54 protein-coding genes (2 of these 54 running past the window's edge) are annotated in these 56,788 nt (G+C 67.8%); 21 read left to right on the top strand and 33 right to left on the bottom strand.

All coding sequences use genetic code 11. The features are described 5' to 3' along the window. Both PQB87_RS36360 and PQB87_RS36355 read right to left on the bottom strand, forming a co-directional pair. Positions 1-1,531, bottom strand: the 5' portion of a protein-coding gene (locus tag PQB87_RS36360; protein ID WP_489245092.1) for a TonB-dependent siderophore receptor. Its footprint begins 650 nt before the window's first position; 1,531 of the gene's 2,181 nt are visible here — the first part of the coding sequence; the start codon lies at positions 1,529-1,531; its stop codon lies off the left edge, out of view. Positions 1,532-1,878: 347 nt separating this feature from the next. Then, entirely contained in the window at positions 1,879-2,904 is a 1,026-nt protein-coding gene (locus PQB87_RS36355; protein ID WP_059648650.1) for an AraC family transcriptional regulator, read from the bottom strand. A gap of 352 nt (positions 2,905-3,256) precedes the next feature. Between PQB87_RS36355 and PQB87_RS36350 the strand changes: the two genes are divergently transcribed. From PQB87_RS36350 to PQB87_RS36325, 6 genes are all read left to right on the top strand, one after another. After that, a complete protein-coding gene (locus tag PQB87_RS36350) occupies positions 3,257-4,504 on the top strand; it encodes a dienelactone hydrolase family protein (RefSeq protein WP_489245090.1) in 1,248 nt (415 codons plus the stop codon). Between the two features lie 40 nt (positions 4,505-4,544). Beyond that, positions 4,545-5,333 carry an SDR family oxidoreductase gene (locus PQB87_RS36345; RefSeq protein WP_489245088.1) on the top strand — a complete coding sequence of 263 codons (789 nt, stop codon included), beginning with the start codon at positions 4,545-4,547 and terminating at the stop codon, positions 5,331-5,333. A gap of 64 nt (positions 5,334-5,397) precedes the next feature. Beyond that, a complete protein-coding gene (locus PQB87_RS36340) occupies positions 5,398-6,636 on the top strand; it encodes a styrene monooxygenase/indole monooxygenase family protein (RefSeq protein WP_301861634.1) in 1,239 nt (412 codons plus the stop codon). Between the two features lie 5 nt (positions 6,637-6,641). Next, a complete protein-coding gene (locus tag PQB87_RS36335; RefSeq protein WP_124842505.1) occupies positions 6,642-7,169 on the top strand; it encodes a flavin reductase family protein in 528 nt (175 codons plus the stop codon). A 36-nt stretch (positions 7,170-7,205) separates the two neighbouring features. After that, positions 7,206-8,162, top strand: a complete 957-nt coding sequence (locus PQB87_RS36330) for a SphA family protein (protein ID WP_489245085.1) — start codon at positions 7,206-7,208, stop codon at positions 8,160-8,162. 135 nt (positions 8,163-8,297) lie between these two features. Further along, positions 8,298-9,560, top strand: coding sequence for a serine hydrolase domain-containing protein (locus PQB87_RS36325; RefSeq protein ID WP_153490837.1), 1,263 nt, complete (start codon positions 8,298-8,300; stop codon positions 9,558-9,560). A gap of 280 nt (positions 9,561-9,840) precedes the next feature. Here PQB87_RS36325 and PQB87_RS36320 read toward each other — a convergent pair whose 3' ends face one another. The 16 genes from PQB87_RS36320 to PQB87_RS36245 form a co-directional block, all read right to left on the bottom strand. Then, the gene (locus PQB87_RS36320) at positions 9,841-10,821 is read right to left on the bottom strand and encodes a type II secretion system F family protein (RefSeq protein WP_060084650.1); all 981 of its coding nucleotides are present in this window, start codon (positions 10,819-10,821) and stop codon (positions 9,841-9,843) included. A 36-nt stretch (positions 10,822-10,857) separates the two neighbouring features. Continuing rightward, positions 10,858-11,835 (bottom strand): type II secretion system F family protein, encoded by a 978-nt coding sequence (locus tag PQB87_RS36315; RefSeq protein WP_060084649.1) that lies wholly within the window; start codon positions 11,833-11,835, stop codon positions 10,858-10,860. Positions 11,836-11,868: 33 nt separating this feature from the next. Next, the gene (locus PQB87_RS36310) at positions 11,869-13,236 is read right to left on the bottom strand and encodes a TadA family conjugal transfer-associated ATPase (RefSeq protein WP_060084648.1); all 1,368 of its coding nucleotides are present in this window, start codon (positions 13,234-13,236) and stop codon (positions 11,869-11,871) included. 18 nt (positions 13,237-13,254) lie between these two features. After that, on the bottom strand, positions 13,255-14,463 hold the full coding sequence (locus PQB87_RS36305; protein WP_059688218.1) for a CpaE/TadZ family protein: 1,209 nt from the start codon (positions 14,461-14,463) through the stop codon (positions 13,255-13,257). A 22-nt stretch (positions 14,464-14,485) separates the two neighbouring features. After that, a complete protein-coding gene (locus tag PQB87_RS36300; RefSeq protein WP_059485645.1) occupies positions 14,486-14,929 on the bottom strand; it encodes a TadE/TadG family type IV pilus assembly protein in 444 nt (147 codons plus the stop codon). Beyond that, complete coding sequence (locus tag PQB87_RS36295) at positions 14,926-15,459, bottom strand: TadE/TadG family type IV pilus assembly protein (RefSeq protein ID WP_060358119.1); 534 nt, start codon at positions 15,457-15,459, stop codon at positions 14,926-14,928. The genes PQB87_RS36300 and PQB87_RS36295 overlap by 4 nt, the downstream gene beginning before the upstream one ends. A gap of 13 nt (positions 15,460-15,472) precedes the next feature. Continuing rightward, positions 15,473-16,744, bottom strand: coding sequence for a pilus assembly protein TadG-related protein (locus tag PQB87_RS36290; protein WP_060084646.1), 1,272 nt, complete (start codon positions 16,742-16,744; stop codon positions 15,473-15,475). A 25-nt stretch (positions 16,745-16,769) separates the two neighbouring features. After that, on the bottom strand, positions 16,770-17,066 hold the full coding sequence (locus PQB87_RS36285) for a hypothetical protein (RefSeq protein ID WP_059648656.1): 297 nt from the start codon (positions 17,064-17,066) through the stop codon (positions 16,770-16,772). A gap of 20 nt (positions 17,067-17,086) precedes the next feature. Then, positions 17,087-19,024: a type II and III secretion system protein family protein gene (locus PQB87_RS36280; protein ID WP_489245081.1), complete on the bottom strand. Its 1,938-nt coding sequence runs from the start codon at positions 19,022-19,024 to the stop codon at positions 17,087-17,089. A gap of 99 nt (positions 19,025-19,123) precedes the next feature. Continuing rightward, entirely contained in the window at positions 19,124-19,963 is an 840-nt protein-coding gene (cpaB, locus tag PQB87_RS36275; protein WP_060084644.1) for a Flp pilus assembly protein CpaB, read from the bottom strand. Between the two features lie 35 nt (positions 19,964-19,998). Further along, positions 19,999-21,399 (bottom strand): ATP-binding protein, encoded by a 1,401-nt coding sequence (locus PQB87_RS36270; RefSeq protein WP_322076706.1) that lies wholly within the window; start codon positions 21,397-21,399, stop codon positions 19,999-20,001. Between the two features lie 33 nt (positions 21,400-21,432). Beyond that, the gene (locus tag PQB87_RS36265) at positions 21,433-21,972 is read right to left on the bottom strand and encodes an A24 family peptidase (protein WP_060316770.1); all 540 of its coding nucleotides are present in this window, start codon (positions 21,970-21,972) and stop codon (positions 21,433-21,435) included. Between the two features lie 27 nt (positions 21,973-21,999). Continuing rightward, positions 22,000-22,206 carry a Flp family type IVb pilin gene (locus PQB87_RS36260; RefSeq protein WP_489245079.1) on the bottom strand — a complete coding sequence of 69 codons (207 nt, stop codon included), beginning with the start codon at positions 22,204-22,206 and terminating at the stop codon, positions 22,000-22,002. Positions 22,207-22,288: 82 nt separating this feature from the next. Continuing rightward, on the bottom strand, positions 22,289-22,480 hold the full coding sequence (locus PQB87_RS36255; RefSeq protein ID WP_011349893.1) for a Flp family type IVb pilin: 192 nt from the start codon (positions 22,478-22,480) through the stop codon (positions 22,289-22,291). A gap of 140 nt (positions 22,481-22,620) precedes the next feature. Then, complete coding sequence (locus tag PQB87_RS36250; RefSeq protein WP_059688225.1) at positions 22,621-22,812, bottom strand: Flp family type IVb pilin; 192 nt, start codon at positions 22,810-22,812, stop codon at positions 22,621-22,623. A gap of 683 nt (positions 22,813-23,495) precedes the next feature. Next, entirely contained in the window at positions 23,496-23,783 is a 288-nt protein-coding gene (locus tag PQB87_RS36245) for a hypothetical protein (protein ID WP_222212903.1), read from the bottom strand. Between the two features lie 81 nt (positions 23,784-23,864). Between PQB87_RS36245 and PQB87_RS36240 the strand changes: the two genes are divergently transcribed. The 6 genes from PQB87_RS36240 to PQB87_RS36215 all read left to right on the top strand — a co-directional run bounded on the left by PQB87_RS36240 (position 23,865) and on the right by PQB87_RS36215 (position 29,702). Next, positions 23,865-25,103, top strand: a complete 1,239-nt coding sequence (locus tag PQB87_RS36240; RefSeq protein ID WP_060358079.1) for a glycosyltransferase family 87 protein — start codon at positions 23,865-23,867, stop codon at positions 25,101-25,103. Continuing rightward, positions 25,100-26,479 carry a glycosyltransferase family 87 protein gene (locus tag PQB87_RS36235; protein ID WP_334066184.1) on the top strand — a complete coding sequence of 460 codons (1,380 nt, stop codon included), beginning with the start codon at positions 25,100-25,102 and terminating at the stop codon, positions 26,477-26,479. Before PQB87_RS36240 ends, PQB87_RS36235 begins: the two co-directional genes overlap by 4 nt. Positions 26,480-26,503: 24 nt before the next feature. Continuing rightward, on the top strand, positions 26,504-27,547 hold the full coding sequence (locus tag PQB87_RS36230) for a glycosyltransferase family 2 protein (RefSeq protein ID WP_489245075.1): 1,044 nt from the start codon (positions 26,504-26,506) through the stop codon (positions 27,545-27,547). A gap of 15 nt (positions 27,548-27,562) precedes the next feature. Next, positions 27,563-27,946 carry a GtrA family protein gene (locus PQB87_RS36225; protein WP_059688229.1) on the top strand — a complete coding sequence of 128 codons (384 nt, stop codon included), beginning with the start codon at positions 27,563-27,565 and terminating at the stop codon, positions 27,944-27,946. A gap of 296 nt (positions 27,947-28,242) precedes the next feature. Continuing rightward, a complete protein-coding gene (locus tag PQB87_RS36220) occupies positions 28,243-28,746 on the top strand; it encodes an inclusion body family protein (protein ID WP_027792733.1) in 504 nt (167 codons plus the stop codon). 65 nt (positions 28,747-28,811) lie between these two features. Continuing rightward, positions 28,812-29,702, top strand: coding sequence for an AidA/PixA family protein (locus PQB87_RS36215; protein ID WP_489245073.1), 891 nt, complete (start codon positions 28,812-28,814; stop codon positions 29,700-29,702). 28 nt (positions 29,703-29,730) lie between these two features. Here PQB87_RS36215 and PQB87_RS36210 read toward each other — a convergent pair whose 3' ends face one another. Together PQB87_RS36210 and PQB87_RS36205 are read right to left on the bottom strand one after the other, a co-directional pair. Then, a complete protein-coding gene (locus PQB87_RS36210; protein WP_489245072.1) occupies positions 29,731-30,669 on the bottom strand; it encodes an ABC transporter substrate-binding protein in 939 nt (312 codons plus the stop codon). A gap of 119 nt (positions 30,670-30,788) precedes the next feature. Then, positions 30,789-31,907 carry a TauD/TfdA family dioxygenase gene (locus PQB87_RS36205; protein WP_060063766.1) on the bottom strand — a complete coding sequence of 373 codons (1,119 nt, stop codon included), beginning with the start codon at positions 31,905-31,907 and terminating at the stop codon, positions 30,789-30,791. A gap of 436 nt (positions 31,908-32,343) precedes the next feature. Here PQB87_RS36205 and PQB87_RS36200 point away from each other — a divergent pair, with 436 nt between their 5' ends. Further along, complete coding sequence (locus tag PQB87_RS36200) at positions 32,344-33,777, top strand: MFS transporter (protein ID WP_489245069.1); 1,434 nt, start codon at positions 32,344-32,346, stop codon at positions 33,775-33,777. A 51-nt stretch (positions 33,778-33,828) separates the two neighbouring features. Then, positions 33,829-35,097, top strand: a complete 1,269-nt coding sequence (locus PQB87_RS36195; protein WP_489245068.1) for an ATP-grasp domain-containing protein — start codon at positions 33,829-33,831, stop codon at positions 35,095-35,097. Positions 35,098-35,158: 61 nt separating this feature from the next. Here the strand turns inward: PQB87_RS36195 and PQB87_RS36190 are convergent, their stop codons facing one another. Further along, positions 35,159-36,034 carry a LysR family transcriptional regulator gene (locus PQB87_RS36190; RefSeq protein WP_059688233.1) on the bottom strand — a complete coding sequence of 292 codons (876 nt, stop codon included), beginning with the start codon at positions 36,032-36,034 and terminating at the stop codon, positions 35,159-35,161. A 166-nt stretch (positions 36,035-36,200) separates the two neighbouring features. Between PQB87_RS36190 and PQB87_RS36185 the strand changes: the two genes are divergently transcribed. Together PQB87_RS36185 and PQB87_RS36180 are read left to right on the top strand one after the other, a co-directional pair. Then, positions 36,201-37,145, top strand: a complete 945-nt coding sequence (locus PQB87_RS36185) for a hypothetical protein (protein ID WP_489245066.1) — start codon at positions 36,201-36,203, stop codon at positions 37,143-37,145. Positions 37,146-37,187: 42 nt separating this feature from the next. Further along, entirely contained in the window at positions 37,188-38,405 is a 1,218-nt protein-coding gene (locus PQB87_RS36180; protein WP_489245065.1) for an ATP-grasp domain-containing protein, read from the top strand. Positions 38,406-38,665: 260 nt separating this feature from the next. On the opposite strand, the gene PQB87_RS36175 is transcribed toward PQB87_RS36180, so the two are convergent. After that, a complete protein-coding gene (locus PQB87_RS36175) occupies positions 38,666-39,241 on the bottom strand; it encodes a GNAT family N-acetyltransferase (protein ID WP_502291570.1) in 576 nt (191 codons plus the stop codon). A 164-nt stretch (positions 39,242-39,405) separates the two neighbouring features. Between PQB87_RS36175 and PQB87_RS36170 the strand changes: the two genes are divergently transcribed. The 3 genes from PQB87_RS36170 to PQB87_RS36160 are packed head-to-tail and all read left to right on the top strand — an operon-like array spanning position 39,406 to position 42,616. Next, a complete protein-coding gene (locus PQB87_RS36170) occupies positions 39,406-39,675 on the top strand; it encodes a hypothetical protein (RefSeq protein ID WP_489245064.1) in 270 nt (89 codons plus the stop codon). 30 nt (positions 39,676-39,705) lie between these two features. Continuing rightward, positions 39,706-40,908: an ATP-binding protein gene (locus PQB87_RS36165; protein ID WP_489245062.1), complete on the top strand. Its 1,203-nt coding sequence runs from the start codon at positions 39,706-39,708 to the stop codon at positions 40,906-40,908. A gap of 4 nt (positions 40,909-40,912) precedes the next feature. Then, positions 40,913-42,616, top strand: coding sequence for a cobaltochelatase CobT-related protein (locus tag PQB87_RS36160; protein WP_489245061.1), 1,704 nt, complete (start codon positions 40,913-40,915; stop codon positions 42,614-42,616). Here PQB87_RS36160 and PQB87_RS36155 read toward each other — a convergent pair. From PQB87_RS36155 to PQB87_RS36140, 4 genes are all read right to left on the bottom strand, one after another. Then, positions 42,579-44,411 (bottom strand): histidine kinase, encoded by a 1,833-nt coding sequence (locus PQB87_RS36155; RefSeq protein WP_489245059.1) that lies wholly within the window; start codon positions 44,409-44,411, stop codon positions 42,579-42,581. The two genes, PQB87_RS36160 and PQB87_RS36155, sit on opposite strands and share 38 nt — an antisense overlap. A gap of 78 nt (positions 44,412-44,489) precedes the next feature. Then, complete coding sequence (gene nosR / locus PQB87_RS36150) at positions 44,490-45,908, bottom strand: response regulator c-di-GMP phosphodiesterase, NosR family (RefSeq protein WP_489245057.1); 1,419 nt, start codon at positions 45,906-45,908, stop codon at positions 44,490-44,492. 137 nt (positions 45,909-46,045) lie between these two features. Then, positions 46,046-46,495 (bottom strand): GNAT family N-acetyltransferase, encoded by a 450-nt coding sequence (locus PQB87_RS36145; RefSeq protein ID WP_124815084.1) that lies wholly within the window; start codon positions 46,493-46,495, stop codon positions 46,046-46,048. A 114-nt stretch (positions 46,496-46,609) separates the two neighbouring features. Further along, entirely contained in the window at positions 46,610-47,047 is a 438-nt protein-coding gene (locus tag PQB87_RS36140) for a tetratricopeptide repeat protein (RefSeq protein WP_059648671.1), read from the bottom strand. A 298-nt stretch (positions 47,048-47,345) separates the two neighbouring features. Here PQB87_RS36140 and PQB87_RS36135 point away from each other — a divergent pair, with 298 nt between their 5' ends. Then, positions 47,346-48,665, top strand: coding sequence for a DUF6136 family protein (locus PQB87_RS36135; RefSeq protein ID WP_489245055.1), 1,320 nt, complete (start codon positions 47,346-47,348; stop codon positions 48,663-48,665). A gap of 11 nt (positions 48,666-48,676) precedes the next feature. Next, the gene (locus PQB87_RS36130; RefSeq protein ID WP_059688242.1) at positions 48,677-49,300 is read left to right on the top strand and encodes an ABC transporter ATP-binding protein; all 624 of its coding nucleotides are present in this window, start codon (positions 48,677-48,679) and stop codon (positions 49,298-49,300) included. 164 nt (positions 49,301-49,464) lie between these two features. Here the strand turns inward: PQB87_RS36130 and PQB87_RS36125 are convergent, their stop codons facing one another. From PQB87_RS36125 to PQB87_RS36095, 7 genes are all read right to left on the bottom strand, one after another. Then, a complete protein-coding gene (locus PQB87_RS36125) occupies positions 49,465-49,680 on the bottom strand; it encodes a hypothetical protein (RefSeq protein ID WP_489245053.1) in 216 nt (71 codons plus the stop codon). Between the two features lie 92 nt (positions 49,681-49,772). Continuing rightward, a complete protein-coding gene (gene pntB, locus PQB87_RS36120) occupies positions 49,773-51,185 on the bottom strand; it encodes a Re/Si-specific NAD(P)(+) transhydrogenase subunit beta (RefSeq protein ID WP_059688243.1) in 1,413 nt (470 codons plus the stop codon). A 13-nt stretch (positions 51,186-51,198) separates the two neighbouring features. Beyond that, positions 51,199-52,791 carry a Re/Si-specific NAD(P)(+) transhydrogenase subunit alpha gene (locus tag PQB87_RS36115; RefSeq protein WP_233345134.1) on the bottom strand — a complete coding sequence of 531 codons (1,593 nt, stop codon included), beginning with the start codon at positions 52,789-52,791 and terminating at the stop codon, positions 51,199-51,201. Between the two features lie 584 nt (positions 52,792-53,375). Then, complete coding sequence (locus PQB87_RS36110; protein ID WP_081075942.1) at positions 53,376-53,960, bottom strand: chloramphenicol phosphotransferase CPT family protein; 585 nt, start codon at positions 53,958-53,960, stop codon at positions 53,376-53,378. Further along, positions 53,938-55,404, bottom strand: coding sequence for an MFS transporter (locus PQB87_RS36105; protein WP_489245050.1), 1,467 nt, complete (start codon positions 55,402-55,404; stop codon positions 53,938-53,940). The genes PQB87_RS36110 and PQB87_RS36105 overlap by 23 nt, the downstream gene beginning before the upstream one ends. A 91-nt stretch (positions 55,405-55,495) precedes the next feature. After that, complete coding sequence (locus PQB87_RS36100) at positions 55,496-56,515, bottom strand: cyclase family protein (RefSeq protein ID WP_153490815.1); 1,020 nt, start codon at positions 56,513-56,515, stop codon at positions 55,496-55,498. Positions 56,516-56,581: 66 nt separating this feature from the next. Continuing rightward, positions 56,582-56,788, bottom strand: partial view of a CaiB/BaiF CoA transferase family protein gene (locus PQB87_RS36095; protein WP_489245048.1) — the end only. The gene runs 1,074 nt beyond the window's last position; the window shows 207 of its 1,281 coding nt (coding positions 1,075-1,281); the start codon falls outside the window, past its right edge; its stop codon occupies positions 56,582-56,584.

Below are 56,788 nucleotides of genomic sequence, written 5' to 3'. Positions count from 1 at the left end.
GATCGAACGACGTCGAATGGCTCACATACGGCGACAGCCCGGCGTCGCCCCGATAGGTGAGCCCGACGCGCCCGGAGAATGCGCTGACGTCCTGCCGCGCCTGCTTGCCGGCCGTCCGGTCGTCGAACCGCGCATTGACGAAATCCTCGCGGCCGCCGAGCGTCAGCGTCCAGCGCTTCCAGCGGATCTGGTCTTGCGCGTATACGCCGAACGTGTTCATCGCCGTGTACTGGTCGACGTGGCCGAGCGACGTCGGGCCGGCGAAAATCGCGTCCGTGACGGGACGGTACACGGGGTGATACAGGTTGAGCGACGGCGCGATCGCAAGCCACACGCTGTTGGTCGTCGTCTGCCGGTCGTATTGCACGCCGAGCAGCAGCGTATGTTCGAGCGGCCCCGTGGCGAAGCGGGCCTGGGCACGGTTGTCGACGTCGAGCCGGCTGTAGTTGAGCCGGAACAGCCCCGCGGTACGCATCATGTTGGTGGTGCTGCGGGGCGCGAAGCCGTTGCCGAACACCGTTGCGTCGTCGAGCGACAGGTGCGACCAGCGCACGTCCTGGTGCAGCGACCAGATCGCGTTCACGCGGTGCTCCAGCGCGTAGCCGAGCGACCACTGTTTCTTCCGGTAGTCGTTGAACCCGGGGTCGCCCATGTAGATGTCCTGCGACAGACGGCCGTTCGGGTTCGGCAGCACCGTGCCCGACGCAGGCAGGAAGTTCGACGAAATGTCGCCGCTGTCCTGCAGGAACGTCGCCGAGAGCGTCAGCGACGTGTCGGCATTCGGCCGCCAGCGGAACGACGGCGCCAGCGCGACGCGACGGTCGCCGTTCGGGCCGGTTTCCGCGTTGCCGTCGCGCGCCACGCCGACGAAGCGATACGCGTACCGGCCGTCCGGGTCGAGCGTGTCGCCGACATCGACCATGAATTGCTTGCGCGCGTCGTTGCCGATCTGCACGCCGGCTTCACGGACGCGTTCGCCGTCGGCGAGCTTCGTGTGCGCGTCGACGATCGCGCCGGGCTCGCCCGCGCCGTACAGCACCGACGTCGGCCCGCGCAGCACCGCGATCGAGTCGATCGTGTACGGGTCGACGCGCCAGTCCGCGATCACGGCCGTATGCGGCGCGGCCACGCCGTCGACGTACAGCGTCGGCGTGAAGCCGCGCAGCGCCGCATACGAGTCGGTGCGGCTGTCGGCACCGAACGTCGCGAATCCCGGCACGTAGCGCAGCGCCTGGTTCAGGTCGGTCGCGCCGGTCATCTCGATCTGCTGCGCGGTCACGATGTTGATCGTCTGCGGCACTTCTGACACCGGCGTATCGGTTTTCGTGCCGGCCGTGGTGCGCAGCCCGACGAGCCCGCTCGACGAGCGGTCGCCCTTCCCCGTCACGTCGATTTCCGGCAGCACGGCCGCCGGCGGCGCCGCTGCCGCACCCGATGCCTGCGCGTGCGCGGCGCCCGCTGCCGCCACGTACAACGCGCCTCCGGCGGCGATCGCCATCGCGCGTTTCGCCGCCCCCGTCCCCGTTACCATCGTTCCATGCTCCGTCGTGCTGGTGGCCGATTCGACCCGATCGCGGCGCGATCGCGGCGCGACGCAGCGCCGGCGCCCGCCCGGTGTTGTCATGCCGGCGATGCTGGTTGCGCGCGAGTCGGCATGCAACGGCCAATGGCGTCGTTCGCGAGCGCAGCGATCATACCGGGCGAACGTAACGGAGTCTTTAAAAAAGTGCGCCGGCGGAAAAAGCCGGCGTTCGGCGCTTTGGAGGCGGGGCCGGCGCGGGATCGATCCATGCGGCGGCCTTCGTGGAAGGCGGGTGAAAGACGGGGACGCCAGGCTGCATGCGCCCCGGGAGCGGTCGCGGGCTGCCGCCGGAGGGTCTAAGCGCGCACGCGCCGCATCCTGAGCGTCGCCGACGGCGACTCGCCGAACGCCCGCTTGTACTCGATCGCGAACCGCCCGAGGTGCGCGAAGCCCCATTTCAGCGCGATGTCCGTCACCGATGCGAGCCCCGGCGACTCGTCGGCCAGCAGTTCCTCGCGCACACGTTGCAGCCGCAACTGCCGCACGAAGCCCATCGGCGTGATCCCGTGGCGATGTCGGAAGCCGGCGAACAGCGTGCTCGGGCTCACGCCGGCGAGTTCGGCGAGCCGCTCGATCGTCAGCGGCTCGTCGAGATGGGCGCGAATGTAATCCTCGACGCGCCGCACATAGAACGGCGCGAGCGCCACCGGCAGGTGCCGCGTGCCGTTGCGCGCGCTGTTCGGGTGGCCGTGCAGCAGCAGGTTGAGCAGCGTCGATTCGAGCGGCTCGAACGCGAGCGGATGACGCAGCGGATGCGCGTCCGTCGCGATCGCGCCGGCGAGGACCGGCAGCAACTGCGCGAGACACGCCCCTTGCGACGACGACAGGCTGAATGCCGGTTCGAATTCGACCGGCGCGCGCCGGTCGTCGCCGAAATGCCGCTGCGCATGGCGCTCCATCACTTCGCGCTCGATGCGCACGATGACTTGCGGACACGCGTCGCCCCAGCGCATCTTCAGCGGCAGCGTCGGCGAGATCAACGACGCGGTGCCCGGCGACGACACGAAACGCGCCGATCCGCACTCGATCTCCGCGTCGCCGCGCAGCGGGATCTGCAACAGGAAGAAGTGCTCGAGCGGCCCGGGCTCGATGCTGACCCCGCCGCCATAATCGAGCAGGTTCAACGACAGGTTGCCCCAGCGCGCATGATGCATGCAGCTGTGCAGCGCGCGCGATTCGCCGGTCGGCGTGAGCCGGTGCGGCTTGAAGACGTCGGCGACACGCGCGCGCACCTCGTCGACATCGTTCGACTGCAGCAGCAGGTTGTCGTGATTGAAACAGGCGGTGTCGTCCAGCCAGCCCGTTCCGGAAAATTGCGCCATCGATGTTCTCCCGTCATGCTCGGTTGCACTCGCGCCGTGCATGCGTTCCCGGTGTGGGGGCATTCGCCGCACGATCCGGATAGCGCCCGGAGTATCCGGACAGTCCGGCCGCCAAAGCACGCAAGTCCCGCGCAAACGACGCAAGAAACGGACCGTTCGCGCATCGTAGAAAACTGTGCGGGCTTTCCGCATCCGCACATACCCGCAGTCGGCCGCGCGCCTGCCCACGCGCGGCGGCCGGTGCCGCAGGTTTCCGGAATTCGCGGATACCGGCCGAAGAAAGCGGATAGAAGCGCACGTTTCGTCCGCCAATACTGGGCTCGTCGCAGCAATGAATTCAACGGAGGGACAGATGAAAGGACGTCACATCGAGATTCCGTCGCCGGACGGCGGAACGTTTCGCGCCTACCTGAGCACGCCGGCCGGCGGCAAGGGGTCGGGCATCGTGCTGTGCCACGAGATCTTCGGCGCGAACGCGACGATGCGGGAGGCCGCCGACTACTACGCGGAAGAAGGCTATACGGTGCTCGTGCCCGACCTGTTCTGGCGCCAGGCGCCGGGAATCGAGCTCGGCCATGCGGCAGCCGATGTCGAGCGCGCGATGGCCCTGTATCGCGAATTCGACGAGGACAAGGGCGTCGAGGACATCGGTGCCGCGCTGGACACGCTCAGGCAGCAGCCGGAATGCACGGGTGAAACCGGCGTGCTCGGCTACTGCCTCGGCGGCAAGCTCGCCTATCTCGCCGCGTGCCGGCTGCCGGGCGTGGCCGCGGCGGTCAGCTACTACGGCGTGGGCATCGAGCAGGCGCTGGACGAGGCCGCGCACCTGCAGGGCCGGCTCGTGCTGCAGATCGCGGGGCTGGACCGCTTCTGCCCGCCCGACGCGCAGCAGCGCATCGCCGACGCGCTGTCCGGCCGCGACGGCGTCGAAGTGTATGTGTACCCGGGCGTCGATCACGCGTTCGCCCGCGTCGGCGGCGATCATTTCGACAAGGCCGCCGCGGTCATGGCCCACCAGCGCGCGATCGCCGCGTTCCGCGCCGCGCTCGGCCCGCACTACGACCTGTCCACACTGTGGGAAGCGCATCTCGAACACGAATTCGCCACGCGCAACGTCGATGCCACGATGGCGACGATGGTCGCCGAGCCGTACGTCAACCATGTTCCGACGCTGACGGGCGGCGTCGGCCACGACGAGCTCAAGCGCTTCTACACGCATCACTTCGTGCATGCGAATCCGCCCGACACGACGATCACCCCGATCTCGCGCACGATCGGCGCGAACCAGGTCGTCGACGAGCTGCTGTTCTGCTTCACGCACACCACCGAGATCGACTGGATGCTGCCGGGCGTCGCGCCCACCGGCAAGCGCGTCGAGATTCCACTCGTCGCGATCGTCAAGTTTCGCGGCGACAAGCTCTATCACGAGCACATCTACTGGGACCAGGCGAGCGTGCTCGTGCAGATCGGCCTGCTCGATCCGGCCGGCCTGCCGGTCGCGGGCGTCGAGACGGCCCGCAAGCTGCTCGACGAAACCGTGCCGTCGAACGGCCTGATGCGCCGCTGGCAGGACAGCGAGCCGTCGACGAGTGCGCACTGACGCGCCCACTCCCTCACCCCACGATTCACGGAGACACCCCATGACTGCCCTTGCTGGCAAAGTCGCGATCGTCACCGGCGGCGCCACGCTGATCGGCGCCGCGGTCGCGCAGGACCTGAGCCGCGCCGGTGCATGCGTCGCGATCCTCGATCTCGATGCGGACAACGGTGCGCGCGTCGCCGGTTCGCTCGGCGACAAGGCCATGTTCGTCGCGCTCGACATCACCGACGATCGCGCGATCGAACGTGCGATATCGGCCATCGTCGAGCGGTTCGGCGCGATCGACGTGCTCGTCAACCTCGCGTGCAGCTACGTCGACAACGGCATCCAGGCGACCCGCAACGACTGGCTCGCCGCGATGGACGTCAACGTCGTGTCGGCCGCGATGCTCGCGAAGGCCGTGCATCCGCACATGGCCCGGCGCGGCGGCGGCGCGATCGTAAACTTCAGCTCGATCTCGGCCGAGTGCGCACAGACCGGCCGCTGGCTGTACCCGACGTCCAAGGCGGCGATCCGCCAGCTCACGCGCAGCATGGCGATGGATCTCGCGCTCGAGCGCATTCGCGTCAACTCGGTATCGCCGGGATGGACGTGGTCGCGCGTGATGGACGAGCTGACGCACGGCGACCGCGCGAAGACCGATCGCGTCGCCGCGCCGTTCCACCTGCTCGGCCGCGTCGGAGATCCGTCCGAGGTCGCACAGGTCGTGACGTTCCTGTGCAGCGACGCGGCGAGCTTCGTGACGGGCGCCGACTACGCGGTCGATGGCGGTTATTCCGCGATGGGCCCCGAACAGGCGGTGCCGGCCATTCCGCGGCTCGCGGAGTGACCGTTCCCCGCCGCCGCTTTTCGCAATCATTCCGGCCGGCCTCCGGCCAACCAAGGACATCCCCATGAGACGTATCGCCATCGTCGGCGCCGGCCAGTCCGGCCTGCAACTCGCCTTCGCCCTGCTCGGCCAGGGCTATCACGTGACGCTCGCGACCAATCGCGACGCCGAACAGATCCGCACGGGCAAGGTCATGTCGAGCCAGTGCATGTTCCATACCGCGCTGCAGATCGAACGCGACCTCGGCCTGAACACCTGGGAGGAAGCGTGCCCGTCCGTCGAAGGGATCGGCATCGCGGTGCCGCATCCGGACGGCGGCGGCCGCAAGGCGATCGACTGGTCGTCGCGGCTGACCCGCTACGCGCAGTCGGTCGACCAGCGCGTGAAAATGGCCGACTGGCTCGACGGCGTGCGCCGCCGTGGCGCGGACGTGCGCATCGGCGACATCGGCGTGCCCGAACTCGAGGATCTGGCGCGCAGCCACGACCTCGTGCTGCTCGCGGCCGGCAAGGGCGAGATCGTCAACCTGCTCGGCCGCGACGACGCGCGCAGCGCGTTCGACCGCCCGCAACGTGCGCTGGCCCTCACCTATGTGAAAGGGATGACGCCGAGCCAGCCGTATTCGCGCGTGCGCTTCAACCTGCTGCCCGGCATCGGCGAGTATTTCGTGTTCCCCGCGCTGACCACGACGGGCCCGTGCGAAATCATGGTGTTCGAAGGCATTCCGGGCGGCCCGCTCGACTGCTGGGCCGACGTGAAGACGCCCGAGCAGCATCTGGACCGGAGCCTGTCGTTCCTGCGGCAATACGTGCCGTGGGAATTCGAGCGCTGTCGCGACGTCGAGCTCACCGATTCGAACGGCACGCTGGCCGGGCGCTTCGCGCCGACGGTGCGCAAGCCGTTCTTCCGGCTGCCGTCGGGCCGCACGGTGTTCGGGATGGCCGATGCGGTGGTCGTCAACGATCCGATCACCGGGCAAGGCTCGAACAACGCCGCGAAATGCGCGAACGCATATTTCGATGCGATCGTCGCGCGCGATGCCGCGCCGTTCAGCGAAGACTGGATGCAGCAGACGTTCGAAGGCTACTGGGCCTATGCGCAGCATGTCGTGCGCTGGACCAACTCGCTGCTCACCCCGCCGCCGCCGCACATCCTCGAACTGCTCGGCGCGGCCGGCCAGTTGCCGTCGCTCGCCGCGGCGATCGTCGACGGCTTCGACGATCCGCGCCGGTTCTCGCCGTGGTGGTTCGAGCCGTCGGCCTGCGCGGCGTTCATCCGCGAACACAGCGCGCGTTCGGAGTGAACGACATGGAAACGATCGCTACCGACCGCCCGACCCTCGACCCGATGCAGCTGCGCGCCGCGTTCGGGCAGTTCCCGACCGGCGTCACCGTGATCACCACGTGCGCGGCCGACGGACGCAAGGTGGGCCTCACCGCCAATTCGTTCTCGTCGCTGTCGCTCGATCCGCCGCTCGTGCTGTGGAGCCTTCGCAAGCTCGCGCCGAGCCGCCCGGACTTCATCGCGGCCACCCATTTCGCGATCAACATCCTCGCGCACGACCAGATCGACCTGTCGCGCCGCTTCGCGACGCCCAGCGCCGACAAGTTCGACGGCGTGCCGCACGCGGATTCGGAAGCCGGCGGCGTACCCTGCCTCGACGGCGCGAGCGCGCGCTTCGTGTGCCGCAACGTCGGCCACTACGAAGGCGGCGATCACCTGCTCTTCATCGGCCAGATCGAACAGTTCGACGCGTTCGGCAAGGCGCCGCTCGTGTTTCATGCGGGCCAGTATCGTGCGATCGCCGATCATCCCGATCTTTTTCGCACCGTTTGATTAGTTATACCGATAAATAACCAGGAGGTGGTGAACATGAAACTCGGCTCTCGCCTGCTCGTCGTCGCGGGCCTCTCGATCGCCGGCATGGCCGCAAGCGCGCCGGCCCGCGCATCCGACCTGCCGGCGGTCAACCTCGGCATGACCAGCTTCCTCGACGGCATGCCGCCGGCCGGCTCCGGCTGGTACGGCACGCAGTACCTGCAGTACTACACGGCCGGTCGCGTCAACGACAACGCGGGCAACAAGGTCGGGTTGCCGAAGCAGGACATCGACCTGTTCGCGGGGCTGAGCCAGCTCGTCTATCAGTCGCCGCTGACGTTCGCGGGCATGCATCCGGGCCTCGACGTGATCCTGCCGTGGATCGCGTCGGCGCGGACCGACGACGGCATCGGCAACGTCGCGCTGAATGCGCGTGCCGGCTTCGGCGACCTGCTGATCGGCCCGTTCGTCCAGTTCGACCCGGTGATGGGCGCGCAAGGCCCGCGCTTCGCGCAGCGCGTGGAATTCCAGTTCATCGCGCCGACCGGCGCGTACGACCCGTCGCGGGCGATCAACCCGGGCAGCCATGCCTGGTCGTTCGACCCGTACTGGGCGGCGACGCTGTGGCTCACGCCGAAATGGACCGTGTCGTGGCGGCTGCACTATCTGTGGAACACGACCAACCATCGGCCGGCCACGTCGCTCGGCCCGGACGTGACGTCGACGCAGGCCGGCCAGGCGATCCACGCGAACTTCGCGACCGAGTACGAGGTGCGCCCCGGCCTGCGGCTGGGACTCAACGGCTACTGGCTGCGACAGACCACCGACATGAAGGAAAACGGGCAGGACGTGCCGGGCACGCGGGAGGCCGTGTTCGCGATCGGCCCGGGGGCCATGTACAGCTTCTCGCAGCAGGATCACCTGATGTTCAACGCGTATTTCGAGACCTATGCGCGGAACCGGCCGCAGGGCACGCGGATGGTGCTGCGGTACGTGCATCACTTTCAGTGACGGCCGCGACCGGACGAACGAGCCCGGTCGGTTTCGTCGGACGAATGATGCATGCTGCCCGCACCGGCGCGCCTGTCCTATAGTTTTGGAGAAGACAACGCAGGCAATACGTCACGACCACGGAGGACCCGCGCGATGAATCCTTCAGCAACCTCCCGGTTCTTGTCGAACGTATCGCGGCGGCTGACTCACGGCATCGTGGCCGTCGCGCCGGCCGTGGTCATCGGCATCGCCGTTTCCGCGTGCGGCGGCGACAGTTCGCCGGGCTCGAGCGTGCCGGCGTTCGCGAACGCGGCGCGCCCGCAGATCAACGCCCTGCTCGCGGATACGCAGACACCCGGCGCAGTCGTCTATGTGCAATCGCCGCAAGGGAACTGGCTCGAATCGTTCGGCACGGCCGTGCGGGGCACGAACACGCCGATACCGACGAACGCGCACTTTCGCGTCGGCAGCGTGACCAAGACATGGACCGGCACGGTGATCCTGCAACTCGTGCAGGAAGGCCGGCTGAGCCTCGGCGACACCGTCAGCAAGTTCGTCGCGAACGTGCCGAACGGCAATACGATCACGATCGAACAGTTGCTGACCATGCGCAGCGGCCTCTACAACTATTCGACGAATCTCGCGTTCAACCAGACGCTCGACGCGCAGCCCGACAAGGTGTGGACCACGTCGGAACTGCTGGGTATCGCCGAAGGCCAGCCGGTCTATTTCGCGCCCGGTGCGGATTTTCGCTACTCGAATACGAACACGGTGCTGCTCGGGCTCATCATCGAGCAACTGACCGGCATGAGCTCGGCCGATGCGATGAACGCGCGCCTGTTCGCGCCGCTCGGCCTGGTCAATACCTTGCTCCCGCCGCAGCAGGATACGTCGCTGCCGGCACCGGCGCCGCAGGGCTATCAATGGGGCACCAATGCCGAGACGACCGACAGCGACGCGCTGTCGCCCCAACGCCAGGCGGACGCGAAAAACGGCACGCTGCAACCGACGAACGTTACCCGCGTGAATACGTCGTGGGCGTGGACGGCGGGCTCCGGCATTTCAACCGTGACGGAACTGGCCGCATACGTGCAGCGGATGGTGGGCGGCGGCTACCTGAACGCCAACCTTCAGGCGCAACGGCTCGCCAGTTGCACGCCGATCGATTCGTCCGACCCGAGGTCGGCCAGCTACTGCTTGGGCCTGGCCAAATTCGGCACGTTCTACGGACATACGGGCGAGATCCCGGGCTTCAATACCTTCATGGGCTACGACCCGGTCACGAAGACGACGATCGTCACGTGGGCGAACACGGCGGCCGCGCCGGATGGGCGCGCACCGGCCAACGTGATCGCGCAGATCGTCATGGGCGAGCTCAGCAAGGCGGCCGAAGTGCCGAGCGAAGGGCGGCCGTGATGCCGCGCGAACACCGCTGCGTCACGTACAACGTGATGCCGGCAAACTTCGCCGGCATTCAGGTTAGCAGTAGGGGGCAGCCGATCAGGCGGTGGACTACGGCTACTTCCATGGCCGACCATGGGTCCAGGATGCATTGACGCCGCTATGGTCAACCTGTCTCGCGGCGCCGCCTGGGGAGGGAGCCTCCATGAAGCCTGTCGCCGTGCCGGCCGGCGGGGGTGGCCGTCCGGCACGCTGAACCTTCAGTGTCGATTCCGGCGCAATTCCGGCTCGTCGTTCACTGTGCGATGCCAACGAATGTCGGCAGCAGCACGCGATAGACGTGGATCATGGCCGGCCCGAGCAGCACCACCATCAGCGCGGGAAAGATGCAGAAGATCAACGGGAACAGCAGCTTCAACGCGATCTTCGCGGCCCGCTCCTCCGCACGCATCCGGCGCCGCGTGCGCAGCATGTCGGACAGCACGCGCAGCGATTCGCTGATGCTCGTGCCGAACCGGTCGGCCTGGATCAGCATCGCGCAGAACGCCTCGATGTCCTCCACGCCGGTACGCAGCGCGAGATTGCGCAGCGCCGTCTCCTTCGTGAAGCCGGAGCGCATCTCGAGCAGCAGCAGGTCGAGTTCGCTCGCGACCACCTCGCTGCTGAACCGCAGCTCCTCGCTCACCTTCATCAGCGCCGCGTCGAGCCCGAGCCCCGCTTCGACGCAAACCGTCAGCAGGTCGAGCGCGTCCGGGAAATCCTCGAAGATCTTCTGCTGGCGCACCTTGACCCGCTGCGACAGCACGATGTTCGGGATGTAGTAGCCGATGCCGGCAAGCGCGACGAGGATGACCGACAGGATCTCGCGCTCGTCGCCGAGCCGGGTCGTGATCAGCGCCAGCAGCGCCGCGCACGGCAACCCGAGTGCCAATGCCGTCTTCGCGGTGAAATAAAGCGCGGCCGCACTCTGGTTGCGCCAGCCGGCATTCATGAGCCGGATGCGCAGCGGCGAATTCTCCCAGCCCTGCTTCGGCACCGACAGCCTCGAGATCGGGGTAGACAGCTCCACCAGCTTCGCAACCCAGCGCGACGCCAAGTCGTCGCCGTCGCCGGTGCCCGCGACGGCAGTCGCGCCCGCCCCGGTTCCACCGGCCTGCTGGATCCGGCGCTGGATGCTGCGTGGCGCGAACAGCAGCATCGCGACAAGCGCGCCGCCGGCCACGAAGATGAACAAGCCGCCCAGCATCACGGCCTGGACTACGCTCAGGTTTTGCATGACAGCCTCGCAACGGTTCGTTATACGATTCGCGCGTCAGACGCGAATGCGGACAATGCGGCGGATCCAGAACAGGCCGAACAACATCGACACCAGCATCGTGCCGACCATCCTGATCCCGGCCGGATCTTCCCAGAGCACCGACAGGAATTCTCGGTTCAGCACGGCCATCACCGCGGCTGTGCCGAACGGCAGCAGCCCGAGAATCCATGCCGACAGCCGCCCTTCCGCGGACAGCACGCGCACCTTGTCGAACAGCTTGAAGCGCTCCCGGATCAGCGCGGCGATGCTGTCGAGCAGCTCGGCCAGGTTGCCGCCCGTCTCGCGCTGGATCAGCACCGCGATCACGAAGTAACGCAGGTCCTGTACCGGCACGCGCGTGGCGAGGTTCATCAGCGCGTCGTGCAGCGGCACGCCGTAGTTGACCTCGTCGAAGGTGACCCGGAACTCGCCGCCCATCGGGTCGGGAAACTCGTCGCCGACCATCCCGAGCGTGCTCGTGAACGAGTGACCGGACCTCAACGCGCGCGCGATCATGTCGCAGATGTCCGGCAACTGCCGCTCGAGCTTGCGCATCCGGCGCCCGCGGCAGCGCAGCACGTACATGATCGGCGCGCATCCGGCGAACAGCGCAAGCGGCAGCACCGCGAGTTGCGGCAGCGTCGCGAAGCTCAGTACGAGCCACGCGAACGCCGTGAACACCGTGCTCAGCATGATCAGCTTCGGCAGCGTCCAGTCGAGCCCCGATTGCTGGATCACGAGATCGAGCCGGTGTACGCGCGGCACCCGCAGCAGCAACCGGTCGAACGGCTTCGATTCGTCGAGCATTCGCTTCTTCAGGATCGACAGCCGTTCCTGCTGAACGTTGCCGCCGGCCGACATCGAGCGGATGCGCGATTCGATCCGGCGCGCGGCGGAGCCGTGCCGCGCGTTCCACCATTGATAGCCCCCTTCGATCGCGAGCACCACCGCGACGAAGGTGAGAATCACAAAACCGTAAAAGATCGTGTTCATGAAGCCTCCCCGGCAGCGAACAGCGCCCTGTCGTCAGTTCGTCTCGTACCGCTGAGACGGGTCGTACAGCGAATCCGGCAGGTTGATGCCGAATGCCTGCAGCCGCTCGACGAACTTCGGCCGCACGCCGGTCGCGCAGAAGTGGCCGCGTACCGAGCCGTCGCGGTCCACGCCCGAGCGCTTGAACGTGAAGATCTCCTGCATGTTGATGATGTCGCCTTCCATCCCGGTCAGCTCCTGGATGCTGACGATCTTGCGCTTGCCGTCGGTCAGCCGCGCTGCCTGCACGACCACCGAGATCGCCGATGCGATCTGCTGGCGCATCGTCTTCGGCGGCAGCGTCAGGCCGGAGACGCTGATCATGTTCTCGAGCCGCGTCAACGCGTCGCGCGGCGTGTTTGCGTGGATCGTCGCGAGCGAGCCTTCGTGGCCGGTGTTCATCGCGTTGAGCATGTCGAGCGCTTCGGCGCCGCGCACTTCGCCGAGGATGATCCGGTCGGGGCGCATCCGCAGCGCGTTGCGCACCAGCGTGCGCTGCGTGATCTCGCCCTTGCCCTCGATGTTCGGCGGGCGCGTTTCGAGCCGCAGCACATGCGGCTGCTGCAGTTGCAGCTCGGCGGCGTCCTCGATCGTCACGATCCGCTCGTTGCGCGGAATGTAGCCGGACAGGATGTTGAGCAGCGTCGTCTTGCCGCTGCCGGTGCCGCCCGACACCAGCACGTTCACCTTCGCGCGCGACAGCGCATCGAGCAGTTCGGCCATCGGCGGCGTCAGGCTGTGGTAGCGCACGAGGTCGTCCATCTTCAGCGGATTGACCGCGAAGCGCCGGATCGACATCAGCGGCCCGTCGATCGCGGACGGCGGGATGATCGCGTTCACGCGCGAGCCGTCCGGCAGGCGTGCATCGACCATCGGGCTCGATTCGTCGATGCGGCGCCCGACGCGCGACACGATCTTCTCGATCACCTTCATCAGGTGCGCATCGTCGTAGAACGTCACGTCGGTCAGTTCGAGCTGGCCGGCGCGCTCGACATAGACCTGCCGGTACGTGTTCACGAGGATGTCGGAAATGCCGGGGTCGCGCAGCAGCGCTTCGAGCGGGCCGAAGCCGAACATCTCGTCGTACACGTCGATCGCGAGCTGCCGCCGCTCGATGTCGTTCGCGGGCAGCCGCTCCTCGTCGAGGATGCGCGCGATCAGGGCGCCGATCTCCATGCGGACCGACTCTTGCTGCATCCGAGACAGGCGCTCGAGCTCGACGCGTTCGAGCACGGCCAGGTGGATTTCGCGGCGCAGCTTCTGGTATGCGTCGCGCACCGACGAATGCGCCGGGCCGGCCGGTTCGCTGCCCGCCGCGTGCGGCTGGGCCCGGTGCAACGACATCTGTTCGCGCAATGACATGATGGTTCCCCGAAAGATTTACATGGACTTGAGCTTCGGCGTGGCCCTGCGGCCGAAAAGCCGGGACATCAGCGGTTCGCTGTGCGTGGTGCCGTGCCCCGCGCGCACCTCCCCGTCGACGAGTTGCTTCGCGCAGCCTTGCAACGCGCGCACGACCGCCGTGCCGCGCGCGAGCCGCGACACCGGATGGCCCTGGTTGATCGCTTCGAGCACGGTGTCCGCATCGTCGGGGATCGTGCAGGCCGCCTGCAGGCCGAGCACTTCCTCGAGCGCGGTGCGGGTACGGTCGCTCGCGCGCGTCGCGCGGTTCACGATCAGACGCAACTGGTCGGTCGAGTAGCCGAGCGACACGAGGATCTCCAGCAGCCGGCGGCCCGCGCGCACGTGCGGCATCGCGGGCTGCAGCACCAGCTGGATCTGGTCGCTGCGATCCAGCGCGACCATCGACAGCGGATTGATACAGACACCGACGTCGAAGATCACGAAGTCGTAGCGCGGCGCGGCAACACCCAGGATCCATTCGAGCGCGTCCTCGCGCATCTCGGCGGCCTTGACCGGGTCGCCTGCGCCCGCGAGCACGTGGAAGTTCTCAGTCACGTGCGCGACGCTCGCGTCGAGGAATGCGCTGTCGAGCCGCTCGATCTGCGTGCACAGTTGCGGCAACGTCGACGGCGGGGTTTCGTCGCTGACGAGGAACGCCGCATCGGCGAACTGCTGGTTCAGGTCGATCAGCAGCACGCGGCGCTTGAAGCCTTCCGCGATCTCGAATGCGATGTTGCTGGCCGCGAAGCTCGTGCCGGCCCCGCCCTTGCACGACATGAACGACACGATCCGCGTATCGTCGGTGTCGCGCCGCGTGCTTTGCGCGGCCGCGCGCTCGAGCGCATTGCCGAGCGCCTGTGGATCGAGCGGCCACTGCAGCACGTCCCGCGCGCCCGCGCGCATCGCGTCGAGCAGCATGTGCTGCGACGTGTCCGCCGTCACGAGAATGCAGGTCAGGCCCGCGTGCGCGCGGCAGATGCGCTCGATCGCCGACAGCTCGGACGGCTCGAGCGACGTGCCGTCGACCAGCAGGATGTCGAACGCGTCGAGCCCGTCGGTGCGATGTTCGATCTGCGACGGGCGACCGGTCGCGCGCGTGGCGCGATAACGTCCGCAGTCGGCCACGAGGCGCGCGATCTGCGTGAGTCGCGCGGTATCGTCGGAAGCTACGAGGATGTTGATCATGTCGTGTGCCTCGCCTGTTCGATCAATTGCAGTTTGCGCCGCCGGTCGCGGAAGTCAGGCTTTCGCGCGGCAGCGTCGTCGCGAAAGCCGGCATCCTGACCGAGACATTCACGAACGGGATCATCGTCTTGACCGTGACGTTCGTGACGCTGACGGTCACGAACGCGCACGAATTCACGTCGCAGCTCGCCGGCGAGTAGTTCACCGACACGTTCGCGTTCGACAGCAGCGGCAGCAGCGCCCTCACGCGCTTCGCGACGCCGGCGGCGTTCACGTCGCACACCACCGCCGTGCGCGCGCCGAGACGCACGGCTTCGCTCGCGGTGTTCCAGTAGAACAGCACGCGGCCGAATTCGAAGATGCCGATCAGCAGCATGATCAGGACCGACGCGATCAGCGCGAACTCAACGATCGTCGAGCCGCGCTGGGCGCGGCGGCGTGACTGGGGGGCATGGCGTGCGTTCATGACACTTGCCTCATCACGGTGACGATGTTGTTGAAGGTGATCGACGGCAGCCACGGGTAGGCGGGAATCGGCTTGTACTTGTAGCCCGAGATCTTCACTTCGACGACGTTGATCGCGCCCGTCGCCGTCCCGCTTGCCGTGTTGTTGTTCGAGTCGTAGGTCGGCAGGTTCGCGAACTGCGACGGATCGGACGTGTCGCTGCAGCCGGTCGTGCGCTGCGCGTCGCAGATCGTCACCATCGACGTCGTGAGCCCAGGCACCAGCTCGGTGCCCGACGAGCCGCACGTCGTGCTGCCGTAGACGACGAGGCACTGCGCCTGCGACACCGGGTACGCGCTGTCGGTCGGCAGCCAGACCGACAGGTAGCGCGCCGCATTGCGCGTCGCCTTGGTCAGCGTCTCGTACTGGTAGATCGCGCGGCCGAACTCGGCCACGCCGGTCGCGAGCATGATCATCGGTACCAGCACGAGCGCGAACTCGACGGCGGCGACGCCACGGGTGCGCGAACGGCGAAACGGCGGCTTCTTCATGATCATCTCTCCGCTATTGAACGAGCATCGGAACCTGGGTCCCGGACGCGCTGCCGCTGCCGGGCAAGCCGTGCGTCGCGCACGGGTTGTTGCCGGAGACCGACGAGCCGAGGTATTCGAGGTGCGCCACGACGGCGCCGCTGCCGGCGCTGAACGGAAGCGGATCGAGCATCAGCACGCAATCCCATTGCGTGACGTGCACCTTGCCGCTATTGCCGTTCAGCGTCGAGCAGTCGCCCTCCGGCGCGAGCGCGACACGGCGGTCGCCGCCGAAGGTCTGGTAATTGCTCGCCGTCGCGGTGCCGTTGGTCGAAATCCCGCTGCCTGACGGCGGCGCGCCGTCGCCCTGGTAGGGCTTGAAGCTCGCGCGGTCGGCGACGAACTGCGTGTACGCGTCGCCCTTGATGCCGGCCGTTCCGGGCGGCCCGTAGTTAGGGCCGACGTACGCGTAGCCGGTGAAGTCGGGCTGGCCGCTCGACCCGTTCGCTCCATTCGTATAGATGCCGAAGCGCGTATTCCAGGCACGCAGCGACGCGGACTTCAGGCCCGTGGTGCTGAGGTCCGGCGGGCTCGTGATGTTGCAGGTGTTGCCCGACAGCTCGCCGGCCAGGGTGGTTTCGTTCGTCGAGCCGTCGAGCGCGGCCCAGCCGAAGCTGCCGGGGCCGTAGGTCGACGACGACCCGGACGGCGACGTGATCCAGTCGCCGACCTTGTACGCAGGTGCGCCCGCCGCGCGGCACACGAACACCGGAATCGCGCAGGTCGTCTGCCCGCCGCCGACAGTCGCGATCGCGCTGGCCGACACCTCCGCCGCGTTCGCGAGCTTCGTGCCGGGCAGCACGTTCAGCACCTCGATGAACCAGTGCGCGATGTTGCTCAGCGTCGCGGTGCACTGCACGTACTTGACGTTAGCCGGCGTCGTGACCGCGCTCTTCGTCAGGAACGGGTTGGACAGCGAATCGCTGAACGTCACGTTCGCGTTCGTCGACATCTGCACCGACTTGTTCTGGAAAAACACGAAATTCAGGTGGCCGGCGGCGATACCGTCCGCCTCGGCCACCGACAGGCTGATGGCTGAAGTCAGGTCACGCGCAGCCGACAGCGCGCATGCATCGGCGCTGTTCTGCAGTTCGCTGCGCGTGACGTACAGCTTGCCGAGATCCAGCGCGAGACCGACGAACCCGATCATCACCGCCAGTGCGAGACCGACGATGATCGCGACGGCACCGCGCTGGCGATGCAGGCTGCGACGCATGACTTTCGGATAGCGGGCTGCGCTGTTCATGGCGTTCTCCCTGAGCGTGCCGTCGTTACTGGGTGGCCTTGCCGATGCCGATCACGAACGCATTGGCGGGCGGATCGACCTGCTTGAACGACTTTTCGTAGTTGTCGAGCGCCGACGCTGCCGCGCCGCCGTCGACCACCGTCGTCGCGGCCGCGTGTTCGGCGGCATGCGGGTCGATGATCTGGGCCTGCGTCACGGCGCGGACCGATTCGCCGAAGCGGGTGTCCCACACCGGGGTCGACGACATGCAGCCGGCAAGCGCGAAGGCGAGCGGTGCGGCGAGCGCCGCACGGCGCACGAATACGAAGTAGGCGGATTTCATGAGTGTCCCCTTGGATGGCATCAACGATCGGTGGACCCGGATTCCGAGCGGGCGACCTGCGCGTGGGCGGCCGGCGGGAGCCGGTGCGCCGGCTGGGCCGGTGTGGCCGGGCCGGCCGCGGCAAGACGCGCGGCGGTGGCTTCAATGCGCGCGACACGGGCTGCGTTGGCTGCGTTCGCCGCATTGGCCGCGTCGGGCCGCGGCGCGGCAGCCGCCACCGGCGCGGGCGTCTTCTGCGGCTCGGCCGGTACCGGCGGCTGCGCGTCCGCGCCTTGCGGCACACGCGGTGCGGGCAGCGCGGCGGCCGCGGCGGCCGCGGCATCCGGTTGCGGCGCCGGTGCGGGTGCCTGAGCCGGTGCCTGAACCGGTGCCTGCGGGGCAGCTGCCGCGCCGTTCGCCGGTTGTGCGCCGGGCTTGCGCACACCGCCGCGGCCTTCCATGTTGCCCGTCGCGTACACGTCGACTTCGTTCGGCTTCGAGAAGCTGTCGGTCGGCAGCGGCACGTCGGCGGTCTGCAGCGGCTTCACCAGGTGCGGCGTGATCAGGAAGATCAGCTCGGTGCGATCCTGCTGGAACGACGTGCTGCGGAACAGCGCGCCGAGCACCGGCACTTCGCCCACACCCGGGAGCGCCTTCAGCGCGCCCGTCACGTTGTCCTTGATCAGCCCGCCGATCGCGAACGATTCGCCGTCGCTCATCTGCACCGTCGTCGATGCGCGCCGCGTCGTGATCAGCGGCAGGATCGACGTGCCGCCGATGTTGGTGGCACTCAGCGTGACGCCCGTCTGCGACAGTTCCGACACTTCCGGCGCGACCTTCAGGCTGATCCGGCCGTTCGCCAGCACCGTCGGCGTGAACTTCAGCGCGACGCCGAATTCCTCTTCCTGCAGCGTGATCGACGACGTGCCGTTGCCGCTGCTCTGCGGAATCGGGATGAAGATCTTGCCGCCGGCGAGGAACGTCGCTTCCTGGCCGCTGATCGTCACGAGATTCGGCTCCGCGAGGATCTTGACCAGGTTGTCGGTGTTCTGCGCGTCGGCCGCGAGGTTGAACGGCTTGTTGTTCGCCTTGCTGAACGCGACGCCGCTTGCGACGCCCGCGAGCAGGTTGCTGACCAGCGCCCCGCTCCACGAACCGAACCCGCCCTGGATGTTGAGCGCGCTGCCCATCTGGTTGATCAGCGTCTTCGACACCTCGGCCACCTTCACCTCGAGCATCACCTGCTGCGGCGACGTGACGGCCAGCATGTTCAGCACGCCGCCGCCGCTTTGCTTGCCGCCCGCGGCCGGGTCACCGGCGCTGTCCCCGTAAGCGCGCGCGATCTGCACGGCCTGCTGCGCGGCCTGCGAGCTCGACACGGTGCCCGACAGCACGATCGTGCCGGCCGCCGTCGTCACGCGGATGTCGCGCTCGTTCGGCATCAGCTGCAGCAGCGACGCCTGCAGGCCGCCGGCATCCGCGCCGACCGCGACGTCGATCACGCGGCACGCGCCGCTCTTGCCCTGCACGATCATGTTGGTCGTGCCGACCGCGAGCCCGAGGATGTACAGCGTCTGCGGTGACACCATCGTGGCCTGCGCAACCGCCGGATTGCCGATCGTCCGATTGCGGACCGGCTCCGGCATCGGCACCAGCAGCGACTTGCCGAGCGGCACGCTGACGCTGGTCGACTCGCGCACGGCGCCGACGCAATTCGGCCCACGCAGCGGCCCCGCCGACGCGGCGGGCGCGGCGGCCGCCACCGGCGCCATGCTGATCGTCATCTGCATCGGCCCCTTGCCGACGGCGGTCGGCGCGCTGGCGCCGCCCTTCGTCAGCACCGCCGACTCGATGCCTTCCTGCGCGAGTGCGCCATAAACCGTCAGCCATCCCGAACAGAGGATCGCGACCATCATCGTGCCCCGTGCGACGCGTGTGCGCAGCGGGCCGGTATCCGTGCATTGCGGTTTGATCTTCATTTCGTCTGATCCCCCGAGAGACCGGCACCGTGCCGGTTATCGACTTCCAGGGCCGCCGCACGTTGCAGGCGGCCGTTTATGTGACTGTGTTGATCTGCTTCAGAAACACTCGACGCTGCCCTTCACGCCCGTCAGCACGCCGACGCAGTCGCGCCGCGCTTCCGGCGCCGCATGCGATGCGACGTGCACGCGTACCGTCCGTACGCGAGCGGGCGCCGCAGGCGCTTCGGGTGCGGGCTCCTTGCCGAGCAGCGTCAGCTTGGTCGCCCCGTCGGTGTTCAGCGTCTTCTGGTCGACCTGGTTGCGCAGCACGAGCGACAGCGTGCCGACGCTGCGCGCGAGGTCGAGCCGCTCGGCCTGGTCGGGCGTGACTTCCAGCGTCACCGCGTTGACGACCTTCGGCGCCGTGTCGTCGCGGCTCACCTGCTGTGCGACGGCGAGCACGAGGATGTGCTCGAGCACGATCTTCGAGATGCTCTGCCCGTCGGTCTTGCCCTGCTGTTCCTGCGTGTTGACGATCACGTCGACGTAGTTGCCCGGCAGCGCGAAGCCCGCGACGCCGACCACGTCGTTCACGCGCACCGTGATCGCGCGGCTGCCGTCGGCGATCACCGCGGACAGCCCGCCCTTCGTGCCGACCGGCGCGAGCTTCGTCTCGATCACCGGCTCGCCGCGTGCGAGGCTGGTGCGCACGACGCGCCCTTCGAGCGCCTTCGTATCGGTGAACGCGCCGGTCGGCACGCTGCCCGACGGCCAGCTGACCATGTGAATCTGGTTCGGCCCGAGCGGTTCGCCCAGGTTCAGGTCGGTGGTGGCCACCGCGACCGGCGTGACCGAACTCGTGGATGTCTGTACCAGCCAGTGGGACGCGAACACGACCGCGGCAAGACCCGCGACCATCGCGACGACCAGCATCATGACCGCTCGACTGTTTTTCATGGCAATGCTCCTCGACGAATCGTGAAAGAAACGGCTCAACCGGTGATGAAGGTGCGTCCGCCGCGTTCGACGGGCGGCGGATGGACGCCGTCACGTTCGGGTGCCGCGCCGAAATAGCTCACCCACGCGTCGTACAGCGCGTCGTGCGTCACCTCGGGAGGATCGCCGCGGTAACGCGCGCCGGCGGCCACGAGACGCAGCAGGTCCGCCGGAAAACAGGCGAGAAACGCCTTGCCGGTCGGCAGGTGCAGCCGATGCAGCAGGTAGTCGAATGCATCGCTCGCCGATACGAGCCCCAGCGATGCGCAGGCTGCGTCATACACGGCGCGGTAGTCGTCGATCGCCATCGCGCCGACGTGAAGCTTCGAACCGAGCCGGCGCAGGAACGCGTCGTCGCAGAACTGCTCCGGCGCGAGGTTGCTCGAGAACACCGGCCAGACGTCGAACGGCATCACGAAGCGGTTGCCGGATTCGAGCGTCAGGTAATCGACGCCGCGATCGAGCGGACGCAGCCAGCGGTTGAGCAGGTCGCGCGGCTCGACGCGCTGGCGGCCGAGATCGTCGACGACGTACATGCCCATGTTCGCCTTCATGTGCGGCGGCGCCTGGTAATAGCCGGCGACTTCGTCGCGACGCAGGTCGAGCTCGTCGAGCGTCAGTTCGCCGCCCGACATCACGACCGGCCGTTCGCACAGGCGCCAGCGGCGATCGACCGACTGGCCGCCCGACGACGTTCCCGCATCGACGTGCACGAGCGGGTCGTAGATCTGGATCACTTCGCCGGCCGCGCAGATCGCGTACGGCACCGGCACGCGGCCCCGCATCAGCGAACCGAGCCGCTCGGCGAGGAAGGTCTTGCCGCTGCCGGCGGGCCCGTAGATCAGCAGCGGACGGCCCGCGTTCAGCGCAGCCGCGGCCGCATCGAGCACCGCCGTGTCGATCACGATGCCTTCGAACGCCGCCCACACCTCGTCCTGGCTGATGTGCAGCTTGCGTACCGAATGCGCGTTCAGGCACGCGAGATACGCGTCGAGCGTCACCGGCGCGGGCCCGCTGTAGCCGCTGCGCGCCCGTTCCTCGAGCGCCAGCACGCGGCCCGCGTCGGTTAGGCGGAACGTCACGTCGAGATCGGTCGCACCGCGATGGGTGAGCTCGACGAGATGCTCGCGCACCAAGAACGCGAAGACGTCGTCGAGCACGGCGAGCGGCAGGCAGTGCCGTTCGACCAGGTCGCCGTACGACGGGCGGCCGAGCATCAGCGTCGACTTCAGCACGAGACCGGCGACGAACGTCATGCTCAACCCGGTATCGTCGAGCGAGCGCGGCGCCGCCGGCAACTGCGCGCCCAGCTTCGTATGCGCTTCCCGCGACGGCAACGGATCGGGCAGGCGTGCCACCTGTGCGTCGCGTCTTGGTTCGGTGTGATTCGTGTTCATGATCGTTCCGTCCTCGTTGCAGATCCGTCTGCGCTACGCGCACGACGCGAACAGCATGCCCAGCGTGCCGGCCGCGATCGCCACGCCGTACGGCAGCGTGCCGACCGATGCGATTTCGACGGGGCCGCCGGTGGCCTCGGCGCTCGCGCCTGGCGAGCGCCGCGCGATCAACGCGCGCACGTTCGCCCACATCTGGCGCATCCGCCCGCGCAGCAGCGCGTAGGCGATGGCGCCGATCCCGCCGGCCAGGAAGGTGGCCAGCACGATGTAAAACGTCATTTCCGCGCCGACCCAGGCGCCGATCGCGAGCATCAGCTTCACGTCGCCGGCCGCCATTCCGCGCAACAGGTAGAACGGCAACAGCAGGCCGAAGCCGGTCGCGGCACCGGCGAGCCATCCGAACGCGCCCCCCGCGACACCGTGCAACAGGCACTGGGCAACCAGCGCGCCGGCCAGGCCGAGCAGGACGAGACGGTTCGGAATGCGGCGGGTCGCGATGTCCGTGCTGGCCGCGGCGACCGCGAGCAGCGTCACGCACAACGGAACCGGGTAAGGCGGCGCAACAGGTAGCATGGCGAACCTCGCAGTCGAATCGGTGGATCAGGAAACCATTGCCAGCGCGGTGGCCACGGCGGCCGTCACGGCTGTTGCGATCACCTCGTACGCATTGGCAAGCGAACCCTTCAGCGTGACGACCGTCCCCAGCACCGCGACGGCGAACATCGCGCCGAGCAACGCATATTCGATCGACGTCACGCCCTGCTCGTCGCCGATCCAGCGACGTACGATACGCATCCTGGCTTGCATGATGGTCTCCGGTTCCCGGTTGATCGGATCGCCGGGGACGGCTCGAGCGCTGCACCGGCCGAGCCGTCCGCGGCATGCTCCATCAGATGCCCGCCACCGCCGAGTCCAGGTCGGCCGCGATCGTGCTGAACACGGTCTTGAGGTCCTTCCCGATGGTCGACAGCGCGAGGATGATGCCGACTGCGATCAGTGCGGCGATCAGGCCGTATTCGATGGCGGTCACGCCGTCTTCATCGCGAACGAAACGGCTGGCTTGTTGAATGAACTTGGACATGTTGATCTCCTTGGGTGGTCACTTTCAAAGCCCTCGCGTGCCGGCTGGTCGGATGACCGTGCATCGATACGTCGAGGAATGTCGTTGATGCCGTGTGGTGCCGACGAACGATTCGGACGAGCCGTTCGTCGTACCGTCCATCAGATTCCTGCTACCGCCGAGTCCAGATCCGCGGCGATCGTGCTGAACACGGTCTTCAGATCCGTACCGACCGTCGTCAACGCGACGACGATGCCGATCGCGATCAGGGCAGCGATCAGGCCGTATTCGATGGCCGTCACGCCGTCCTGATCCTGGACGAACCACGCGATCTTTTCGATGATTCTTGTCATGAGCATTCTCCTTTCGGACTGCTATGAAATTCCCTCCGTCGGTCAGGACGTCGGGGTTGGGCACCACCGGCACTACTCGAAAAATCCGGACGCGTCGCTCAGCCGCGGGAGCGGGGATATGCACCCCTGTCCGTGCGAATGGGTATCAGTGACGCAGTGAACGAGAAAGGCGTGTACGGTGCGACCGGCCGGATGAACCGGACCATCCGATCGACCGGAACGGCACGACTGCCGTTCGACGCATGGAATCCAGATGAATGGGAGACAAACTCCCGGATAAGCTGCAATATGTTTTTAATCCGGTTCTCGAACCGTGATGTGCTGTGGTCTTTCATTTTTATTCCCCATATGCGGCCATGCCGACTTTTTATTGCCCTGACGATACCGGGTCTCATTGGTCACCCGACGAAGGCTTGCGCGGTTGATCGACCTGGAGCTGCTTGTTCCCCGATGCGCTCCGGCCCTTCTTTCCGCCTGTGATTCCGGTGCCGGGTTCCGTCTGTCTTTTGCCGGAACCGCCCGGTCGTCACATCGTCGACTGCCGTGCCAACGCTTACGCAAAGAGCAGGCCACCCGAGGCGAAATCGAGGCGCATCAAGGGTTCCGGCGATGCCCGCTCTCCCCGGCCCGGGGTGCAGTGTGCGAAATGTTTCAAAATTGATATATGTTTCCCGGCGAGCGTTTCACGCCTGAATGCCCGCCGCCGCGCTGCGCAAAGGATCGAAAATTTTTTCTTGGGATTTTCCCGGACGCTCGACGGCGCTCGCGTCCCGAGCGATCGCCGGGGCGCGGAACCGGTCGAAACGACGGAATGTTTCAAGGCAGAAACACGAAAGCCCGCAGTTCGGATTTCTCATACCTGAAAATGCGGTTTTCACGTGCGTCTTAGGCCAGAATAAATCCCGGCATTCAGCGGGTGATTTGCAACGCGCCATTTTTTCTCCAACAATGACCTCACCGGACAACGCCATTTCAGAGCGACTCGATCCGCAGGCACCACAAGATCAAACGGCTGCGATTGACCAAGCGGCCTCTACCAAATACGGGGAATCATGTACACAGCCAATCGTGAAATGCGCGGGCGGGCAACACGCCGCGCTCAGTGGCTGACAGCCGACCGGATCATTCCGTACAGCTGCATCATGCTGATGCTCTTCGCCGCGTTGCTGGTTGTCTGGGGCTTCGTGACCAGCGGCTTCACGTCGAATGTCGCCGTCCGGCCGGGCGTCGATTTCTCCGTCTTCTGGACCGCATCGCACCTGGTGTTGCAAGGCCATGCCGCATCGGCCTACGACCCCTCCTTATTCCTGCAGGCCGAGCTCGCGCATTTCGACACGTATTTGCAGCACCGGTCGCTTCCCTGGCTCTATCCGCCGACGATGTTGCTGTTCATCGCTCCGGTTGCCCTTGTGCCTTTCCTGCCCGCATATTTCCTCTTTTTCGCGGGCAGTCTTTTATGCTACGCGTTCGCCGTCTCGCGGTTGTCGGGATTGCGCGCGCATCTTCCGGTGCCGCACGCCGCGGCGATCGTCGTGGTCGCGTATTCGGCGGTGTGCATGTCCGCGCTGTTCGGCCAGAACAGCATCCTGACCGCCGGCCTCGCCGCGCTCGCGCTGCATCTGCTCGGCAAGCGCCCGGTCGTCGCCGGCGTGCTGATCGGGCTGCTCGCAATCAAGCCGCAGCTGGCCGTGGTGTTCCCCGTCGTGCTGATCGCGGCACGTGCGTGGCGCACCTTCGCGGCGGCCGCGATCACCGCCGCGCTGTTCGCGGCCGCCGGCATCGCACTGGCCGGCCCCGGTGCGCTGCACGGGTTGAGCCAGGCACTGTCGACGGTGCGCGAACAGCATTTCATGCTCCCGTCGTACTGGCTCGCGTCGCCGACGCCGTTCGCCGCATTGCGGCTCGCGGGCCTGCCGGTGACGGCCGCACTGGTCGCGCAAGCGGCGGTCGCGCTGCTCGCGCTCGCCGCGGCCGTCGACGTATGGCGCCGCACGCCCGACATGCGCCTGCGCGGCGCGGTGCTGGCCGTCGCCACGCTGCTGACGACGCCGTATCTGTGGAACTACGAACTGACGTGGCTCGGCATCGCGATCTTCTGCCTGATCGCGCACGGTCTCGACAAAGGCTGGCTGCCGGGCGACCAGGGCATCATCGTGCTGGCGTGGCTGCTGCCGATCTTCGAGATGTTCAATCGACTGATGAAGCTGCCGCAGATCGGGCCGATCGTGCTGCTCGCGGTGCTGTTCATCGTCGTGCGCCGCACGGCGCTCGAATCCCGGAGCGCACGATGAGATCGTCACCTTCCGCACGCCACGCGCACCCGGATACCGACGTGCATCCGGAACTCCCGATCGCGGGCCCGCGCCGCTACCCGCACTGGCTCAATCGCGAGCGCGTGCGCCTCTATGCGGGCGCCGCGCTGGCGAGCGAGCTGCTGTTCATCTGCATCTACGTCACCCGCGTGTACCTGTCGCACAACGGCGCGCTGCAGCCGCTGTCGCAGGATTTCTCGCCGATCTGGAGCGCCGCGTGGCTCGCCGCGCACGGGCATGCGGCCGATGCCTGGCATTTTCCCGCGCTGTTCGCAGTGCAGAAGCTCGCGATCCCGACGATGACGCTCGCGGACGGCACGCTGCCGTGGCTCTACCCGCCCTCGATGCTGCTGCTCGTGCTGCCGCTCGGCTGGCTGCCGTACACGCTGGCGCTCGTGCTGTGGCTCGGGCTCACCTATGCACTGTTTTCGGCAACGATCCGCGCGATCGTGCAGCGAGATGACGCATGGTTGTGCGCGTTCGCATTCCCCGGCGCGTTCCTCACGGTGATCGTCGGGCAGACCAGCCTCTTCACCGCGTTGCTCGCCGGTGCCGGCCTGCTCGCGCTGGCCCGTCGCCCCGTGCACGCCGGGATCTGCTTCGGCTTGCTGACGATGAAGCCGCAGCTCGCGGTGCTGTTCCCGCTCGCGCTGCTGTGCGCCGGCCAATGGCGCGCACTTGCCGCGTGGGCCGCGACGATCGCGTGCAGCGCCGCGCTCGCGACACTCGCGTTCGGGTTCGGCCCGTGGATCACCTTCGCGCATGTGATCGACAGCGTCTACGCGATCGTCGGCACGGGCCAGGCCAAGCTCGCGCGCATGCCGTCGGTGTTCGCGCTCGCGACGATGGCCGGCCTGCCCGCTTACGTCGCCAACGGCCTTCAACTGCTGTCGGCCGCGGTCGCCGCGATCGCCGTCGTCTATGCGTGGCGCGGCGACTGCGCGTACGCGCTGCGCGCCGCGACGCTCGCGTGCGCGTGCCTGCTCGTCAGCCCCTATCTGTACGACTACGACCTGACCTGGTACGGCCTCGTGATCGCGTGGTACGCGCGTTATGCGTGGACGCACGGCTGGCGGCGCTTCGACCGGGAATGGCTGACGCTGCTGTGGCTGATGCCGCTCGCGGGCCTCGCGGTCGTGCCGCATCTGTCGTTCCAGTTCATGCCGCTCGTCACGCTGGCGTCGCTCGGGCTGCTCGTCAGCCGGATCGCCCGGGACCGGCGCGACGTGCCGTCGATGCCGGACGCACGCGACCACTCGACCGACACCGCGTTCACCCATTCGGCAAGAACGCACCACCGCCCGGCGTATGGATTGCGCCGCACCGGCCGACCGACCATCGGCGTGCATCGGTGAAGCGACATCACAGGGGAAATCATCATGCGGGAACCACTCTATATACCGCTCGTATCGCTGGTCGTGCCGTTCTATAACGAAGGCGAGGCCGTCGAACGCTTCTTCGACGTCGTGATGCCGTTGATGACGTCCATCGACGGCATCCGGTTCGAGATCGTCTGCGTGAACGACGGCAGCCGCGACGACACGCTCGAGCGGCTGATCCGGATCGGCGCCGGCGAACGGCGCGTGCGGGTGATCGACCTGACCCGCAACTTCGGCAAGGAAGCGGCGCTCACGGCCGGTCTCGACGAAGCCCTCGGCGACGCGGTGATCCCGCTCGACGCCGACCTGCAGGACCCGCCGAGCCTGATTCCGGTGATGATCGAACACTGGCGCGACGGTGCGGAAGTCGTCGCCGCGAAGCGCAGCAACCGCGCGTGCGATTCGTTCGCGAAGCGCACGGCGGCCGCGATCTACTATCGCGTGCACAACCTGCTGTCGGACGTGAAATTGCCGGAGAACGTCGGCGATTTCCGGCTGATGGACCGCAAGGTCGTGAACGCGCTGCGCAGCCTGCCCGAGCGGCATCGCTTCATGAAGGGGCTGTTCGCGTGGGTCGGCTACCGGACGGTCATCGTCGAATACCAGCGTGACGCGCGTAGTGCCGGGCACTCGAAATTTTCCGGCTGGAAGCTGTGGAATTTCGCGCTGGAAGGCATCACCAGCTTCAGCACCGTGCCGCTGCGCAGCTGGACCTACATCGGCGTCGGCATCGCCGCGCTCGCGTTCCTGTACGGCGCGTTCATCATTCTCCGCACGCTGCTGTTCGGCAATCCGGTGCTCGGCTACGCGTCGCTGATCTCGGTCACGCTGTTCATCGGCGGCATCGAGCTCATCGGGATCGGTGTCGTCGGCGAATACATCGGGCGGATCTACGACGAGTCGAAGCAACGGCCCGTCTACCTGATCCGCCGCCGCTACCAGACGCACGGCAAGGTGGTCGAACTGCGGGTCGCGCGCGATGCGCGCCGCCAGAGCACACGCCGGCGCGTGCAGCCGACCCGTGCGCGGATCGGCGAACGCTGACGCGCGGCGACGGCCATGATCGGCCTGCTCGATGCCGAGCGCACGCGCCTCGTGCGCTTCGGCGTGTCCGGCCTCTGCTCGACCGCGATCCACACGCTGGTCGCGGCGGCGCTGTTCGCGCGATTCGACGCGACGCTGGTGACGGCGAACACGATCGCGTTCCTCTGCGCGACGGCGTTCTCGTATCTCGCGAACACGCTGTGGAGCTTTTCGTCGACGGTGCGCACGCGCAACGCGGTGCGCTTTCTCGCGGTCACGCTCGCCGGCTTCGTCGAAACCCTGCTGCTCGCGCGTGCGGCAGAAGCGCTCGACGTGTCCCGCGCAATGAGCATCGTCGCGATCGCGTTGCTGATTCCGCCGACGACGTTCCTGCTGCACCGGCTCTGGACCTATCGTTGAACGCCCCTCCCCGCCGCCCCCGAAAATAATCGGCCATTCAATTAACAGATTCAATGTCGGCATATTTATGTCACGCATGAATCCGATTGATTCCGATTTTAAAATTACCGCCCAAAACAAATTAAATACCCTGTTTACTTTTACAGCTTCCATAAACAACCGAACGGGATAACCTGCCTTCGCCATCTCGCCAGCACGGGCATCGAACGGCGATGAGCCTTGCAGGACAAGGCAATGGCGGCTGCGCGAAGAAATTCGCGCAACAATAATTCCCATTCATTCAAACGGGAGCTTCTATGTCACGCGTTACCGATGTGCTCGTCTCTTTCGATACCGAAACCATCCTCAAGAAATATCCGAATCCCAGCAAGAATCCGAATAGCCCGACGCTGATCGACTGGAAGCACGTGTACATGGTCACCAACCAGGACAACGTGGTGTCCGGGCAGGCGGGCGGCGAACTCGACCTGAAGGCGCAGGTCGGCGACCTGATCCGCTGGCGTGAAACGAGCCTGTCGCTGGGCTTCGAGAACCAGGTGGTGTTCTACAAGTTCATCGGCAACGTCGGCAACGAACTGATCTCGACGCCGACGCCGCGCGTCGCCGAAGCGTCGATCCCGGTGCCGAACACCAGCAAGCCCGAGGTGCCGACCTGCCAGAAGGTCGCGAACTACTACTGGTCGTCGGAATGCCTGAAAGTCGGCCGCGTGACTTACCACTTCCAGTTCCAGATCATCGATCGCAACTGCCAGAGCCAGGGCTGCTTCTCGTGGGATCCGTTCATCTCGATCCATAACTGATCGCGGCAGGCGGGCGGCCGCGCGGCGGCTGCCCGCATCAACCCCTTGTTGCGGAGGAAGCGCTCATGCCTGGTCTTCGTTCCGATGTGCTCGTGATCGTCGACGCCGTCACGCTGCTGTCGGCCTACCCGGAGGCGAGCCGGGACCCCGACGCGCCGACCGTGATCGACGGCCGGCACCTCTACGTGGTGAGCCCCGGCGACGCCGCGCAGCTCGGCCACAACGACAGCCGGCTTTTTGCGGGGCTGTCGCCGGGCGACCAGTTGCGCCTGCGCGAGACCGCGCTGGCACTGCGCGCCGAGGCGAGCGTGCTGTTCGTCCGGTTCGCGTTGAAGGATGCGGGGATCGTCGCGCCGTTCGAAGCCGAAGTACGCGATGCGGCCGCGCCGGTACCCGATGCCGACGACCTGCTGCATCCGCCGTGCCATCCGATGAAGGACCACTACTGGCGCAGCGACGTGCTGGCCGCGGGCACCACCACGTGCACGGCCGATTTCGCCGTGTTCGACCGCGACGGCACCGTGTCGGGCTATTTCCGTTGGGAAACGTCGATCGAGATCGGCGCCGGCCAGCCGGCCGCGAAACAGCCGGTTTTCAAGCCGTCGTCGGATCGCAACGGCAACTTCACGCTGCCGCCGGATACCGCGTTCAAGGCGATCTTCTACGCGAATGCCGCCGACCGGCAGGACCTCAGGCTCTTCATCGACGATGCGCCGGAACCGGCCGCGTCGTTCGTCGGCAACAGCGAGGACGGCGTCAGGCTGTTCACGCTGCACTCGAAAGGCGGCAAGATCCGGATCGACGCGTTCGCCAACGGCAGGAAATCCGCGACCGATGCGCGTCTCGCGCCGCTGTCCGCGGGCGACACCGTCTGGCTCGGCTGGCTCGGCGCCGAGGACGGCGCCGATGCCGACTACAACGACGGGATCGTGATCCTGCAGTGGCCGATCACCTGAGCATCGCGGCGATCGGCACCCGGGCGGTTCAGGTGCGCGGCAGCCCCGGCGGATTGGTCTGCGACCGGTCGATCGCTTCGGCATCGAGACTCCAGCGGCCGAGCACCTTCCGGTAGCTGCCGTTCGCGATCAGCGCATTGATCGCAACCGTCAGCGGGTCGGCGAGGCCGCTGCCCTTGCGCGTCGTGATCGCGATGTCCGCGGTGCGCGGCCAGCCGCCGCTCACGGTGCCGATCAGCTTCGCGTCGCCGCGCAGCGATGCCTGGTACGCGAGCATCGAGTTCACGCTGAAGATCGTGTCGACGCGCCCCGACTGCAGCGCGACCCAGCGCTCCGCCGCATCCGCGTAGTACTGGATCTCGACCGGCGCGAGGCCGCGCGCGACGTTCTGCCGGTTCCATTCGAGCAGGATCTTTTCCTGGTTCGTGCCCGAATCGGTCACGACGCGCAGCCCGGCAACGTCCTTCGGCTCGCGAATCGACGCGATCCGGCTGCCGTTCTTCACGTAGAAGCCGAGCTGATCCTTCCGGTAGGTCGAGAAGTCGAATTTCTCCTTGCGCTGTTCGGTGACCGTCACGTTCGAGATCACCGCGTCGACCTTGCCGGACTGCAGCGCAAGCGGCCAGTCGGCCCACGAGAGCGGCACGATCTTCAGCTTGCGGCCGAGGCTGTCGGCGACGAGCTGGGCGAGATCGGGATCGAAGCCGACGACCGTTCGCGCATCGGTCGCATAGGTGCTGAGCGGCGGCAGGTTCGGCGCGATGCCGATCGTCAACGTGCCCGTTTCGGCAAACCGGTAGCCGGCCGGCAATGCCTGCTCGACCGCCGGGTTCACGGTGCCGCGCTGCCGGCCCGGCTGCTCGGGGCTCAGGTCGAACGTCGCGGCCTGCGCGGCGACGCTGCCGCCGATCAGGACGGCGGCCAGCGTGCGAGCGATGCGTGCCACGGGAATTGCTGTTCTTCTCATGTCTTCCGGATTCCTTGATATTTTGCGAAGCGTGTGCCGAACGCGGGCGGCGCCGAACGATGTTCACCGCCCGTTCGCCGCCCTTCGCCGCCCTTCTCCTCCCGGCGTTCCCGGTACGCTCACGCGGGCGTTGCCTCGAGTTCGGCGGCGGCCGCGCGTTGCGTCGCCGGTTGCGCGACCGGCGACGGGCGCGTCGCATGCGCGTCGCCCGCATACAGCGCCTTCGGATCGAAGACCCGCGCCTGCAATGGCGTAAACGCGCGGAAGTTCCACAGGCTGCGCGCGACGAACACGCGCTGCACCCAGCGGAATGCCCGGTCGTTCTCGTCGTATTGCGGATCGAAACGGTCGCGCGAATGCAGCGTGAAATGGTTGTTGATCAGCACCAGCTTGCCGGGCTGTACCTGCACGCCGAACGACACTTCGCGCACCGCGCGATACAGGTTGGCCAGCGCCTCCTGCGCGCGCGCATTGACCGCCAGCACCATGTCCGGATAGAACGCGACCGTCACGCGCGGCGCGTCGAGCGGGCCCGACAGCACGGCGCTCAGGTCGGTATTGTCGCGCGGCGTCGGCGCCGCGCCGCGCCACCGGTACGGCACGCGGATGATGTAGTGCTCGCCGTAGAGTTGCGCGATGTCGTCCGGCGACAGCAGCTGCAGCGCGCGGCGCGCGTCGGCGAGCCGGGTGTACGGGCCGCCGCCGGCTTCGCTGCGCACGCCGAGCAGCAGCAACGCGAACGGCGACGTGTCGCCTTCCGGCATGTGCGCCTGCGCGGCGTTCTCGATATGGAAATCGAGCTCGACCTCGGAGCCGAGGCCCGTGTAGTCGCGTGCGGTCGCCTTGTGCGGCGTGAGGTTGTTCACGAGCTCGCGGCCTTCGTGCGCGATCGAATACGGCTCGCCGGCCAGCGTGCTCAAGGCGACCAGCACGTTCTCGCTCAACACGCCGGCCTTGAACGAGCGGCCGGTCTCCTCGAACCTCGGGCTGCCCTTCACGTCGTCGTCGATCGGCAGGTTGTCGATCTCGATCGAGCCGTGCGCATCGGCGGTCGGTGCCTTCGCGCGATCGAACGCATCGACGATCCGGTCGGGAAACGCGTTGTAGGCAAGCTTGCGCACCGCGCTGATGTAGCCCGCGCCGCCGGCCGGATCGTAGGCCAGTGCGCCGAGCGTCTTCCGGATGTGACCGGACTCCGCTGCCGTCAAGACGATGCGTTCATCTGCGAGATAGGTCATAGGTCTCTCGTATAAAGATCGGGGTTCGAAGGGCGGCATGGCACCGCCGCCGCGCGTTGCCGTCCTCGGGGCGCAGCGCTCGACAAGACTAGGAGACCGTCATTGCATTGCGAAATGATATTAAGTCGATTGCAAACAAAAATTTTCGATATAAGTTCAGCAACGTCGGCAGCGTCAGGCGGCGCCGATCGCACCACGCCTTAACACGAAAGGTGGTTAAAAAATCGCTGGTTATTATTTGTATTCGTTAGCAGGTCGATGCTAGTGTTCTGTCGGATTCGACGATGCGGCCGGCCGTCGATCGGCAGCCGGCGCCCTTCCTCCGCCCTACGGAACTCTGCCCGATGACCCGATTCCGCCTGCTGCGCCGTTCGTCCGGTCACGACGTGACCCTGCCCGCATACTGCCTTGCGCGCCACGCGGCACGGAGGCCGCAATGAGCGATCGCGCGCCGGCGCTCGGCGGCGCGCCGGCCGCCGTCGCACCGCCGCATCGCACGTCGCTGCGCGCGATCCTCCCGACCGTCGCGGCCGCGAGCCTCGGCTTCGCGATCGTTCAGCTCGACGTGACCGTCGTCAACGTCGCGATTCCGAGCCTCGGCCATTCATTCGGATCGAGCGTCCACGGGCTGCAGTGGATCGTCGATGCGTACACGCTGTCGTTCGCCGCGCTGCTGCTGACGTCCGGCACGCTGGCCGACCGCTTCGGCAGCCGTCGGCTGTTCGCCTACGGGCTCGCGCTGTTCCTGCTGGCATCGCTCGGCTGCGCGCTCGCGCCGTCGCTGGCCGCGCTGATCGCCGCGCGGGTCGCGCAGGGCGTCGGCGCCGCGATGATCCTGCCCACGTCGCTCGCGCTCATCACGCATGCGTGCGCGAACGATGCCGCCGCGCGCGTAAGGGCCGTCGCGTGGTGGAGCGCGACCGGCGGCGCGATCAGCGCGGCCGGGCCGACGCTCGGCGGGCTGCTGATCGATTCGCTCGGCTGGCGTGCGATCTTCTTCATCAACCTGCCGATCTGCGCGGCCGGGTTATGGCTCACGGTGCGCCATGTGCGCGATTCGGCCGCCGCACGCACGCGGCTGTTCGATCCGGCCGGCCAGATCGTCGCGGTGCTCGTGCTCGCGCTGCTGACGGGCGGGATCATCCGGGCCGGCGCGCAGGGGCCGGGCGACCCGTATGCGGCCGGCGCGCTGGCCGCGTCGGTCGTGCTCGGCGCGCTGTTCGTCGCGATCGAGCGCCGCGTGGCCGCGCCGATGGTGCCGCTCGCGTTCTTCCGGATCGCGCGCGTGCCGGGCGTGCTCGCGATCGGCGCGATCACGAATGCCGCGTTCTACGGGCTGATTTTCTCGCTGAGCCTCTATTTCCAGAATGCGCGCGGCTTCACCGCGACCGAGTCGGGGCTCGCGCTCGCGCCGCTCACGATCATCATGCTCGCCAACATCGCGAGCGCGTGCCTCGCCGTGCGGCACGGATTCCGCGCGACCGTCATCGTCGGGCTCGCGGTGTCGCTCGCGGGCTACGTGTGGCTGTGGCGGACCCTCGGCGCGCACACCCCGTATGCGCTGCTCGCGCCGGGGCTCGCGGCAATGGCGATCGGCGGCGGCATCGCGATTCCCGCACTGACGTCGACGCTGCTCGGCAGCGTCGAGGCCGGCCGCTCGGCCACCGCGTCGGCGATCCTCAATACCGCGCGCCAGGTGGGCGCGGCCGTCGGCGTCGCGGCGCTCGGCGCGCTGGTCGCGGGCCAGGGCGCCGCGATCGTGGCCGGCGCGTCACGCGCATTCGCCGTCGCGGCCGTGCTCGTGGCCGTCTGCATCGTGCTGGCCGCACGCTGGCCCGGCGATGCGCCCGAACCCGGCACACGAGCCTGAGCCCGCACCGGCCGCCTCCTTCAACCGATCCCACAGCCCAGCGAGGAATCCATGCCGCATCGTTTCATCGATACCGTCCTGATCGTCGACGGCGCGTCGACAGCCGCCTATCTGGCGCCCGCGTTTCGCGCCTACGGCATCCGTTGCGCGCACGTGATCAGCGACCCCGACCTGCCGGAGATCTACCGGAACCAGTTCGTCCCGTCCGACTACATCCGCCAGGTCCAGCATCGCGGCGACCTCGACGCGACGCTCGTGCAGCTGGCCGACCTGCGGATCGGCGCGGTGCTGCACGGCCTCGACGCGGCGCTGGAACTGGCCGACACGCTGGCCGAGCGGCTCGACGTGCCGTACCGCAATCCGCTCGCGACCTCGGCCGCGCGCCGCGACAAGTACGCGATGAACGAGCGCATCCGTCAGGCCGGCCTGCGCGCGCCGGCCCACTTCCACAGCACGTCGGTCGACGCCACGCTCGAATGGGCGCGCGCGCACGGCAGGCTGCCGCTCGTGGTGAAGCCGGCCCGCAGCGCGGGCGTGGCCGGCGTGAAGATCTGCCGGACACTCGACCAGATCGAGGCCGCCGCACGCGACGTGCTCGCCACCCGCTCGCTCTACAACCAGCCGAACGACGACATCGTGATCCAGAGCTATTCGGAGGGGCAGGAATACATCGTCGATTCGGTGTCCTTCGAAGGCCGCCATCGGGTGGTCAGCCTGTGGGAAGTGCACCGCGACCGCACGCATGCACCGCGGCTCGACAAGATGCTGGTGCTGAATCACGCCGACCCGCGTTACGCGCCGCTGCTCGACTACGCGGCCGACGTGCTCGACGCGCTGGAAGTCCGCTTCGGGCCGACCCATCTCGAACTGTTCGATACGGCCGACGGCCCGACGATCGTCGAGCTGAACGCGCGGCTGCACGGCAGCCTCGATCCGCGGCTGACGAGCGCGGTCAGCGGCGAGAACCACGTATCGGCCGCCGTCGAGGCCGTGCTGCATCCGGAGCGGCTGTTCGGCGAAGCCGCCGCGCCGACCGATTTCCGCGGTTACTGCGGGCACGTGCTGCTGCTGTCGTCGCGCAACGGCGTGCTCCGGCAGGACTTCACCTGGCAGGCGATCCAGGCGCTGCCGTCGTTCGTCGGGCTCAAGCAATGGGCCAAGGTGGGCGACACGCTGCGCGTGACGACCGACCTGCAGACGGCGCTCGGCACGGTCGGCCTCTACAGCCCGACGTTCGAGCGCCTGCTCGAGGATTGCCGGCGCATCCGCGAGATCGAGGCCGATTTCTTCGCGGACGAACGGGCGGTCGAGTCCGCCTAGTGTCTCCGCGTGGCGCGATCGGCGCCGCGCATGCGGTGCGGTGCGCTTGCGTTGTACTCCGCTAACGCGCGAGCAGCGCGCCCGCCTGCCGGCCGAGCACCGCGCGCAATGCGTCGAGCTCGGGCAGCGCGGGCGCTTCCTCGGGCGTGACGAGATAGGTCGTCACGTCGTCGAGATCGTCGAACGCGTGCGTGCGCAGCTCCTTGCGCGCCACGTGCTCGGTCGTGATCCGCTTCGGCAGGATCGCGACGCCCATGCCGGCTGCCACGCAGCCGAGGATCGCGCCGAACGTGCCGAACGACGCCACCGACCCGATCGCGATGCCGCGCGCCTTCAGCCAGTGCTCCGCGACCGCGCGATACGGGCAGCCGTCGTGAAACGCGAGCAGCCGCACCGTGTTGTCGGCCAGTACCTGCCGGCGCGTGACGGTGGCCGCGCTCACCAGCACCATCTCCTCGGCGAACGCCGGCTCGTAGCGCAACCCGGGCCGGACGACTGCGCGCGCGGTCAGTGCGGCGTCGATCCGGCCGCGCAGCAGCGCATCGGCCAGATCCGGCTCGCTGCCGATCTGCACCGTGAGGCCGAGCGCCGGATCGTGCGCCTTCAACGCGGCAGCGAGCGCCGGCAGCCGCGTGGCCGCCGTGCTTTCCATCGAACCGAGCCGGAAGCTGCGCGCGACCGGCGTCTCGCGCACCACCTGCGTCGCTTCGTCGACGAGGCGCAGGATGCGGTCGCAATACGGAATCAGCCGGCGCCCCGCGTCGTTCAGCACCAGCCGCTTGCCGTGCCGGTCGAACAGCGGCGCGTCGAGCGACTCCTCGAGCTGGCGCAGGCGCGCGGTGACGTTCGACTGCGTGCAGCCGAGCCGTTCGGCCGCGCGCAGCGCGCTGCCTTCCTGAACGACGGCCCGGAAGGTTTCGAGCAGAGGAATGTTCATATCACTATCTCTTGTTACCGATGCAGTTTATATCATTTTACTTCGCCAATATTCAGGAATAGCCTGACGGATATCCCGAACCGACCAGCCCCTTTCGAGGAAACCGCATGCCATCCGCCGCCTGCCCCGGCTTCGCCGCCGTTCACCACCGGCCCGAGGCGCCCCCGTGCGCACGCTGATTGCCGCGCTGGTGCGGCGCGGCCCGACGGTGCTCGCGGGCGGCGTCGGCCTCGGGCTGCTGGTGCCGCCGCTCGCGGACCTCGCGCGGCCGCTGATGCCCGTCACCGTGTTCCTGTTCGTGCTCGGCACGCTGCTGCGCGTCGAGCCGAGCGCCGTGCGCGCGGTCGCGCGGCGGCCGGCCGTGTCGCTGCTGCTGCCCGCCGCGACGATGATCGCGTGCCCGGTCGCGCTCGGCATCGCCGCGCGGCTCGCCGGCATGCCGTACGACTGGGTCGTCGCGCTCGTGATCGCGTACTGCGCGCCGCCGTCGAGCGGCACATCGACGATCGCGCGGATGCTGTCGCTCGACGCCAGCGTCGCACTCGTCGCGACGCTCGCGTCGATGGTGTTCGTCCCGCTCACCGCGCCGCTGCTGACGGCCTGGTTCAGCCACGATGCGGCCGTGTCGATCTCGCCGTTGAATCTCGCGTTGCGGCTCGCGCTGCTGATCGGCAGCGCCGAGGGCGTCGCGCTGCTCGTGCGAAGGTTCGCGGGTTCCCGGCTCGACCGCTATGCGACACCGATCGATGCGACCGTCGTCGCCGCGCTGCTGGTGTTCGCGCTCGGCACGATGGCCGGCATGCAGCAATCGATCATCGACGCGCCGCACCGCGCGTTGACGGCCATCGCACTCGCGTTCGCCGTCAACGCGGGCTTCCAGATCATCGCGTACGGGCTCACGCCCGGCGACGTCCGCACACGGCTCAATGTCGCGCTGATCGTCGCCAATCGCAACGTCGGCCTGATGTGGGCCGCGCTCGGGCTCGCCGCGACGCCCACCATGGCGCTCGTGTTCTCGTGCGCGCAGTTGCCGATCTACACGCTCCCGCGCGTCGTCCAGCATCTGCTGCCGCGCCTCGAGGCACAGCGCCTGCGCCGGCGTGCACGTTAGCCGGCGCGCGACGCCCCCTTCTTCACCGATCAAGGATCCAGCATGAAGCGACTCATCGTGATCGGCGCACGCGCCACCGGCAGCAGCCTCGCGCTCGTGCGCGGTGCGCTCGCCCGCCAGGTGGCCGTGACCGTCATCACCGCGCCCGGTCACAGTCTGGACGGCGTCTTTCCGGACGGCGTCGAGACGATCCATCTCGAACCCGATGCCGCGCTGCTCGCCGGCTGGCTGCGCGCGCGCTATCCGGACAAGATCGACACGCTGCGCGTGACGACCGCGCACGACACCTATGCGCGCACCGCCGCGTGGGTCGCCGACGCGCTCGGCCTGCCCGGCCCCGATGCGCGCCACGTCGCGCACGCGGTGTCGAAGTCGAACCAGAAGGCACTGCTCGCCGCGCACGGCATCCCGGCCGCGCAATTCGTCACGGGCACGCTGGCCGCGCCGGCGGCACTCGCCGCCGCGGCCGCTCCGCTGCGTTTCCCGGTCGTCGTCAAGCCGTCGGAAGGCTCGGCGAGCGACGGCGTGCGGCGCTGCGAGGACATCGCCGACGTGCGCGCTCAACTCGACGCGCTCGCCGCCGCTCGAGCCGATACACAGGCGCTTGCGACCGAGCGCATCGTGATCGAGGAATTCCTGGGCGGCAGCGAATACTGCGTCGAGTATTTCGACGGGCGCTATGTCGGCGCGATGCGCAAGCTGAAGCGGCATGGCGCCGGCTTTCTCGAACGCGGCTATACGTCCGAACTCGATCTCGACACGCCGACGCTGCGCGCGCTGATCGACGTCGGTACGCGCGCAACGGCGGCCGCCGGGCTGACATGGGGGCCGGTGCACCTGGACTGCATCGTGCACGACGGCGTGCCGCACGTGATCGAACTGAATCCGCGCATCGCCGGCAGCTTCATCTGCGACATCGTGCGCGACGGCTACGGCTTCGACGTGGCCGAAGCGTTGCTCGACAAGCTCGACGGGCGCCCGGTCTCGATTCCCGAGCGGTTCGAACCGCTCGCGTATGCACGCGCCGAATTCCTGCTCGACAGCGACCCCGGCGCCTGGCGTTTCGCGCAGGCGGGCGAGATCCGCGACGGCACGGTCACGATCAGCTACGGGCCGCAGGTGTTGCCCGATCGCGAGCGGCGAGCGTTTCTTTATGTGCGGGTTGCGCTGCCGGTTGCGCACGGTGTGCACGAGACGCCCGCGCGTCCCGGCTCGTCGGCCCACCGGGCGTCCGTCGCGCCACCGGCCGTATCCGGCTGACGGAACGGTTGGGACAAGCGCCCGACTCGACAGGCGCCGTGCCGGCCTGCCCGGCACGCGCGTTCAACCCGTCATCACACTGGAAACCGGGAGCGGCAAAGCGGAATCGGCCACCCGTCCACATCACGCCGCGTGGAAACGGGCGAATACACGTGGCGGATTCGGCAAAGCTACACTGCCGACCGGTACCGCAGCCTTTTCACGGGCGGCGCATCGAGCGTCGGCTGATGCGTCGCATGCGAAGCGGTTGACCCGCACCGTCACAGATTGCGCCCCAACAACTGCCCCGGCCACCCGTCCACGTCGAAGGTCGACAGCCGCTCATACCCGCAGGACTCGTAGAAGCGCACCAGCGCGCCGGTCCCGCCCCCATAACAATCCACCCGCAAGCGCGCCACACCGGCAGCCCGGGCGCGCTCATCCGCAAAGGCCATGAGCCGCCGGCCGACACCACGCGCCCGCGCATCGCGCGACGCAACCAGCACCCTCACGTAGATTTCCGGCTCGGTCGCGGGCGGCACGTAGGGCATCGATTCGCCCAGGATCAATGCGCCCAGGATGCGGCCGTCGGGCGATTCCGCCACCCACGCGTCGGGCAGCGCACAGGCTTCCGTCACGAGCGCAATCCGCTTCGGTTGCGTCGACCAGGGTTCGCGGCCCCATTGCCCGTCGTTGCCGATGTCGACGAACCACGCAATCACTTGATCGAAGATCTCCAGCACGGCCGGCGCATCCAGCGCACTGGCACGTCGGATCAGCCGCTCGTCCGTTCCTGTCACCGTCACGTTCAACACTCCTTCGCCGGAGTCGACGACCGGCGCATGGTTGGATGTCACGCCGGGCTACCCGAGGAGGCGCGATGGGAGCCTGGCGATCAAGCCTGCTACGGTACTGAAATTCCACCCTGTTGATCAAGGCGTGACGGCCCACGATCCAACTTGACGGGTTGGCTTCGTCGCACGCCCCGGGAGGTCGGCGTCAGGCGAGGGGTCGAGCGACGATGACGCGCACGGAGGTTGCCGACGGACTGCAACACGCCGCGGCGTCGCAGACGGATCGGCACGGAAAAAGCTGTTCGATTCCGTGGCGAGGGTGCCGGACGATCATGCTGCAGCGCATTACACGTGGCCATCACGTGATGACGGCAGGTCGACGCGCCGCCTGCTACGCACCGCGCCGCATCGAAACAAAAGGAAACGAAACGATTCCCGCGCGAATGTCGCCCTTCGCGGCAAAAATATACAATCGTCGCGATGCATCGAAGGCATGAAGCGCCGGCCGCCCACTCTCGCTCGCCACCATGAACGCACCCGCTGACCCCACTCCCTCCGCCCCGCCGGTACTCGGCGTCTATCGGCAACTGGCGGACCCGTCCGCCGGGCAATGGATCGTCAGCCGCTCCGAACGCGCGCACATGTACCGCATCCAGCATCATCGTCCCGACGGCAGCACGTCGGTCGATACGGTCGTCGACGCGGACAACCTCGATGCGAAGCTGCACAAGTGGATCCAGGAAGGTTTCGTCCGGCGCGAAACGGGCGACCATGCGGCCCCCGCGCATCGCGACCGGTTCATGCAGGACCTCCGACACGCGCACGCATCGCGGCCGGCGGCCACCGGCGACGCGGCGCACGTCGTGCCGGTGTGCGGCGTGCCGATGCCGCGCGGCCCGGGCGGGCCGCTCGTGCCGCCACGGAACCCCGCCTACCTGTTCACCACGCGCGCGACGGACGTGCTGGAAGACATCGTCGAGAACCGGCGCATCCTGTTGATCGGCCACACCGGCACCGGCAAGACGAGCCTGATCGAGCAGGCCGCCGCGCTGGCCGGCCACGGCGTGCTGCGCTCGAACATGAACGGGCAGACGACGGTCGGCGACTTCGTCGGGTTCTGGACCGTCAAGGGCGGCGAGACCCGCTGGGTCGACGGCGTGCTGCCGACCGCGATGCGCGAAGGGCTGTGGCTCATCGTCGACGAGATCGACTTCGCGGAACCGGCCATCCTCGCGGTGCTCACCGCCGTGCTCGAACCGGCCGGACGCCTGTTGCTGAAGGAGAAAGGCAACGAGATCGTCGTCCCGCATCCGTCGTTCCGGCTGTTCGCGACCGCCAATGCGGCGGGCGCGATGGGGCAGTTCCGCCATCTGTACCAGGGCGCCAACGTGATGAACGAGGCATTTCTCGACCGCTGGCGCGTATACCGCCTCGACTACCTGCCGCCGTCCGACGAGGCGCGCGTGCTGCAGCGCACGTTCGGCGCGGCCATGACCGAGGCGATGGCCGGCACGCTCGCGGCGATCGCGGCGGACTGCCGCGCCGCGTTCGTCCGCGAGGATCTGGCCAGCGCGTTCTCGACGCGGCGCCTGATCGACTGGGCCGACCTGATGCTGCGCACCGGCGATCCCGAAGCGGCCGCCGGCCCGACGATCTATGCGAAGGTCGGCGCGGAAGACGCCGATCTGATCCGCAGCATCATTCGCCACTACATCGACGTCGGGGCCTGACGCGATGGACCGCGACGACGATGCGCGCTCGCTCCACCTGACCCGGCTGGCCCGCACGCTCGCGCAACGACACGGCATCGAGGTACGGTTCGCGCGCCACGGCCCGCTCGCGCAGCGCGACCTGCTGGTGCTGCCCGACACGCTGCTCGCGGGCGACGTCGACGACGACGCGATCGTCGGCCTCGTCGACCTCCACGCGGCGCGTGTCCGCTTCGGCGCGATCGATGACGTTGCCGCGCTGGCGTCGCCCGCGGTGCGCGCGATTGCGCAGGCGATCGACGACCGGCGCGCGGCCGGCCGCCTCGTTGCGCGCTATCCCGGCGCGATGACGTTCCTGCGGCAAATGCGGGTGGCGTCGGCCGCCGATACGCTTCGACGTTGGCCACGGATGGCGTGGCGCGACAAGCTCGTATGGCGCATCGAGCGTGCGCTGTGGAACGAAGCGCCAGCCACGATCGAGCGCGTCCCGTCGCTCGACGCGACGCTCGCCGCGTTGGACGATCTCGTCGACGAAGCGCGCGCCGCGGCTTCGACGCCCGACAGCATCCGCGCCGCGCACCGGATCGTCGAGCGCGTCCGCGCGCTGGCGTCGGCCGGTGCGAACAACATGATGTTCACGGCCGATCCGGGCAGCACGATCGACAGCGACAGCATCGCCGCCGAATTCGACTCGAACGGACCGGGCGCGCCGGACGATGCACGTGCGCCGGTTTCGGCCGAATCGGGCGCCGGCGCGATCGCCGACACGGAATCGTCCACGGCATCACCGACGCCGGGCGAGGCGACACCCGGCACGATCCGCCTGTCCGCGGACCATCGGCCGCTGCTGTCGGTCCCGCTGACCACCGCATTCGACACGGTGACGGACTTCACCGGCAAGGGCGATGCGGCGCGCTGGCACCGCCTGCGAAGCGCGGCCCGCGCGCAGACCGAGCCGCTCAAGCTGAGACTCGAACGCGCGTTGAAAGTGGACGAGCAGACGCGCTGGAAACGCGAACAGGAACGCGGCGAACTCGACCGGATGGCGCTCGCCCGCCTCGTCACGTCGCCCGGCTACCGCACGCCGTTCCGTGTCCGCCGCGCCGCGCCCGGGCGCGATGCGGCCGTCGGCCTGCTGATCGATTGCAGCGGGTCGATGGCCGGCAGGAAGATCGAGCTCGCCCGGCTGTGCGCGGCGGCGCTGTGCGATGCGCTGATGCAGCTCGGCTTCGCGTGCGAAGTGCTCGGCTACAGCTCCGTCGAAGACGCCGCGATGCGCGCGCATTACCAGCGCTGGATCGACGCCGGCCGCGACACGTTCGGCTATAACCGCTTCGTCGAACGGCTCGACCTGCGCGTCTACAAGCGGTTCGATTCCGACAACCCGAGCGGCCTCGCGTGCATCGAATGCGGCCACGAGAATCCCGACGGCGAGGCGTTGAGCTGGGCCGCCGAACGGCTGCTGGCGCAGCGTGCGCGGCGGCGGATCCTGATGGTGCTGTCGGACGGTTATCCGGCCACCGGCGACGGCAACCCGGCGATCCTGCGCACCGACCTGCGCGCACGCGTCGATGCGCTGCGCGAGCGGCGCGTCGAACTGATCGGCGTCGGGATTCTCGACGATTCGGTCGAAGCGTTCTATCCGGTCAGCAGCGTGGTGGAACATCTGCACGAGCTGCCGGCCGCGGCGTTCAGTGTCCTGAGCGATACGCTGCTGGACCGGCGCTAACCTCCGCCACGGCCGCAGTCTCGTTCGCGCTCTCGTTCGCGCTCGCGCCTTCGTTCAAGTTTCCGCCGGCCCGCCGGATCGGCAGCCGAACGCAGAACGTCGTGCCGCGCCCGGGTTCGCTCGTCACGTCGATGGTGCCGCGATGGCGCTCGACGATCCCGTGCGACACCGACAAGCCGAGCCCCGTGCCCTGCCCGACCGGCTTCGTCGTGAAGAACGGATCGAAGATCCGCCGGACGACGTCGGGCGTCATGCCCGTGCCGGTGTCGCTGATCGCGATCGACACCTGCTCGCCGTCGCTCGACGTGCGGATCGTGATCACGCCGCGCTCGGGAATCGCTTGCGCCGCGTTCACCAGCAGGTTCATGAAGACCTGGTTCAACTGCGACGGCAGGCATTCGACCTGCGGCACGTCGCCGTAGTCGCGCACGATCTCGGCCTTGTACTTGAGTTCGTTGTGGACGACGTTGAGCGTGCTTTCCAGCCCTGCACGAAGATCGACCACGCTCCACTCGTCGCTGGCCGGACGCGAGAAATCGCGCAGGTCCTGCACGATGCGCCGCACGCGCAGCGCGCCGTCGATCGACTCGTCGATCAGCGTCGCGATCTCGCCGCGCACGTAGTCGAGGTCCGCCGCGCGGCCCAGTGCCGTCAGCGCATCGCGCGCGGCCGGGTCGAGCTGCGGCAGCGCGGCTTCATGCGCGGCGATCACGTCGAGCAGGCTGCGCACCCACGTCTTCAACGTATTGAGGTTCGCGCTGACGAACCCGATCGGATTGTTGATCTCGTGCGCGACACCGGCCGCGAGCTGACCGATCGACGCGAGCTTTTCCGACTGCAGCAGCTGCACGTGGGTTTCCTCGAGCGCGTGCAACAGGCGCCGCTGCTCCTCCTTCTCCTGTTCGAGCCGCGCCTGCGCGGCCTTGCGTTCGTCGATCTCGGTCGCCATGTTCTCGCGTGTACGTTGCAGCATCGCCGTCGTCTGTTCGTAGCGGTGCAGCGCGCGCTCCAGTTCGGCGGTGCGCAAGCGCACGAGCCGCTCGAGCGTATCGGTCATCCCGCGCAGGAAGGTTGTGCGCGCATCGAATCGGCTGAGCAGCAGCGTGACGACCAGGGTTCCCGTCGTAAACAGCGCGACGGTCGTCGCGAGCCACGGCGTGTCGACCCCGTTCGCGGCCCCGCATCGCGCGTCCGGCGCGAAATGCGCGGCCGCCATCGCCGTGTAGTGCATGCCGGTAATCGCGACGCCCATGACGACGGCCGCGCCGACGCGCTGGGCGGTCGCATGGCGTGCCTGCCGTGCGCGCAGCGCCTGCGCGATCCACAACGCGGCGGTCGACGCGATCACCGCGATGCCGATCGACGCGGCGAACAGCACGGCATCGTAGCGAATGCCGGGCGCCATGCGCATCGCGGCCATCCCCGCGTAATGCATGCCGGCGATCCCGCCGCCCATCAGCACGCCGCCCGTGAGCAGCCGCCGCCAGCCGAGCCGCGCGCGCGTGACGACATACAGCGCGAAGTACGACACGAGCACGGCAATCGCCAGCGACGCCCCCGTATCCGGCAACGCGTAGCCGAGCGGAATCGGCAGTGAGAACGCGAGCATGCCGACGAAATGCATCGACCAGATGCCCGTCCCCATCGCCGCCGCGCCGCCGCCCAGCCACATGCGCCTGAGCTTCGGGTTGTCGAGCAGAGAAATGAAGGCGGCGAGGTCGAGTGTCGTATAGGAGGCCAGCGTCGCGATCGCGACCGACAGCAGGACGAGCGGAAGATTGTAGGTGCCGTGCATGATCGAGCGCCCGAATCGAGGTGAGTGCGTTGCCGCGGCGCGCGTGCGCACCGCGGCCGTCAGGCCGCGCGTCCGGGCTCAGGCGGGCGCCGCGCCCGCATTCGGCGCGGCCTGCGCCGGCTTCGCCGCCTGGCCGGCCAGCACCAGGATGTCGAACGCCGTCCCCTCGCGCGTCTCGAAGCGGCGCACGAGCTCGATCTGGTGCGCGGACATCACGCTGCCCTTGGTCATCAGCAGCACGCCGCGATGCGTGCGCAGATCGTCGGCGAGCTGCATCCCCTCGCGCAGCTGCGCGGACTTGATCTCCGCGACGGACGCCGCGATGCCGAGGCTCGCCGGGTCCCGCATCAGTTCGGCCAGGCTTTCGACGATGCGCGGGTCGTAACGCACGCCGGCCTGCGAACGCATTGCGTCGAGCGCCTGCTCGACCGAATGCGGCGCACCGATGTCGCCATTGCGCAGCCCCTCGAAATCGCGCGCGATCGCGACGATCCGCGAGCCGGGCGGGATCGAGTCGCCGGCCAGGCCGTCCGGCGTGCCGCGCCCGTTGAAGCGCTCGTACTGGTGCAGCACGATCGACGCGACCTTGTGCAATTGCGCGACCGGCGTCAGCACCATCTGCGCGCGCAGCGGATGCTGCTGGAACAGGCCGTGCTCTTCCGCCGTCATCCGCGTGAGCGGCTTGTGCAGCAATTCGTCCGGCAGCGACAGCTTGCCGATGCCATGCAGCAGCCCCGCGAAGTAGACGTCCTGCGCATGCAGCTCGCTCATCCCGGAGGCCAGCGCGAGCCGTCGCGCGATCTCGCCGACCCGCATCGCGTGACCGCTGGCCGACCCGCAGCGCATCTCGATCATGCTCGCGCACACCTGGACCATCGCGGTGAAGCTGCTTTTCAGGTCGCGCTGCGCGGCTTCGAGGAACATCACGGTCTGGCCGAGTTCCTCGGTGCGCGCGCGAACCTGCGTTTCGAGTTCCGTGTTGAAACGGCGCAGCGCTTCGTTCTGCGCTTCCGTCAGCGCGGCGAGCCGCGCCGCCTCGTGCCGCAAACGGCGCTGCTCCAGCGCCTGTTCGATGGTCAGCAGCAGGTCGTGATCGTCCCACGGCTTGTTCAGGTAACGATAGACGCCGCCTTCGTTGACGGCCTGCATGACCGACGCGATCTCCGCATAACCGGTCAGCAGGATGCGCATCGTGTCCGGGTAGAGCGTCCGGGCACGGGCCAGGAACTCCGCGCCGCTCATGCCGGGCATCCGCATGTCGGACACGATCAGGTCGACTTCGGTCGACGCCAGCACCTCGAGGGCAGCCTCGCCGCTTTCCGCGGTCAGGATCTCGTAGCCGGCGGGCCGGAACACGCGCCGGAGCGCCGACAGCACGCTCGGCTCGTCGTCGACCAGCAGGATCGACGGCACGGCATCCGCGTCGTCGGATGTCGCTGCCGCCCCGGTCGTTTCAGGCGATACCGCATTCGGTCCGTTTGTTGCAGATGTCGTCATGATTGGCCTCGGATCATGTAGTTATGTTCTCTCTGCATCATCGGCATGCGCCGCGCATTCGATATCCGGGAAAACGCTGATGCGCTCACCCGGATCACACCCCGCATGCGTCGTCACGACGCGCGGGCATGTGCGTGCTACGCCGTCGCCGAACCCGGTTCGCGCACGTAGTAGATGTCCCACTCCGCTTCGTCGGCCTGCATGAAGCCGTGCCGCGCATAAAAACGGTTCGAATCGCTGCCGCGCAGCGCGCCGACACGCACGGGCACGCGCTGCGCGTCCGCCTCGGCAAAGATCCGCTGCAGCACGGCCGCGCCGATGCCCTTTCCCTGGTGCGCGGGCACGATGTACAGATGGTCGAGCAACCAGTGGTCTTCCTGCGGCCGAACCACGAAGAAACCCGCGTTCACGCCATCGGCTTCGATGAAGCGGCATAGCGCCGGGTCGAACGACGCGAGAAAGCGCTCGCGCGCACGCCGCGGATCGAAGCGGCCGATGCGCTCGAGGCTGTCGCGCATCGCGGCGATGCGAATGGCGACCAGCGTTTCGGCATCGGACCGGGTGGCGAGGGGAAAGGTCAGGTTCATGGGCAAGTCGTGCACACGTGGAGAAAACGCCCGGCATCGCGACGCATCGCGGCGCGGCGCGGCCGCCAAAGCGTGCTCGCGATGCCGGCCGCCGGCCGGCACGCACGGCGCGCGTCAGGGCGTCTCGATGCCTTCCGCACGCGTGGCAAGGAATCGCAAGTACCTGGCATCCTCGTCCTCGAACAGCTCCGGCCCGCCCGCCATGTATGCGCGCATCAGTTCGTCGGCCGCGCGGTCGAGATTGCCCAGTTCGAACTGGCACTGGCCGAGCCGCAGATGCAGGAACGGGTTGCCGATCGCGTTGGGGAAGTGCATCGCCTGGCTGAGATTCTCGCACCCGGCCGCGTAGTCCTCTTGAAGGAAATTCGCGTCGCCGATCGCGGCCATCAACCACGTTCCGGCCTCCCAGTTGGTCTTCGGTTCGGGAAGCAGGTCGAATCCTGCCCGGAATTTCTCCAGTGCGCCTTCGTAGTCGCCGTCTTCCATCAACGCATCGCCCGCGTCGCTCAGCGCGCCGATGCGCTCATACAGCTCGTTGTCCAGTTCCGCCATGTCGAATCCCTGTTCCTGAGTTGAAATCGGCCCGGTGCGGCCGGTGGTTGCGATGCGATCGCGTGTGGTGTGGCGTGCCGTGTTGCGGTCTTGCCCGTTCATCCGCCCGGCATTCGTCCAGCATACCCGAGCCGTATGACGCGCGTGTCTCGACTTGCCGCGCACGTGTCCGGCACCTGCCGAACGATTCGCGTCGGCGTCGTGCGCGTGAATCCCGATGCCACGCAGGCGGAGCCCCATGCCACCATGACCCACCCGTTTGCGCGGCCGATGCGGCGATTCGCAGCGTCGGTGTCTCATGCGGCACGGTGATCTCGTGCGTGCCGCCCCGGCCGCCAAAGGCGGCGGTGGTTGTGCCGCGGCGACCACCGTGGCACGATGCCGGGTTCGTTTGCTCGGTGAAAGGGAGCTGGAAGCGATGTTGTCTTGCCGACTGAGGTGGTACGCGCTGGCGACGTCAAGCCTGCTGCGCAGGCATTGGCAGGCGCTGCTCCTGCTGGCCATGCTGTTGCTGCCGGCGATGCCGGTTTTTTCGCAGACGCGAATTCTGGGCGCGCCGGTACTCGCGGCGCTGGCACCGTCGCATGGCATCGAATGGCGGTTCGCGTGGGTGCATCTGCTCGAAGCCGTGGGCATCCTGTGGGTGCTGGCGCAGCGTCGTGCGATCACCGGGGGGCCGTTCGTCACCTTCCTCGCGTCCTTGCCCGTCTCCAGCGGCCGCCGTCGCGCCATCGACACGATCGTCGTGATCGTCGCGAGTACGCCGCTGCTGCTGCCCGTGCTTGCCGCCGCCATCGCGCTCGCCTTCCTGCCGCAAAAGGCGATCAACTACCTGTTCGTTCTCGACCTGTTCCTGATCACGCTCGGATGGCAATTGACCGCGCTGTCGCGCAACATCCGCAATGCAATCGCGTTGATCGTTGCCAATGTCTTCCTGATCGGCGGCTTTCACGCCGAGGGGGCGTTACGTCTCGCGTGGCTGACCATGGCATTGTTGCTCGCCGCTTTCACGATTGCGCATACGGCCCCTGCGCGGGCCGCCCGTTCGGAAATGCCGGGGGCGTTCTCGCGTCGCATCGCGGATGCGATCCGCGTCCGTGTCCGGAACGGGCTGCCGCCCATCGCGAGGCTGCAGATCGGCATCCTGCGGGACCGCGCCGCGAGCACCGCCGGGCACTGCCTGATGATGGGTGCGGTCACCGCTTCGACATGCTTCCTGCTTGCGCTCTGGGGGTTCGACCAGCGCGCCATTCCGCTGACGCTGATCGCGCAGGCCGCCATCGCGCTGATCGCGGCGACGACGTATCGCGATTTGCAGGCGGCGCACCTGCATGCGTCGCACTTCATGCAATCGTTGCCGCTGTCGACCTTTGCGAAGCGCCGGGCCGACTGGCTGACCGTTGCCGCGCTGGCGCTGCCGTTCGCCGCCGTCGCCCCGCTGTTGCTGGTGACGCGCGGCGTGCTGTCATCGCAGATGGCGGCGGCGCTCGTGTGTTCGGGCGCACCGCTTGTCGCATTACACTATCTGCCGCAACGCTACGCGTCCCGACAATCCGTGTTGTTGGGCATCGTGCTGACCGCAGTCTGGGTCATGCTGGCCTGGCAAGTTTTCGTTTGATTACCCGATCCATGCTCCGCTTCGACAATCTCGGCAAGCGCTTCGACAAGCGCGTCATCTTCCAAGGGCTCAACTTCGCATCCGGCGCCGGGTGCGTGGCGCTGTGCGACGAAAACGGCAGCGGCAAATCGACGTTGCTCGGCATTCTCGCGGGCACGATCGACGCGGACGAAGGCGAGGTCTGGCTCGGCGGCCATTCCCTGCGCACCGCGCCGCTCGCGGCGAAATCCGCGCTGGCCTATGTACCCGACGATTGCCTGACGTATCCGTTCCAGACCGGACGCGCGTTTCTCGATCTCGTGGCGGCCGCCAAGAAAACCGTCGTCGACACCCGCACGCTCGAGCTGGCCGATCGATTCGGGCTCGCCCCGCATATGGACAAGCGCTTCGAGCAGATGTCGCTCGGCACGCGCAAGAAACTGTTCCTGACGGCGACGACACTCGGCGCGCCCACCGTCGTGATCGCCGACGAACCGGGCAACGGGCTCGACGCCGCGTCGCGTGCGGTGCTCGTCGACCTGTTCAGGACGTTGGCTGCGGACCGTGCCGTCTTTTTTTCGAGTCACGACCTGGCGCTGGCGCGCGCATGCGACGCAAGGATCACCAGTTTCGCGGAACTGGGAGCGGCTGGATAGGGAACATCGTCACGCGCGGTCGTGGGGGAAGCACCGGAGCGGCTGCGTGACATGAGGAACGACGAGGAGAGGCGCTGGTACCGTTCGCGGCAAGCTGCGGTATCGACGGCAGGCAAGGATCTGGTGCCTGTTGCGTATTCGTGCGGATAGGCGCGATAGCGCTTTCACATGGGACAGCGGTCGACCAGCACCATTCCGGTGGCCGGCCAGGTGCCGGCAATCGTCATGCCGATGATGGAGCCGCCGCCCGCTCCAACAGCATCATTCGCGTGGTTCGTCGATCCACGCACCGACGATCGATCGCGCTCTTTTCCCGGAAGTGCGAAACATCCGATTCCGTCTCGCACTTCCGTGATCTTTCCGATACGCGTGTCGGGCATGTCGGGCCCCGATCAACCCGCCGTTCGACACCACGGCCGCTGACCGTTCGACCCGCGCACCCATACGCCCATACGCCCGTGCGCCCCGACCGTCAGGCCTTCAACGCCCCGAAGACCTCGTCCAGCATCTTCTTGGCGTCGCCGAACAGCATCCGGTTGTTGTCCTTGTAGAACAGCGGATTGTCGACGCCAGCATAACCTGAAGCCATGCTGCGCTTCATCACGATCGACGTCTTCGCCTTCCACACCTCGAGCACCGGCATGCCGGCGATCGGGCTGGTCGGATCTTCCTGCGCGGCCGGGTTCACGATGTCGTTCGCGCCGATCACCATCGACACGTCGGCTTCCGGGAAATCGCCGTTGATCTCGTCCATCTCCATCACGATGTCGTAAGGCACCTTCGCCTCGGCGAGCAGCACGTTCATGTGCCCCGGCATGCGGCCGGCCACCGGATGGATCGCGAAACGCACGTCGACGCCCTTCTCGCGCAGCACCTTCGTGAGCTCGTGCACCGTGTGCTGGGCTTGCGCCACCGCCATCCCGTAGCCGGGCACGATGATCACGCTCTTGGCATCGCGCAGCAGCTCGGCCGTCTCCAGCGCGCTCACCGCCACCACTTCGCCGGCCGGCTGCGCGCCGGCGCCTGCCGCCGCGGGCGCACCGCTGCCGGTGCCGAAGCCGCCCGCGATCACGCTGATGAAGTTGCGGTTCATCGCGCGGCACATGATGTACGACAGGATCGCACCCGACGAGCCCACCAGCGCGCCGATCACGATCAGCAGGTCGTTGCCGAGCATGAAGCCGGTGGCCGCCGCCGCCCAGCCCGAGTAGCTGTTGAGCATCGACACCACGACGGGCATGTCCGCGCCGCCGATCGCCATCACCATGTGCACGCCGAACAGCAACGACACCACCGTCATCACGATGAGCGGCGTCATGCCGTCCTGGATCGTCTCCGCATGCAGGAACGCACGACCGTAATAGATCACGATCAGCAGCGCGGCGAGGTTGAGCCAGTGCCGTGCCGGCAGCAGCAGCGGCTTGCCGCCGATCTTGCCGGAGAGCTTGCCGAACGCGATGACCGAGCCCGCGAAGGTCACCGCGCCGATCAGGATGCCGACGTAGATTTCCACTTCGTGGATCGCGTGTTCGGCACCCGTGAACTGAACCGACGTATCGATGTAGCTCGCGAAACCCACCAGGCACGCCGCCAGGCCGACCAGGCTGTGCATCAGCGCAACCAGTTCGGGCATCTGCGTCATCTGCACCTTCTTCGCGGCGACGAGGCCGACGGCACCGCCGACGACCAGTGCAGCCACGATATACGGAATGCCTTCGGCCGACACGCGCGGGCCGAGTACGGTGGCGAGCACGGCGATCAGCATGCCGATCATGCCGAGCAGGTTGCCGCGGCGCGCGGTCTCGGGGTTCGCCAGCCCGCCGAGGCTGAGGATGAAGAGGATGGCCGCGCCGATATAGGAGACGGTAGTCAGGTTGGAAGTCATTGTTGTCGTCTCCTTACTTGCGGAACATCGCCAGCATGCGGCGCGTCACCGCGAAACCGCCGAACATGTTGACGGCCGTGAGCGTCAGCGCACCCACCGCCAGGCCGAGGATCAGCCCCGAAGGACGGCCCTCCGCCGCGGCCTCGCCCAGCGGCGGCGCGACCTGCACCAGCGCGCCGATCGCGATGATCGACGAGATCGCGTTGGTGACGCTCATCAGCGGCGTATGCAGCGACGGCGTGACGTTCCAGATCACCATGTAGCCGACGAAGCAGGCCAGCACGAACACCGTGAAGTGCGACAGGAACGTGGCCGGCGCGAACTGGCCGACCAGCAGGAACGCCAGTGCGCCGACGGCGAACGTGATGGCGAGCGACTTCGCCGACATCGGCGCGCCGCTGCCGTGCCCGTGCCCCTTGGACGCGGCTGCCGCGACCGGCGGCGTGGCGGGTTTCGGTGCCGCGACCGGCTGCTGGATCGGCGGCGGCGGCCAGGTCACGTTGCCTTCCTTGATGACCGTGAGGCCGCGGATCGCGTCGTCGTTGAAGTCGACGTTGATCGTGCCGTCCTTCGCCTTGCATAGCTCCTCGATCACGCGCAACAGGTTGGTCGCGTACAGCGTCGACGACTGTCGCGCCAGGCGCGACGCGAGATCCGTGTAGCCGACGATCGTCACGCCGTGGCGGACCACCGCCTCGCCCGGCACCGTCAGCTCGCAGTTGCCGCCCTGCTCGCCGGCCATGTCGACGATCACGCTGCCCGGCTTCATCGACTGCACCATCTCGGCCGTGATGAGCTTCGGTGCCGGCTTGCCGGGAATCAGCGCGGTGGTGATGATGATGTCCGCGTCCTTGGCCTGCTGCGCGTACATCGCGCGCTGCGCCTGCTGGAAGCCTTCGCTCATCACCTTCGCGTAACCGCCGCCGCCCGAGCCCTCTTCCTCGTAGTCGACCTTGACGAATTCGCCGCCGAGCGACTTGACCTGGTCGGCCACTTCCGCGCGCGTGTCGTTGGCGCGCACGATCGCGCCGAGGCCGGCGGCCGTGCCGATGGCCGCGAGGCCGGCGACGCCCGCGCCGGCGACGAACACCTTGGCCGGCGGCACCTTGCCCGCGGCCGTGATCTGCCCGTTGAAGTAACGGCCGAACGCATGGGCCGCCTCGATGACGGCGCGGTAGCCGCTCACGCCGGCCATCGACGTGAGCGCATCCATCTTCTGCGCGCGCGACAGCGTGCGCGGCAGGGAATCGATCGCCAGCACCGTGGCCCGCTTCGCGGCCAGCTGCTGCATCAGTTCGGGGTTCTGCGCCGGCCAGACGAAGCCGACCAGCGTGCTGCCTTCACGCAACAGCGCGACTTCCTCGCTGCTCGGCGGGCGCACCTTGAGGACGATATCGCTGCGGCCCCACAGATCGGCGGCCGTCGCCACGACTTCGGCCCCGGCCGTGCGGTAGTCGTCGTCGCTGAAGTTCGCGCCGGTGCCGGCACCGCTTTGCACGGCCACCGAGAACCCGAGCTTGATCAGCTTTTCGACCACGTCGGGAACCGTCGCTACGCGCCGTTCCTCGTTGGCCGTCTCCAGAGGGACCCCAATCAGTAATGTCATATCCTGAACTGTCAGTAGTGGCCGTCGCTAGGAGTTACGGCCTGCGTTTCAAGTCACCCAACTCAATCCGTGTACGACGCTGTTCCGCGGGCAGCTTCGCACTGCCGCGCCGAATTCACAAACTGTTCATCCTCTAAACAATCGGCTTGTCAGATCCGGACGGTTCATGCTCCAGCCTGATTTTTCCGACGAATAGCCGGCGCATGATCCATTCGGATAAGAACTGCGAAGCATATCCCGTGCCAAAGTCTTTCCGAAATTTATATTTTGAATCGGCGCGCATTCAATCCATGAATCCCCTGTCTGGACACGACGGGCCGGCAACGTCGCGTTTACCCGCAGGAACGGCTCCGCACGGCCTGTCAGCGCGTGAATTCGCTTGAAATCCGCATTCAATCCGTTCAAAACGCGAAAAACCGGTTATCGGCACAAAAGTTTCGGAATCGGTTTCATCGCGAATATCCCGTTTCTCCGCACCATGCAATTTGTCGCGCGCGAACGACATCATCCGCGTGGCCGATGACATCCGGTGCCCGGCGAGTTTAAGGGAGAACGCAGCCTGTCAGGATCAAGCGCGACGACGATCACTCGCGCTGCGCGTCGACGTGGGCACGGATGCGGCGCGCGCCTTCTTCCGGCGTGCATGTCGACGTGTCGATGCGCAGCGCGTAAGGCCGCGAATATGCCGGATGCCCGAACTGGGAGCGGGCCATGCCCTCGCCGCGATCCGGCCTCGCGCGTTCGCGCTGTTCGAGGATGTCCAGCGGGCACGTCACGCCGATGACGAAGGTCTGACGCGGCGACAGCGCGGCAAGGCATGCGTCGAGCGCGGCCGGATCCCGGAGCACGAGATCCAGCACGATCTCGAAATGGCTGGCCGCGATCCGCGCGAGCGTCGACTGCAGGTTGAGCTGGTGGAGTCTCAGTGCCTGATTCAGCTCCTCGTCCGATCGCATGTCACGTCGGCGCGACATCTCGACGAACGCGTCGAGCGAGACGTGAAACGTCGGCACGTCCGAATCTTGCTGGAGCGCCCTGGCCAGGCTGCTCTTCCCTGCGCTGGTCGGGCCGTGCAATACGACGGCAACGGGTTTCATGGCGATGGTCGATGGGCGAGGTGCCCGGTTGCCGCGATGAATCAGGATGCTAGCCCAATTTTCGCCGCCCATCGACACGCCCGGCCGGCGCTTCGGCGAGCCCGCGCAACGCCGCCGCGTTCCCGGCGCCGTCCGCGATCTCGTCCAGTGCCCGGTTGTTGGTGCGCGGCCCGAACACGCCGATCGACACCATCACGATCAGCATGCTGCCGCCGATCAGCACGAACACGACCGACACCCCCGCGCGTTCGAGCAGCAGCGCGACGATGAAACTGCTCGCGATCCCCGTCAGGCGGCCGATCGAATGCACGAAGCCAAGCGCGCGCCCGCGGATCTCGGTCGGAAACACTTCCGACTGGTACGCGGTGCCGTTGCTCGCGAGCACCGTGTTGGACAGCGTGACGAGCAAGCCGAACGCGATCACGAACGGCGCCTGCGCCGACATCGCGAACGCGGTGCCGAACAGCGCGACGCCGAACGCCGACGCGACGATCAGCCATTTGCGCTCGACCCGGTCGGCGAGCAGGCCGACGACGAACGGCGACACCGGATACGCGAACGCGATCACGAACGCATACCAGAGGCTCTTCGTGACGCTCGCGCCCTGCGCGGCGAGCAGCGTCGGCAGCCACTGGCTGAAGCCGAAGAAACCGATGCTCAGGAAGGCATTGAACGCGATCAGCATCGTCGTGCGGCCGCGATGCCGCGCATCCCACATCGACGGCGCGCGCTGTGCGGCAGTGGCCGTGGCCGCCGCGACCGGCGTCGGGACTGCGGGCAGCGGCCGGCCGGATTCCCGCTCGACGGCCTGCTCGAGCCGCTGCAGCACGGCTTCGGCCTCGGCCTCGCGGCCCGTGTGGGCGAGCCAGCGCGGCGACTCCGGCAACCGCGACTGCAGCCACCAGACGAAAACCGCGCCGCTGCCGCCGAGCAGCACGACCCAGCGCCATCCGGACATGCCGAGCGGATCGTGCGGCACCCATAACCACGACACCAGCGCCAGCACGGGCATCGCGAGATAGCCGACCGCGAAGCACAGCGCGAACGCGCGGCCGCGCACCGCCTTCGGCACCAGCTCGGTCAGGAACGCGCCGATCGTGATCAGCTCCGCGCCGATGCCGCAGCCCGCGATGAAACGGCATACGAGGATGCCGAGCGCATGCGTCTGCACGCACATCGCCAGGCTCGCCGCCGTGTAGAGCAGCAGCGCGCCGGTGAACAACGCGCGCCGCCCGAAGCGGTCCGCGAGGCGCGACACGAACATCTCGCCGACGAACAGCCCGGCGAACGTCGCCGCGCCGAGCGCGCCCTGGTCCGACATGCCGAGCACGCCGTGCGAGCCCGCGTGAAAGATGCCGTCGCGGATCAGCCCGGGCGGCAGGTAGGTCATCTGGAACAGGTCGTAGACCTCGAAAAACCCGCCGATGCTCAGGAACAGCACGAGCGTCCAGATGGTGGCCGTCGCGGGCAGACGGTCGATGCGGGCGGCGATCGACGCCGCATGGGAATGGGACATGGCGATTCCTCGATGATCCGCCCGCGCGGCCTGCGCGAAGCGGCGAAGCGGCAAACCCGGCGCCGGCGCGGCATGCGCGCGGCGCCGGCGTTCATACGGTGGCGACCGGATTGACCGGCGACCCGACGAGCCCGCGCAGGTGCAGCGGCGGCGCGGTCAGCAGGAAGCGGTTGCGCCGGTGCGCGTGCAGCCAGTCGGCAAGCGGCGTCAGGTGCCATAGCTCGCCGAGGTGAATGCCGAGCTTGAACAGGCACAGCTCGTGCAGCGGCATCAGTGCGCCGGGCCGCTCGCGCGCCCGCGCATCGCGCGGTCGCTCCTCGACCGCGTGGTTGTCCGCCGCCAGCGCGGCAAGCCCCGACGCGTCGATCCATTCGAGCAGGCGCGGGTCGTTGCCGTCGAGCACGCAGCACACGTCCGGCGCGGCGGGTTCGCCGCGCGCGTCGGCGTCGAGCAGGCGATCGGCGAAGCCCGTATGCACGCACACGATGTCGCCGCGCTCGACGATCACGTCGTCCGCGCGCAGCACCGCCATCCACTCCGCGTAGCCGATCTTGCGCCGCTCGTCGCCGAAGTGGCGCCGCAGGTCGACCAGCACGCCGCGCCCCTGCACGCCCGTCTGCGCCATCACCTCGATGCCGAGCGCACGCGCGCCGCCGCGCGGCGCCCCCGCTTCGGGTACCTGAATGTGCTCGTCCATCCGGTAGCCGTTGTAGAACATGCGGGCCCGCTCGCCGTCACCCGCCGGATCGAACAGCGAGCCGACGTGCGACAGCGCATCCCACTGCGTCGAGAACTGCGAGTGCATGCAGAACGAATCGTCGCAGACGACATCGGTTGCGTTCGCAACCTGTTCATCCGCCCGATAACCGAAATACGGCTTGTCGCCGAGCAGTGCCGGCATGATCGCCGGCGGCCGGCGCCGCGCGTTCAACCCGCCGCCGCGCGGCACGTCGAGCGGCAGGCTCAGCGAAAACACGCGGCCTTCGCGCACCTCCGCGGCGCCGCGCAGCACCGCGTCGGCGGTCAGCCAGTTCAGGCGCCCTTTCTGATCGTCCGGGCCGAAATCCCCCCAGTTCGAGCCGGGCGGCCGATGGGTCCAGCGTGGTTCCATGGTGTCTCCTCCATCCAATGTCCAGGGTGCGGCGGCCGTCCTTCGCGGCCGCGTCGCACGTCGCGCCTACCGCGTGCGGATCACGCCCAGCCCCGCGAGCCGCTCGTATTCGCGTTCGCCGAGCAGCGGCAGCAGGATCTCGCGATTGTTCTCGCCGAGCGTGGGCGCGGGCCGGCGGAACGTGCCGGGCGTGGCCGACAGGCGCGGCGTGATGTTGTGCATCGGCAGGCTGCCGACGTCGTCGTCCGGCAGCTCGACGAGCGCCTCGCGCTC

Source organism: Burkholderia sp. KL41, from assembly GCF_057005415.2.
This window is presented reverse-complemented; position numbering and strand designations above follow the sequence as displayed.

Bases quoted from the DNA above. Each gene is read 5' to 3' on its own strand.
- PQB87_RS36345 (WP_489245088.1), top strand. From the start codon at position 4,545: ATGACTGCCCTTGCTGGCAAAGTCGCGATCGTCACCGGCGGCGCCACG.
- PQB87_RS36140 (WP_059648671.1), bottom strand. From the start codon at position 47,047: ATGGCGGAACTGGACAACGAGCTGTATGAGCGCATCGGCGCGCTGAGC.
- PQB87_RS36290 (WP_060084646.1), bottom strand. From the start codon at position 16,744: ATGAACAGCGCAGCCCGCTATCCGAAAGTCATGCGTCGCAGCCTGCAT.
- PQB87_RS36340 (WP_301861634.1), top strand. From the start codon at position 5,398: ATGAGACGTATCGCCATCGTCGGCGCCGGCCAGTCCGGCCTGCAACTC.
- PQB87_RS36210 (WP_489245072.1), bottom strand. From the start codon at position 30,669: ATGAGAAGAACAGCAATTCCCGTGGCACGCATCGCTCGCACGCTGGCC.
- PQB87_RS36135 (WP_489245055.1), top strand. From the start codon at position 47,346: ATGCGGCACGGTGATCTCGTGCGTGCCGCCCCGGCCGCCAAAGGCGGC.
- PQB87_RS36330 (WP_489245085.1), top strand. From the start codon at position 7,206: ATGAAACTCGGCTCTCGCCTGCTCGTCGTCGCGGGCCTCTCGATCGCC.
- PQB87_RS36215 (WP_489245073.1), top strand. From the start codon at position 28,812: ATGCCTGGTCTTCGTTCCGATGTGCTCGTGATCGTCGACGCCGTCACG.
- PQB87_RS36190 (WP_059688233.1), bottom strand. From the start codon at position 36,034: ATGAACATTCCTCTGCTCGAAACCTTCCGGGCCGTCGTTCAGGAAGGC.
- PQB87_RS36350 (WP_489245090.1), top strand. From the start codon at position 3,257: ATGAAAGGACGTCACATCGAGATTCCGTCGCCGGACGGCGGAACGTTT.
- PQB87_RS36100 (WP_153490815.1), bottom strand. From the start codon at position 56,515: ATGGAACCACGCTGGACCCATCGGCCGCCCGGCTCGAACTGGGGGGAT.
- PQB87_RS36225 (WP_059688229.1), top strand. From the start codon at position 27,563: ATGATCGGCCTGCTCGATGCCGAGCGCACGCGCCTCGTGCGCTTCGGC.
- PQB87_RS36300 (WP_059485645.1), bottom strand. From the start codon at position 14,929: ATGAACGCACGCCATGCCCCCCAGTCACGCCGCCGCGCCCAGCGCGGC.
- PQB87_RS36235 (WP_334066184.1), top strand. From the start codon at position 25,100: ATGAGATCGTCACCTTCCGCACGCCACGCGCACCCGGATACCGACGTG.
- cpaB (WP_060084644.1), bottom strand. From the start codon at position 19,963: ATGAAAAACAGTCGAGCGGTCATGATGCTGGTCGTCGCGATGGTCGCG.
- PQB87_RS36240 (WP_060358079.1), top strand. From the start codon at position 23,865: ATGTACACAGCCAATCGTGAAATGCGCGGGCGGGCAACACGCCGCGCT.
- PQB87_RS36180 (WP_489245065.1), top strand. From the start codon at position 37,188: ATGAAGCGACTCATCGTGATCGGCGCACGCGCCACCGGCAGCAGCCTC.
- PQB87_RS36280 (WP_489245081.1), bottom strand. From the start codon at position 19,024: ATGAAGATCAAACCGCAATGCACGGATACCGGCCCGCTGCGCACACGC.
- PQB87_RS36245 (WP_222212903.1), bottom strand. From the start codon at position 23,783: ATGGCGTTGTCCGGTGAGGTCATTGTTGGAGAAAAAATGGCGCGTTGC.
- pntB (WP_059688243.1), bottom strand. From the start codon at position 51,185: ATGACTTCCAACCTGACTACCGTCTCCTATATCGGCGCGGCCATCCTC.
- PQB87_RS36200 (WP_489245069.1), top strand. From the start codon at position 32,344: ATGAGCGATCGCGCGCCGGCGCTCGGCGGCGCGCCGGCCGCCGTCGCA.
- PQB87_RS36105 (WP_489245050.1), bottom strand. From the start codon at position 55,404: ATGTCCCATTCCCATGCGGCGTCGATCGCCGCCCGCATCGACCGTCTG.
- PQB87_RS36130 (WP_059688242.1), top strand. From the start codon at position 48,677: ATGCTCCGCTTCGACAATCTCGGCAAGCGCTTCGACAAGCGCGTCATC.
- PQB87_RS36220 (WP_027792733.1), top strand. From the start codon at position 28,243: ATGTCACGCGTTACCGATGTGCTCGTCTCTTTCGATACCGAAACCATC.
- PQB87_RS36265 (WP_060316770.1), bottom strand. From the start codon at position 21,972: ATGCTACCTGTTGCGCCGCCTTACCCGGTTCCGTTGTGCGTGACGCTG.
- PQB87_RS36165 (WP_489245062.1), top strand. From the start codon at position 39,706: ATGAACGCACCCGCTGACCCCACTCCCTCCGCCCCGCCGGTACTCGGC.
- nosR (WP_489245057.1), bottom strand. From the start codon at position 45,908: ATGACGACATCTGCAACAAACGGACCGAATGCGGTATCGCCTGAAACG.
- PQB87_RS36260 (WP_489245079.1), bottom strand. From the start codon at position 22,206: ATGCAAGCCAGGATGCGTATCGTACGTCGCTGGATCGGCGACGAGCAG.
- PQB87_RS36230 (WP_489245075.1), top strand. From the start codon at position 26,504: ATGCGGGAACCACTCTATATACCGCTCGTATCGCTGGTCGTGCCGTTC.
- PQB87_RS36320 (WP_060084650.1), bottom strand. From the start codon at position 10,821: ATGCAAAACCTGAGCGTAGTCCAGGCCGTGATGCTGGGCGGCTTGTTC.
- PQB87_RS36270 (WP_322076706.1), bottom strand. From the start codon at position 21,399: ATGAACACGAATCACACCGAACCAAGACGCGACGCACAGGTGGCACGC.
- PQB87_RS36305 (WP_059688218.1), bottom strand. From the start codon at position 14,463: ATGATCAACATCCTCGTAGCTTCCGACGATACCGCGCGACTCACGCAG.
- PQB87_RS36335 (WP_124842505.1), top strand. From the start codon at position 6,642: ATGGAAACGATCGCTACCGACCGCCCGACCCTCGACCCGATGCAGCTG.
- PQB87_RS36160 (WP_489245061.1), top strand. From the start codon at position 40,913: ATGGACCGCGACGACGATGCGCGCTCGCTCCACCTGACCCGGCTGGCC.
- PQB87_RS36310 (WP_060084648.1), bottom strand. From the start codon at position 13,236: ATGTCATTGCGCGAACAGATGTCGTTGCACCGGGCCCAGCCGCACGCG.
- PQB87_RS36125 (WP_489245053.1), bottom strand. From the start codon at position 49,680: ATGCCCGACACGCGTATCGGAAAGATCACGGAAGTGCGAGACGGAATC.
- PQB87_RS36250 (WP_059688225.1), bottom strand. From the start codon at position 22,812: ATGACAAGAATCATCGAAAAGATCGCGTGGTTCGTCCAGGATCAGGAC.
- PQB87_RS36355 (WP_059648650.1), bottom strand. From the start codon at position 2,904: ATGGCGCAATTTTCCGGAACGGGCTGGCTGGACGACACCGCCTGTTTC.
- PQB87_RS36110 (WP_081075942.1), bottom strand. From the start codon at position 53,960: ATGGGCGGCGAAAATTGGGCTAGCATCCTGATTCATCGCGGCAACCGG.
- PQB87_RS36155 (WP_489245059.1), bottom strand. From the start codon at position 44,411: ATGCACGGCACCTACAATCTTCCGCTCGTCCTGCTGTCGGTCGCGATC.
- PQB87_RS36205 (WP_060063766.1), bottom strand. From the start codon at position 31,907: ATGACCTATCTCGCAGATGAACGCATCGTCTTGACGGCAGCGGAGTCC.
- PQB87_RS36145 (WP_124815084.1), bottom strand. From the start codon at position 46,495: ATGAACCTGACCTTTCCCCTCGCCACCCGGTCCGATGCCGAAACGCTG.
- PQB87_RS36195 (WP_489245068.1), top strand. From the start codon at position 33,829: ATGCCGCATCGTTTCATCGATACCGTCCTGATCGTCGACGGCGCGTCG.
- PQB87_RS36285 (WP_059648656.1), bottom strand. From the start codon at position 17,066: ATGAAATCCGCCTACTTCGTATTCGTGCGCCGTGCGGCGCTCGCCGCA.
- PQB87_RS36315 (WP_060084649.1), bottom strand. From the start codon at position 11,835: ATGAACACGATCTTTTACGGTTTTGTGATTCTCACCTTCGTCGCGGTG.
- PQB87_RS36325 (WP_153490837.1), top strand. From the start codon at position 8,298: ATGAATCCTTCAGCAACCTCCCGGTTCTTGTCGAACGTATCGCGGCGG.
- PQB87_RS36255 (WP_011349893.1), bottom strand. From the start codon at position 22,480: ATGTCCAAGTTCATTCAACAAGCCAGCCGTTTCGTTCGCGATGAAGAC.
- PQB87_RS36170 (WP_489245064.1), top strand. From the start codon at position 39,406: ATGACGCGCACGGAGGTTGCCGACGGACTGCAACACGCCGCGGCGTCG.
- PQB87_RS36115 (WP_233345134.1), bottom strand. From the start codon at position 52,791: ATGACATTACTGATTGGGGTCCCTCTGGAGACGGCCAACGAGGAACGG.
- PQB87_RS36295 (WP_060358119.1), bottom strand. From the start codon at position 15,459: ATGAAGAAGCCGCCGTTTCGCCGTTCGCGCACCCGTGGCGTCGCCGCC.